General features: G+C 68.5%; 52 protein-coding genes (1 of these 52 cut by a window edge). 14 read left to right on the forward strand and 38 right to left on the reverse strand.

The annotated features are described in order from the left end of the window. Positions 1-504 precede the first annotated feature (504 nt). The 5 genes from tyrS to ASE96_RS15250 form a co-directional block, all read right to left on the reverse strand. Positions 505-1818: a tyrosine--tRNA ligase gene (gene tyrS / locus ASE96_RS15230; protein WP_056432253.1), complete on the reverse strand. Its 1314-nt coding sequence runs from the start codon at positions 1816-1818 to the stop codon at positions 505-507. 150 nt (positions 1819-1968) lie between these two features. Then, positions 1969-4197, reverse strand: a complete 2229-nt coding sequence (locus tag ASE96_RS15235; RefSeq protein ID WP_056432256.1) for a HelD family protein — start codon at positions 4195-4197, stop codon at positions 1969-1971. A 163-nt stretch (positions 4198-4360) separates the two neighbouring features. Continuing rightward, positions 4361-4903, reverse strand: a complete 543-nt coding sequence (locus tag ASE96_RS15240) for an adenine phosphoribosyltransferase (RefSeq protein WP_056432260.1) — start codon at positions 4901-4903, stop codon at positions 4361-4363. A gap of 72 nt (positions 4904-4975) precedes the next feature. Beyond that, positions 4976-5653, reverse strand: a complete 678-nt coding sequence (locus ASE96_RS15245) for a hypothetical protein (RefSeq protein ID WP_056432263.1) — start codon at positions 5651-5653, stop codon at positions 4976-4978. A gap of 80 nt (positions 5654-5733) precedes the next feature. After that, on the reverse strand, positions 5734-6438 hold the full coding sequence (locus ASE96_RS15250; RefSeq protein WP_082492787.1) for a DNA-3-methyladenine glycosylase: 705 nt from the start codon (positions 6436-6438) through the stop codon (positions 5734-5736). Between the two features lie 91 nt (positions 6439-6529). Between ASE96_RS15250 and ASE96_RS15255 the strand changes: the two genes are divergently transcribed. Next, positions 6530-8062: an AlkA N-terminal domain-containing protein gene (locus tag ASE96_RS15255; RefSeq protein WP_056432266.1), complete on the forward strand. Its 1533-nt coding sequence runs from the start codon at positions 6530-6532 to the stop codon at positions 8060-8062. After that, positions 8059-8580 (forward strand): methylated-DNA--[protein]-cysteine S-methyltransferase, encoded by a 522-nt coding sequence (locus ASE96_RS15260; protein ID WP_056432269.1) that lies wholly within the window; start codon positions 8059-8061, stop codon positions 8578-8580. Before ASE96_RS15255 ends, ASE96_RS15260 begins: the two co-directional genes overlap by 4 nt. Before the next feature lie 72 nt (positions 8581-8652). Here ASE96_RS15260 and ASE96_RS15265 read toward each other — a convergent pair whose 3' ends face one another. From ASE96_RS15265 to argC, 10 genes are all read right to left on the reverse strand, one after another. Then, a complete protein-coding gene (locus ASE96_RS15265) occupies positions 8653-9393 on the reverse strand; it encodes a maleylpyruvate isomerase family mycothiol-dependent enzyme (RefSeq protein WP_056432272.1) in 741 nt (246 codons plus the stop codon). Positions 9394-9431: 38 nt separating this feature from the next. Then, positions 9432-9962, reverse strand: a complete 531-nt coding sequence (locus ASE96_RS15270) for a pyridoxine/pyridoxamine 5'-phosphate oxidase (protein ID WP_056432277.1) — start codon at positions 9960-9962, stop codon at positions 9432-9434. Between the two features lie 157 nt (positions 9963-10119). Next, on the reverse strand, positions 10120-11556 hold the full coding sequence (argH, locus tag ASE96_RS15275; RefSeq protein WP_056432280.1) for an argininosuccinate lyase: 1437 nt from the start codon (positions 11554-11556) through the stop codon (positions 10120-10122). A gap of 5 nt (positions 11557-11561) precedes the next feature. Continuing rightward, a complete protein-coding gene (locus ASE96_RS15280) occupies positions 11562-12767 on the reverse strand; it encodes an argininosuccinate synthase (RefSeq protein ID WP_056432282.1) in 1206 nt (401 codons plus the stop codon). 135 nt (positions 12768-12902) lie between these two features. After that, positions 12903-13436 (reverse strand): arginine repressor, encoded by a 534-nt coding sequence (locus tag ASE96_RS15285; protein WP_056432286.1) that lies wholly within the window; start codon positions 13434-13436, stop codon positions 12903-12905. Then, the gene (gene argF / locus ASE96_RS15290) at positions 13436-14425 is read right to left on the reverse strand and encodes an ornithine carbamoyltransferase (protein ID WP_235500290.1); all 990 of its coding nucleotides are present in this window, start codon (positions 14423-14425) and stop codon (positions 13436-13438) included. Before argF ends, ASE96_RS15285 begins: the two co-directional genes overlap by 1 nt. Next, complete coding sequence (locus ASE96_RS15295) at positions 14422-15693, reverse strand: acetylornithine transaminase (RefSeq protein WP_056432289.1); 1272 nt, start codon at positions 15691-15693, stop codon at positions 14422-14424. Before ASE96_RS15295 ends, argF begins: the two co-directional genes overlap by 4 nt. After that, positions 15690-16646, reverse strand: coding sequence for an acetylglutamate kinase (argB, locus tag ASE96_RS15300; RefSeq protein ID WP_056432292.1), 957 nt, complete (start codon positions 16644-16646; stop codon positions 15690-15692). Before argB ends, ASE96_RS15295 begins: the two co-directional genes overlap by 4 nt. Before the next feature lie 24 nt (positions 16647-16670). Further along, a complete protein-coding gene (gene argJ / locus ASE96_RS15305; RefSeq protein WP_056432295.1) occupies positions 16671-17837 on the reverse strand; it encodes a bifunctional glutamate N-acetyltransferase/amino-acid acetyltransferase ArgJ in 1167 nt (388 codons plus the stop codon). Continuing rightward, complete coding sequence (gene argC, locus ASE96_RS15310; protein WP_056432298.1) at positions 17834-18865, reverse strand: N-acetyl-gamma-glutamyl-phosphate reductase; 1032 nt, start codon at positions 18863-18865, stop codon at positions 17834-17836. Before argC ends, argJ begins: the two co-directional genes overlap by 4 nt. 207 nt (positions 18866-19072) lie before the next feature. Here argC and ASE96_RS15315 point away from each other — a divergent pair, with 207 nt between their 5' ends. The 4 genes from ASE96_RS15315 to ASE96_RS15330 all read left to right on the forward strand — a co-directional run bounded on the left by ASE96_RS15315 (position 19073) and on the right by ASE96_RS15330 (position 26894). Beyond that, complete coding sequence (locus tag ASE96_RS15315) at positions 19073-20164, forward strand: fatty acid desaturase family protein (protein WP_056432301.1); 1092 nt, start codon at positions 19073-19075, stop codon at positions 20162-20164. A 206-nt stretch (positions 20165-20370) separates the two neighbouring features. Then, a complete protein-coding gene (locus tag ASE96_RS15320) occupies positions 20371-21336 on the forward strand; it encodes a quinone oxidoreductase family protein (protein WP_056432305.1) in 966 nt (321 codons plus the stop codon). A gap of 249 nt (positions 21337-21585) precedes the next feature. Then, a complete protein-coding gene (locus tag ASE96_RS15325) occupies positions 21586-25464 on the forward strand; it encodes a Pls/PosA family non-ribosomal peptide synthetase (protein WP_056432799.1) in 3879 nt (1292 codons plus the stop codon). A 44-nt stretch (positions 25465-25508) separates the two neighbouring features. Further along, the gene (locus tag ASE96_RS15330; RefSeq protein ID WP_082492789.1) at positions 25509-26894 is read left to right on the forward strand and encodes a M1 family metallopeptidase; all 1386 of its coding nucleotides are present in this window, start codon (positions 25509-25511) and stop codon (positions 26892-26894) included. A 39-nt stretch (positions 26895-26933) separates the two neighbouring features. On the opposite strand, the gene ASE96_RS15335 is transcribed toward ASE96_RS15330, so the two are convergent. The 3 genes from ASE96_RS15335 to pheS all read right to left on the reverse strand — a co-directional run bounded on the left by ASE96_RS15335 (position 26934) and on the right by pheS (position 31311). Further along, a complete protein-coding gene (locus ASE96_RS15335) occupies positions 26934-27587 on the reverse strand; it encodes a 4'-phosphopantetheinyl transferase family protein (RefSeq protein ID WP_156367635.1) in 654 nt (217 codons plus the stop codon). 116 nt (positions 27588-27703) lie between these two features. Then, positions 27704-30247 (reverse strand): phenylalanine--tRNA ligase subunit beta, encoded by a 2544-nt coding sequence (gene pheT, locus ASE96_RS15345; RefSeq protein ID WP_056432314.1) that lies wholly within the window; start codon positions 30245-30247, stop codon positions 27704-27706. Positions 30248-30249: 2 nt separating this feature from the next. Next, positions 30250-31311, reverse strand: coding sequence for a phenylalanine--tRNA ligase subunit alpha (pheS, locus tag ASE96_RS15350; RefSeq protein WP_056432317.1), 1062 nt, complete (start codon positions 31309-31311; stop codon positions 30250-30252). 271 nt (positions 31312-31582) lie between these two features. On the opposite strand from pheS, the gene ASE96_RS15355 reads away from it, so the two are divergent. Together ASE96_RS15355 and ASE96_RS15360 are read left to right on the forward strand one after the other, a co-directional pair. Further along, positions 31583-32050, forward strand: coding sequence for a hypothetical protein (locus tag ASE96_RS15355; protein WP_056432320.1), 468 nt, complete (start codon positions 31583-31585; stop codon positions 32048-32050). A 1-nt stretch (position 32051) separates the two neighbouring features. After that, positions 32052-32690 (forward strand): SIMPL domain-containing protein, encoded by a 639-nt coding sequence (locus ASE96_RS15360; RefSeq protein ID WP_056432323.1) that lies wholly within the window; start codon positions 32052-32054, stop codon positions 32688-32690. Positions 32691-32720: 30 nt separating this feature from the next. Here the strand turns inward: ASE96_RS15360 and pcp are convergent, their stop codons facing one another. Then, positions 32721-33362 carry a pyroglutamyl-peptidase I gene (gene pcp, locus ASE96_RS15365; RefSeq protein WP_056432326.1) on the reverse strand — a complete coding sequence of 214 codons (642 nt, stop codon included), beginning with the start codon at positions 33360-33362 and terminating at the stop codon, positions 32721-32723. A 124-nt stretch (positions 33363-33486) separates the two neighbouring features. On the opposite strand from pcp, the gene ASE96_RS15370 reads away from it, so the two are divergent. After that, entirely contained in the window at positions 33487-34692 is a 1206-nt protein-coding gene (locus ASE96_RS15370) for an Rv2578c family radical SAM protein (RefSeq protein WP_056432329.1), read from the forward strand. Here ASE96_RS15370 and ASE96_RS15375 read toward each other — a convergent pair. The 4 genes from ASE96_RS15375 to ASE96_RS15390 all read right to left on the reverse strand — a co-directional run bounded on the left by ASE96_RS15375 (position 34689) and on the right by ASE96_RS15390 (position 38075). Further along, positions 34689-36062: an NAD(P)(+) transhydrogenase (Re/Si-specific) subunit beta gene (locus ASE96_RS15375; protein WP_056432331.1), complete on the reverse strand. Its 1374-nt coding sequence runs from the start codon at positions 36060-36062 to the stop codon at positions 34689-34691. The genes ASE96_RS15370 and ASE96_RS15375 overlap by 4 nt on opposite strands. Next, positions 36059-36376: an NAD(P) transhydrogenase subunit alpha gene (locus tag ASE96_RS15380; RefSeq protein ID WP_056432805.1), complete on the reverse strand. Its 318-nt coding sequence runs from the start codon at positions 36374-36376 to the stop codon at positions 36059-36061. The genes ASE96_RS15375 and ASE96_RS15380 overlap by 4 nt, the downstream gene beginning before the upstream one ends. Continuing rightward, positions 36376-37533: a Re/Si-specific NAD(P)(+) transhydrogenase subunit alpha gene (locus ASE96_RS15385; protein WP_056432335.1), complete on the reverse strand. Its 1158-nt coding sequence runs from the start codon at positions 37531-37533 to the stop codon at positions 36376-36378. Before ASE96_RS15385 ends, ASE96_RS15380 begins: the two co-directional genes overlap by 1 nt. 86 nt (positions 37534-37619) lie before the next feature. Next, positions 37620-38075: a (deoxy)nucleoside triphosphate pyrophosphohydrolase gene (locus ASE96_RS15390; protein WP_056432337.1), complete on the reverse strand. Its 456-nt coding sequence runs from the start codon at positions 38073-38075 to the stop codon at positions 37620-37622. A 171-nt stretch (positions 38076-38246) separates the two neighbouring features. Here ASE96_RS15390 and ASE96_RS15395 point away from each other — a divergent pair, with 171 nt between their 5' ends. Then, positions 38247-39455, forward strand: coding sequence for an MFS transporter (locus tag ASE96_RS15395; protein WP_056432340.1), 1209 nt, complete (start codon positions 38247-38249; stop codon positions 39453-39455). A gap of 65 nt (positions 39456-39520) precedes the next feature. Here the strand turns inward: ASE96_RS15395 and ASE96_RS15400 are convergent, their stop codons facing one another. Beyond that, positions 39521-40441 carry a cation diffusion facilitator family transporter gene (locus ASE96_RS15400; RefSeq protein ID WP_056432341.1) on the reverse strand — a complete coding sequence of 307 codons (921 nt, stop codon included), beginning with the start codon at positions 40439-40441 and terminating at the stop codon, positions 39521-39523. Between the two features lie 307 nt (positions 40442-40748). Between ASE96_RS15400 and ASE96_RS15405 the strand changes: the two genes are divergently transcribed. Both ASE96_RS15405 and ASE96_RS15410 read left to right on the forward strand, forming a co-directional pair. Further along, entirely contained in the window at positions 40749-41018 is a 270-nt protein-coding gene (locus tag ASE96_RS15405) for a GlsB/YeaQ/YmgE family stress response membrane protein (RefSeq protein ID WP_056432344.1), read from the forward strand. A gap of 100 nt (positions 41019-41118) precedes the next feature. Further along, entirely contained in the window at positions 41119-41739 is a 621-nt protein-coding gene (locus ASE96_RS15410) for a dihydrofolate reductase family protein (RefSeq protein WP_056432347.1), read from the forward strand. Positions 41740-41795: 56 nt separating this feature from the next. Here ASE96_RS15410 and ASE96_RS15415 read toward each other — a convergent pair whose 3' ends face one another. The 4 genes from ASE96_RS15415 to infC all read right to left on the reverse strand — a co-directional run bounded on the left by ASE96_RS15415 (position 41796) and on the right by infC (position 44761). Further along, on the reverse strand, positions 41796-42719 hold the full coding sequence (locus ASE96_RS15415) for a TrmH family RNA methyltransferase (protein ID WP_056432349.1): 924 nt from the start codon (positions 42717-42719) through the stop codon (positions 41796-41798). A 63-nt stretch (positions 42720-42782) separates the two neighbouring features. Beyond that, complete coding sequence (gene rplT / locus ASE96_RS15420; protein ID WP_056432352.1) at positions 42783-43262, reverse strand: 50S ribosomal protein L20; 480 nt, start codon at positions 43260-43262, stop codon at positions 42783-42785. Positions 43263-43380: 118 nt separating this feature from the next. Next, positions 43381-43575 (reverse strand): 50S ribosomal protein L35, encoded by a 195-nt coding sequence (gene rpmI / locus ASE96_RS15425; protein WP_009358635.1) that lies wholly within the window; start codon positions 43573-43575, stop codon positions 43381-43383. A gap of 115 nt (positions 43576-43690) precedes the next feature. Next, the gene (gene infC / locus ASE96_RS15430) at positions 43691-44761 is read right to left on the reverse strand and encodes a translation initiation factor IF-3 (RefSeq protein ID WP_056432355.1); all 1071 of its coding nucleotides are present in this window, start codon (positions 44759-44761) and stop codon (positions 43691-43693) included. Between the two features lie 456 nt (positions 44762-45217). On the opposite strand from infC, the gene ASE96_RS15435 reads away from it, so the two are divergent. Next, positions 45218-45604, forward strand: coding sequence for a DUF1844 domain-containing protein (locus ASE96_RS15435; RefSeq protein WP_056432358.1), 387 nt, complete (start codon positions 45218-45220; stop codon positions 45602-45604). A 101-nt stretch (positions 45605-45705) separates the two neighbouring features. Here the strand turns inward: ASE96_RS15435 and ASE96_RS15440 are convergent, their stop codons facing one another. The 8 genes from ASE96_RS15440 to ASE96_RS19760 all read right to left on the reverse strand — a co-directional run bounded on the left by ASE96_RS15440 (position 45706) and on the right by ASE96_RS19760 (position 52241). After that, positions 45706-47064, reverse strand: a complete 1359-nt coding sequence (locus ASE96_RS15440; protein ID WP_056432363.1) for an MFS transporter — start codon at positions 47062-47064, stop codon at positions 45706-45708. Positions 47065-47126: 62 nt separating this feature from the next. Further along, positions 47127-48026, reverse strand: coding sequence for an SseB family protein (locus ASE96_RS15445; RefSeq protein ID WP_056432366.1), 900 nt, complete (start codon positions 48024-48026; stop codon positions 47127-47129). A gap of 12 nt (positions 48027-48038) precedes the next feature. Next, positions 48039-48785, reverse strand: coding sequence for a bifunctional 1-(5-phosphoribosyl)-5-((5-phosphoribosylamino)methylideneamino)imidazole-4-carboxamide isomerase/phosphoribosylanthranilate isomerase PriA (gene priA, locus ASE96_RS15450; RefSeq protein ID WP_056432369.1), 747 nt, complete (start codon positions 48783-48785; stop codon positions 48039-48041). A gap of 52 nt (positions 48786-48837) precedes the next feature. Further along, the gene (locus ASE96_RS19395; RefSeq protein WP_200913073.1) at positions 48838-48996 is read right to left on the reverse strand and encodes a hypothetical protein; all 159 of its coding nucleotides are present in this window, start codon (positions 48994-48996) and stop codon (positions 48838-48840) included. Continuing rightward, positions 48997-49776, reverse strand: a complete 780-nt coding sequence (hisH, locus tag ASE96_RS15455) for an imidazole glycerol phosphate synthase subunit HisH (RefSeq protein WP_056432372.1) — start codon at positions 49774-49776, stop codon at positions 48997-48999. It abuts the gene before it with no gap. Continuing rightward, complete coding sequence (gene hisB, locus ASE96_RS15460) at positions 49773-50399, reverse strand: imidazoleglycerol-phosphate dehydratase HisB (protein ID WP_056432376.1); 627 nt, start codon at positions 50397-50399, stop codon at positions 49773-49775. The genes hisH and hisB overlap by 4 nt, the downstream gene beginning before the upstream one ends. Before the next feature lie 64 nt (positions 50400-50463). Next, on the reverse strand, positions 50464-51582 hold the full coding sequence (locus ASE96_RS15465; RefSeq protein ID WP_056432378.1) for a histidinol-phosphate transaminase: 1119 nt from the start codon (positions 51580-51582) through the stop codon (positions 50464-50466). 134 nt (positions 51583-51716) lie between these two features. Continuing rightward, a complete protein-coding gene (locus ASE96_RS19760; RefSeq protein ID WP_326952626.1) occupies positions 51717-52241 on the reverse strand; it encodes a LysM peptidoglycan-binding domain-containing protein in 525 nt (174 codons plus the stop codon). A gap of 342 nt (positions 52242-52583) precedes the next feature. Here ASE96_RS19760 and lexA point away from each other — a divergent pair, with 342 nt between their 5' ends. Then, on the forward strand, positions 52584-53333 hold the full coding sequence (gene lexA, locus ASE96_RS15475) for a transcriptional repressor LexA (RefSeq protein WP_056432811.1): 750 nt from the start codon (positions 52584-52586) through the stop codon (positions 53331-53333). 265 nt (positions 53334-53598) lie between these two features. On the opposite strand, the gene ASE96_RS15480 is transcribed toward lexA, so the two are convergent. Both ASE96_RS15480 and hflX read right to left on the reverse strand, forming a co-directional pair. Beyond that, positions 53599-55740, reverse strand: coding sequence for an ATP-dependent DNA helicase (locus tag ASE96_RS15480; protein ID WP_326952629.1), 2142 nt, complete (start codon positions 55738-55740; stop codon positions 53599-53601). Next, a protein-coding gene (gene hflX, locus ASE96_RS15485; RefSeq protein WP_056432383.1) for a GTPase HflX crosses the window boundary here: on the reverse strand, positions 55733-56968 show its 3' portion. 333 nt of this gene lie beyond the right edge of the window; only the last 1236 of its 1569 coding nucleotides appear in the window; the start codon falls outside the window, past its right edge; its stop codon occupies positions 55733-55735. The genes ASE96_RS15480 and hflX overlap by 8 nt, the downstream gene beginning before the upstream one ends.

Here is a 56968-nt window from a genome sequence, read left to right on the forward strand (position 1 = left end):
GCTGACAGCGCTCAACAGAGCGCCCGGGTGCAAATTTGAAACCAGCCAAAAACACCAGACCACACCACGGGGTGGCGGGCCCGGCAAATTCAACCAATTCAATACAATAAATTGGTATCAACAAACTTGGCACACTATTGAGTTCTCAAACAACAGACACATTCGAATTACTACCCGAAACAATCCAATGTAATTGAATTCTTTTGTTTCGCTTTTCCTTCGCTGCGATATTTCAAGCTTATTTCATTCATATCCACTTTGCAAATCCAGTTTTTCATCTGAATTTCACCCGGTGGAGCGAATCCGCCCAGCAAAATTGGAAGCAATCTTTCATTTCTGCACCACATGCTCCAGGGGAGCAGAAAGTGCTAGAAGAATTGCTTCTCTATTTTTGTTGGGGTTGGCCGCCACTCTTCGGTGGCGACTCAGAAAACAATACACGCTCCTCCCCGACCTTGCAACTGGATCCGGGAGGAGCGTGCAGATGACGCGCGGGTGTTCGGGCTAGGCCGCGGTGACTTCGACCGTTGCCAGATTCTTCTTGCCCCGGCGCAACAGGAGGTAGCGTCCGTGCAGCAGCTGGCCGGGCTCGATGACGGCCTCCGGATCCGCAACTTTGGCGTTGTTCACGTAGGCTCCGCCCTCCCCCACTGTCCGGCGGGCGGCGGATTTGCTCTCCGACAGGCCTGTTGCCACCAGCAGTTCGATGATGCCCAGGCCGCCGGCGTCCACAGTGGCGGACGGCAGCTCGGACGTCGCAGCCCTAAGCGTGGCCTCGTCGAGGACGCTCAGGTCACCGTTGCCGAACAGCGCGGCGGACGCGGCAATCACCTTCTCGGTGGCGTCCACGCCGTGGACCAGGGACGTCACCTCGTACGCGAGCTTCCGCTGTCCCTCGCGTGCGAACGGCCGCTCAGCCACCGCGGCCTCCAACGCCTCGATCTCTGCACGGCTCAGGAACGTGAACACCTTCAGACGTGCCACGACGTCGCTGTCGGCGGTGTTAAGCCAGAACTGGTAGAAGGCGTACGGGCTGCACATCTCCGGATCCAGCCAGATGGCGTTGCCCTCGCTCTTACCGAACTTTGTGCCGTCGGAATTGGTGATGAGCGGTGTACCCAGCGCGTGGACATGCTTGCCCTCGACTTTGCGGATGAGGTCGGTGCCACTGGTGAGGTTGCCCCACTGGTCCGACCCGCCGGTCTGCAGGACACAGCCGTAGTCGCGGAAAAGCTGAAGGTAGTCCATCCCCTGCAGGATCTGGTAGCTGAACTCCGTGTAGCTGATGCCCTCGTCGGAATTCAGCCGGTTGGCGACGATATCCTTCTTGATCATGGTGCCGACCCGGAAGTGCTTGCCGATGCCGCGCAGGAAGTCGATGGCGCTCAGCGGCGCGGTCCAGTCCAGGTTGTTGACCATCCGGGCCGCGTTGTCGCCGTCAAAACTGAGGAAACGCTGGACCTGCTCCTGCAGTTTGCCGACCCACTCGGCAACGGTCTCCGGAGTGTTCAGCACCCGCTCGGCGGTCTGCCGGGGATCGCCGATCAGTCCGGTGGAGCCGCCCACCAGCCCGAGGGGCTTGTGGCCGGCCAGCTGGATCCGGCGCATCAGCAGCAACTGGACCAGGTTTCCCAGGTGCAGGCTCGGCGCGGTGGGATCGAAGCCGCAGTAATAGGTGGCGGGATCGCCGGCGAGCAGTTTCTCAAGCTCCGCCTCATCCGTTGAGACGTGGACCAGGCCGCGCCATTTCAGCTCCTGCCAGACGTTGGCGAAGCTGGGGTCATTCTGCTGGGAACGTAGATCATTTAGCTGGGACACGGAATCTAAGTTAGCAGGATCAGGGCCCGCTCAGCGCGTGTGACCGTCCGGCGGCCCAGCGCCGGCAGCGGCACGACGGCGGCCTGCCGCCGCCGTCGTGCGCTCCCCCGAACCGGGCCGCCCCCTGCGCCCCGACACGGCAGGCAGTACTCAGTCTTCGATGCCGGCAGGCACGTCGGCGGCGGCGATGAGCCGCAGCCGCTGGGTGGGGCGGGTCATGGCCACATAGAGGTCACCCACGCGGCCGTGCTCGTGGTTCAGCATCGCGGACGGCTCCAGCACCACAACGCCGTCGAACTCCAGGCCCTTGGCCTCGCGGGGACTGATCACCACGATGTCCTGCACGTAGCTGCCGGCATCCGTGCCGACGCGGCGGCCGTAGACAGCGCGCAGCGCGGCGGTCGCCTCCGGGAGGAGCTCGCCGTCGGCGATGACGGCCAGCAGGCCGCCTTCAAGCGATGCGAGCTCCTCCGGCAGGACCTCGACGAGCTTGTTGATGATCTGGCCGGGCTCGACGCGGTCGATCACCGGAGCCCAGCGGCCTTCGCGGACGGCCTTCGGCGCGGAGACAACCAGTCCTGCCGCGTTGGCCATCCGTGCGGCCGCTTCCGCGATCTGCGACGGCGTGCGGTAGTTCACGGTGAGTTCCTCAAGCTGCCAGCGGTCGCCAAACATGGGCGCCAGGGCGCTGTGCCAGGAATTGGCACCGGCCACCGAGCTCGTCTGGGCGATGTCGCCCACGATGGTGAAGGACTTCAGCGGGCAGCGGCGCACCAGCAGCCGCCACTGCATCGGCGAGAGTTCCTGGGCCTCGTCCACCACAATGTGCCCGAACGCCCAGCTGCGGTCCGTCGTGGCGCGCTCGGCGGCGGTGAGCCGGGCTTCGCGTTCCTGGTTCTGGTCCACGAGTTCTTCCGCGGACACCAGGACGTCCACGCCCGCCGTCTCCATGTTGACCAGCGTCTGCTTGGCGTTGGCCAGATCGCGGGCACGGTCGTTTTCTTGCTGGGCCAGTCCCCTGCCGGCCGCCGCATCAAGCTCGCCGAGCAGTTCGGCGGCCTCGTCCAGCAGCGGCACGTCCGCTTCGGTCCACGGGGCATCCGCGGGCCGGAGCAGCAATTCACGTTCGGCCGGGCTGAGCATGGGGGTGCAGGCCTCCAGGATCGCCGGCCTGCTGAGGAGTTCACCGATGAGCTTCTCCGGTGTCATCGGCATCCAGCACAGATTCAAGGCGATGCGGACGTCCCGGGCGGAGCGGACGTCCTCGGCGAGGTAGGAGCGGTCGGCATTGTTGCCGATGCTGCCGGCTTCCACCAGCTCCGTCATCTGCTCCGTCAGTTCGCGCAGCAGGATCTTGACGAACGACACACGGGCCTCGTTGTGCGGCTTGCCGGTGGAGCGGGCCCGGTCCCTGGCGCGGCGGACCTGCCGGGGCGTCAGGACGAGTTTGCGCCCGTCCACTTCGAGGATGCGGTTGGCGGCCGGGATGCGCTGCCGGTTGGCCACGGCGTTCGCCACGACTTCGGCCATGTCCAGCCTGCCCTTGATCGCCGCGACGTCGGCTTCAGGCTCTGCGATGGCGTGGATGCCCGGCATCAGCCGGCCGACGCTTGCCATGACAACGCCGGTTTCGCCGAGCGACGGCAGGACGCGCTCGATGTATTTCATGAACGACGAAGACGGCCCCACCAGCAGGACGCCTGCGGTCTTGAGCCGGTCGCGGTGGGTGTAGAGCAGGTAGGCGGCGCGGTGCAGCGCCACGGCGGTCTTGCCGGTGCCGGGACCGCCCTGTACCACCAAGGCGCCGGAGATCGACGAGCGGATGATCCGGTCCTGTTCGGACTGGATGGTCCCAACAATGTCGGACATCCGTCCGGTCCGCTTGGAGTTCAGGGCGGCCAGCAGGGCGCCCTCACCCTGGAGGGAGTCGTTGTCGGCGAGCATGTCGGCGTCGAGCACGTCATCCTCGATCGCCTTGACCTCGCGGCCCTGCAGGATGAGGTGGCGGCGGCGGCGCACACCCTGCCGGTCAAACGCCGTGGCCTGGTAGAAGTGCCCGGCTTCCGGAGCGCGCCAGTCCAGCATGAGGCGCTGCAGGTCGTCGGTGGTCAGGCCGATGCGGCCGATGTACTGGGCCTCCCCCGAGTCCAGGTCAAGGCGGCCGAACACGAGCCGGTCGTCGACGGCGTCGAGCTGCGCCAGGCGGTCTTCGTACAGTGCCGCGAACGCGTCCCTCTCGGAAACGTTCTGCATGGTGCCCACCGCACCGGCACGCCGTACCTGCGCCAGCTGGGCGCGCTTTTCCGCCCGCAGCTCATCCAGCCGGGCGTAAAGTCCAGCTACATAGTCGCGTTCATGGGCCAAATCAGCGTCGTGCATCGAACGTTCCCCTATCGAAAAAGACAGACCAACCATTCTACAACCATTTCGGTCTCCCCAGCAGCACATGTCAGCTTTTTGCAGGCAGTCTACCGAGGCCCGCGGAATCGTCCATCAGGGACTCAGGTCGGGGGCCCCTCCGGTCGCCGCAACGGGGACAGGGCTACAGGCGCAGGAGGGAGTGGATCCGGTGGCCGTCCAGGGCCGGGCGCCCGCCGAGTCCGTCAAGTTCCATGACCACGCCCACACCGGCCACGTGGATGCCGCAGCGTTCGAACAACCGGGCGGCGGCGCCGAGCGTGCCGCCCGTCGCAAGGACGTCGTCGAGGATCAGGACGCGGCTGCCGGGTGCGAGGTCCGTGGTGTGCAGTTCCAGGGTGGCGCTGCCGTATTCGAGGGCGTAGTCCTCGGAAACCACTTCGCGCGGCAGCTTGCCGGCTTTGCGGACGGTGATGACACCGGTGTCCGTGGCGTAGGCCGCGGCCGCTGCCAGCAGGAAGCCACGGGCCTCCACCCCTGCGACGGCGTCGAACTGGCCCTTGAACGGCTCCACCAGTGCGTCCACCACAGCCCTCAGGGCCGCGGCGTCGGCGAAGACGGGGGTCAGGTCCTTGAAGACGATGCCGGGTTTGGGGTAATCGGGGATGGTGGCGCACAGGCTGCTGATCAGCTGGTCCACCGGCGCGGTGGTCTCGTTCGTGGCCATAGTGGTCGGGTGCAGCTCGCTTTGATTCACCCGTCAACCCTACTTGCTGGCCCCACCACCACGTTCTGCGGGTTAGGCCTCGGGACCGGGACCGGCGATCGGATCTGGTGACCGGGCCTCGTCACCGGGTCTGGTCATCGGCCCCTCGATTTCGGACCCCTCAACTTCCGCCCCGTCGACCGGTGCGGCGGGAGAACGGAGGAGGTCCTGCGCGAGGCCGTAGCTGACGACGTCGAGCGCCTTTCGGAGCGCGTGCTCCGCGTCGAAGCGCAGGGCGGCCGCCGCACTCAGACGGCGGGAGTCATTCGCCCATTCCGAGCGGCGGAACCGGTCGGCGTCACCGTGCAGGAGCCGGCCGTAGAGAACGTCCTCAAAAACGTCGCGGTCGTCAGGCGGCGCTGGTTCCGGCACGTCATGCTGACGGCCCTGGACCATCTCCGCGGTAAACAGACCGGCTACGGCGGCCGCCCCGTCCGTGAGCTTCCGGTCGGCGGTGTGGTTGCACAGGCGGAGGGCCCGCACCACGAGCTTGAGGGAAACGTGTTCATCACGGACGATGAATTTGCGGAGCAAGGCCGCCCGGAAGAGTTCCACCCACTGCCGGCGCTCCCCCTCGGGGGAATCCGGCGTGACCGGCCCGCTTTCCGGCTCGAACAGCTCGACCATCCGGAAGTAGTCGGCGGCCAGCGCCGCAAAGATCTGGAGCCTTTCGAGCTCGCTGCGTGGCTTTCCGCGCTTGCCCTCACCCATAAGACCTCATCCTCCCCCCGTTGCCGGACCGTGGGAATCACCAGGACCGCCACGCCCGGGCAACTGCCCCGGCCGGTCCGCTATTTCAGGCGGACTTTCGCCGCTTTGTAGCGGGAGACAGTCGGGTCACCGCTGAGCCAGAAGCGCCAGGGGTAGTCATCGGTACCCCCGGCGCCGGAGACGCCAACACGGGGTCCTGACAAGACATCCACTGCCTGGACGGCCGGCAGCTCCAGCCGGAACGGGGCCAGGAGCGCGTCCCGGCCGCTGTCCGCCGTCGTGATGCCCAGCGCGGTGGCAAGCCGGGCCGGGCCGCTCGCCAGGTCCTTGGACGCTTTCGACGTCGGCCGGCGCTTGAGCGCCAGGGACTCCCCGGCGACAATCTCGCCTGCCCGCAGCAGCACGGCGGACGCCACCCCCTCGGGCCCGCAGACGATGTTGGCGCAGTGATGCATGCCGTACGTGAAGTAGACATACAGGTGGCCTGCCGGGCCGAACATCACCGCGTTGCGGGCCGTGGCGCCCCGGAACGTGTGCGAGCCGGGGTCCGGGTGCAATGAATCGTGCGGGCCCAGGTAGGCCTCCACCTCGGTGATCCGCACGGACACCGGGCCGTCGCGCCCCTCATGCGTCAGCACCGCACCGAGCAGCTCCGGCGCCACCTGCCGGGCGTCCCGGGACAGGAGCTTCCGCAGTTCCTCGGGCCGCCCGCCGGCAGCGAGTCCCGCTGCGTGTCCGACGACGGTCACGCCGGCGGGCACGCTGGCGGGGGTTGCATCAGTCATGCTCCGACTTTAACAAACGGCTCACCTCTCCCTTCACGGCCGTGTCCGATTTCCGCTAGCAGCAGTTCCGGGAAGCTGGCAGGATGAGGTCATGGACTTCTGGCAGCGCTACCGGGCAATCGACGCCCGCGATACCCGGTTCGACGGGCAGTTCTACACTGCCGTCCGCACCACGGGCATCTATTGCCGGCCGTCCTGCCCGGCCCGGACCCCCAAGGCGGGCAATGTCACCTTCTATGAAACGTCCGCTGCCGCGCACGACGCCGGTTACCGGGCCTGCAAGCGCTGCCTGCCCGAGGCCGTGCCCGGCACGCCGGCCTGGAACCTGCGCTCGGACGTCGCGGGACGGGCCATGCGGCTCATCAACGACGGCGTGATCAACCGCGACGGCGTGGAAGGGCTCGCTGCCCGGCTGGGGTACTCCTCGCGGCAGCTCAACAGGATCCTGAGCCACGAGCTCGGCGCGGGACCGCTGTCGCTGGCGAGGGCAAGCCGGGCGCAGACCGCCCGCACCCTGCTGGTCTCCACAACGATGAAAGCCGCCGACATTGCCTTCGCTGCAGGCTTCAGCAGCGTCCGCCAGTTCAACGAGACCATCGGCGAGGTCTTCGCCATGACCCCCTCGGCGCTGCGGGCCACCGCGCGGCACCACCGCACGCCCGCAGTGGCCGCTGTGTCATCGACGGCCCTGACGCTGAACCTGCCCTACCGCGAACCGTTCGATCCGGGGGTCTTCGATTTCCTCGCAGTCCGGGCCATCCCCGGTATCGAGGAAGGCTCGTCCACTTCCTACGCCCGGACCATGCGCCTGGCGCACGGCGACGCCCGTTTCCGGGTGGACTACGACGCCGGAGCGCCCGGACGTCCGCTGGTGCTGACCATCGGCGCAGTCGACCTCCGGGACCTGCCGTCCCTGCTTAGCCGGGTCCGCCGGTTGCTGGATCTCGACGCCGACCCGGTCGCCATCGACGGCGCGCTGGGGTCCGATCCCCGCCTGGCCGCCAGCATTGCTGCCACGCCCGGCATCAGGATGCCGGGCGCAGTGGACCCGCAGGAGCTGCTGGTCCGGGCCATGATCGGGCAGCAGATCACCGTCGCCGCCGCCCGGACCGCCCTCGTCCAGCTGTCCGCGTCCGGGAGTGAGTGCCTGGTTCCGGCAGACGGGCTGCACCGGCTGTTCCCCACGGCAACGCAGATCGCGGAGACCGGCTTTGAACTCCTTCGCGGCCCGCAGCGCCGCATCGACTCGGTCCGCGGTGCTGCCGCGGCGATGTCCTCCGGTGAGCTCGATTTCGGCTATGGCGACGACCTGCCCGGGCTGGAGGCCAAGCTGCTGCCGCTCGCCGGCGTCGGGCCGTGGACGGTGGGCTATGTGGCCATGCGCGTGATCGGCGCCCCGGATGTTTTCCTGGCCAACGACGCCGCCGTGCGCAACGGCATCCGCTCACTGGCCGGCGCCGCCCCGGCCCCCGAAACGCCCCTGAGTCCTGCCTTCCGTGAGCTCAGTCCCTGGCGCTCCTACGCCACCATGCACCTCTGGCGCGCCGCCGCGGCAGCACAGTCTGCGGCCCGGACCAGGCCAGCGCGCGCCGCGTCCCCCATCCCGAAGAAAGCGACATCATGAAAGCCCAACTGTTGACCATGTCCACCCCGGACGGTCCGTTCACCATCATTGCCCGGGACGGGGCTGTCCTTGCCTCCGGCTGGACGGCAGTCCCGGGTGAACTGACCGGGCAGATCCACGCGGACCTGCTGCCGGGGGAATTCGAAACTGTCGCCGGGCTCGGCGCGATTTCCGGGGCCGTGGACGAGTTCTATGCCGGGAATCCGGGGCCGGCCATGGGCGTGCCGGTGGTGCAGAAGTCCGGCCCGTTCCGGGGCCATGCCTGGGACATCCTCCGGACCGTCGCGCCGGGACACCCCGTGACCTACACCGAGTACGCCGCGCTCTCCGGAAACGCGAAAGCCGTCCGCGCCGCGGCAAGCGCCTGCGCCTTCAACGCGGCGGCGCTCTTTGTGCCCTGCCACCGGGTGATCCGCACCGACGGCAGTCTGGGCGGCTTCCGCTGGGGCCTGGCCATCAAGGAAAGCCTGCTGGACCGGGAACGTCAGCAGGCGCTGCTCCAGACCGCACAGGGGTAAGGTTTCCGCGCCCAGATTCCGCCAGGGCATGGGCGCGACGTCCCACCGCGACGTCCCACCTCGGCGGCGGTGTCAGCGGGTGGCGGGCACCCCGGCGGGCCACGGCAGCAGCTCCGGGAGATCCACGCCGTCGGCCGCCGCGGTGGCGCGCAGGCTGCCAAGGGTCGGCGTGCGTCCGGCGAGCCAGGCCGCGATATCGGTCAGCATCCCGTTGATTGCCGTCGACCGTCCGCCGGGGCTGCCCAGGGAAACCGCGGGCCGGCCCAGCGGCTGGAGCACGAACCGCTGCCCTTCCGGCACCCGGGCGGCCAGGAAAGTGAAGAGCTCCTCGCAGAACGGCCGGCTCCACGTTTCCGGGCCACGGCCCGTGCCGAGGTCGGTCGCGTGGATGACCAGTTCGCGCCAGAGCGCCAGGCCGCCGTCGAAGACGACTCCTCCGCGGTAGCTGATGGGGGTCTGCCAGCCGGCGTCGTCCAGCGCTCCAAAGGCACGCAGCGCCCGGTCCAGGGCGGCGTCCACATCGGCCCGGTGTTCCTCGATGGTGTGCCCGGCGGCCATCTCGATGGCGTGGGTCCGGCCCTCGTAGCCGCCGTCGTAGAGCTCGATGCTCTCCCCTTGGGCAGCGAATTCGAGCTGGCGGGCCATCGCGTTGGCGATGCCGCAGATGTGGGCCAGCACATGGCCCCGGGTCCAGCCCGGCAGTTCCGAGGGGGCTCTGACGTCCTCCTCGCTGAGGCTGGCGGCGATTCCGGTCACGACGCCGGCGGCGCGGCGGAGTTCTTCCAGGAGTTCTTCCGGGGTGATTGCGGTCATGGCGATCATCCTAACCGAGCGCTCTGGATAAATCCCGATTAACTGAATGCCGCCTGGCCGTAGCGGTGCCGGATGTGCCGGCGGTCATGCCTGGCCTGCCAGAACTCGATCTCGCGGGGCCGGACGGCGTACAGCTGCCAGTTGGGATTCGCGCTGCCGTCCGCACCGGGCCGGGCGTGCCAGTCGGACGCTGACGCTTCCGGGGAGAGCTCAACTACGCTGCCGGCGACGCGGACCTGCCGGCCCTGCTGTTGCCAGAAGAAATTCAGGGCCGCGTGCGGATTCGCCGAGAGTTCCTGGCCCTTCCGGGAGGCGCGGGACGTGGCGAAGTGCCAGCCGTCGTCGTCGATGCCCTTGAGGATCAGCATCCGGGAGGACGGCCTGCCGTGTTCGTCGGCGGTGGCCAGGCTGCAGGCGTTGGGCTGCGGCACGCCCGCGTGCAGCGCCTCGTCCAGCCACAGCCGGAAGAGTTCGGCAGGATCCGCGGGGGCCGTGGCCGGGTCGAAGTCCGGCAGCTCGTCCGGGAAATCGGGCAGGGCGCGCAACATCTGGCGGAAGGATTCGCTCATGCACCCACCTTAAACGCCGCGAGGAGGCCCACCCGACTGGACCGCCCCGGCAAACGCACGACGCTCCCTCGCCTTTGGCAGCAAATCCGCCGACGCTCCTGCAGTCAGTGCAGGAGCGTCGGCGAAAGCGCGGCCAGAGGTGAGGGAGCGTGTAGTGCTAACCCGCGTACTGGCGGACGCCGGCGAGCTCGCCCTCGAGGGCCAGCAACTGGCGCTCGACGGCGGCCGGCGCGGTGCCGCCCTGCGAGTTCCGGCTGTTGAGCGAGCCCTCGGTGGACAGGACCGTGCGGACCTCCGGTGTCAGGTGCTCCGAGATGGCGGCGTATTCCTCGTCCGTCAGGTCCCAGAGTTCGACGCCGCGGCTTTCCGCCTGCTTGACGGCGGCTCCGGAGAGCTCATGCGCCTCGCGGAACGGCACGCCCTGCCGGACCAGCCATTCGGCGATGTCCGTGGCCAGCGCGAAGCCCTGCGGGGCCAGCGATTCCATCCGTTCGGTGTTGAACTTCAGGGTCGCGATCATGCCGGAGACAGCCGGGAGGAGGACCTCCAGGGTGTCGGCGGCATCGAAGACCGGTTCCTTGTCCTCCTGCAGGTCGCGGTTGTACGCGAGCGGCAGGCCCTTGAGCGTGGCCAGGAGCCCTGTCAGGTTGCCGATCAGCCGGCCGGCCTTTCCGCGTGCCAGTTCCGCAACGTCCGGGTTCTTCTTCTGCGGCATGATCGAGGAGCCGGTGGAGTAGGAATCGTGCAGGGTCACGAACGAGAACTCCTTCGTGGCCCACAGGATGACTTCCTCCGACACCCGGGAGAGGTCCACGCCGATCATGGCCGTGATCCAGGCGAACTCGGCGAAGACGTCGCGGGAGGCGGTGCCGTCGATCGAGTTGTGTGTCGCGGAGTAGAAGCCCAGGTCCGCGGCCACGGCTTCCGGGTCCAGGCCGAGCGAGGAGCCCGCCAGGGCACCCGAGCCGTAGGGCGAAACGCCGGCGCGCTTGTCCCAGTCCTGGAGCCGCTGTACGTCGCGCAGCAAAGCCCAGGCGTGGGCCAGCAGGTGGTGGCTGAGCAGGACCGGCTGGGCGTGCTGCAGGTGGGTGCGGCCCGGCATGGCCACCCCCTGGTGCGCCTTGGCCTGCTCCACCAGCGCATCGATCGTGGCGAGCACGCCGCGGGCGATGATCCGGGCGTGGTCGCGCAGGAACATCCGGCCCAGCGTGGCCACCTGGTCGTTGCGGGACCGGCCGGCGCGGAGCTTGCCGCCGAGCTGGGTGCCGGCGCGCTGGATCAGGCCGCGCTCCAGCGAACCGTGCACATCCTCATCCGACTCCGCGGGCAGGTAGGCGCCGGAGGCGACATCCTCATCCAGCCGGGTCAGGGCGGCAAGCATGCCCTCAAGTTCGGCGTCGTCCAGCAGCCCGGCCTTGTGCAGCACGCGGGCGTGCGCCTTGGACCCGGCGATGTCGTAGCGGGCCAGCCGCCAGTCGAAGTGCGTGGACTTGCTCAGCGCGGCGAGGGCGTCCGCGGGGCCGCCGGCGAACCGGCCGCCCCACAACGCGCCCGTATTCGTCGCCTCGGACTTGGTGGTTTCCGACTCAGCCACGCGGGCTACTTTCCTGCGACGCGGATGTCGCGGCCGGAGGCGACCTTGGCGGACATGCCCCACAGCTCGATGAAGCCGCGCGCCATCGACTGATCGAACGTGTCGCCGGTGTCGTAGGTGGCGAGGTCGAAGTCGTAAAGCGAGGTGTCCGAGCGGCGCCCGTTGACGATCGCCTGGCCGCCGTGCAGCACCATGCGGATGTCGCCGGTGACGTAGCGCTGGGTGTCCTCGATGAAGGCGTCGAGGGAGCGCTTGAGCGGGGAGAACCACTGGCCGTCGTAGACCAGCTCGGCCCAGCGCTGGCCGACCGTCGCCTTGAAGCGGGCCTGCTCGCGCTCGATCGTGATGTCCTCGAGGTGCTTGTGCGCGGTGATCAGCGCCATCGCCCCCGGGGCCTCGTAGATTTCGCGGGACTTGATGCCGACGAGGCGGTCCTCGACGACGTCGATCCGGCCCACGCCCTGGGCGCCGGCGCGGCGGTTGAGTTCCTTGATGGCCTGCAGCGGGGTGACCTTGACACCGTCGATCGCGACCGGGACGCCGGCTTCGAAGGAGATGGTGACCTCATCCGGCGCCGGCGGGAATTCCGGGGCGGCGGTGTAGTCGTAGATGTCCTTCGTGGGGGCGTTCCAGATGTCTTCGAGGTAGCCGGTTTCGACGGCGCGGCCCCAGACGTTCTGGTCGATCGAGTACGGGTTCTTTTTGGTGGTCTCGATGGGCAGTCCCTTTTCCTCGGCGAAGGCGATGGCCTTGTCGCGGGTCAGGGCGAGGTCGCGGACCGGGGCGATGCACTTCAGGTCCGGGCCGAGGGTCTGGATGCCGACCTCGAAGCGGACCTGGTCGTTGCCCTTGCCGGTGCAGCCGTGGGCCACGGTGGTGGCGCCGAATTCGCGGGCGGCCTTGACCAGGTGCTTGACGATCACCGGGCGGGAGATCGCGGAGACCAGCGGGTAGTGGCCCTGGTAGAGGGCGTTGGCCTTCAGCGTGGGGACGCAGTATTCGTTGGCGAACTCGTCGCTCGCGTCGGCCACGTAGGCCTCGACGGCGCCGCAGCCCAGGGCACGCTGGCGGATCGTCTCCAACGATTCGCCGCCCTGTCCGACGTCGACCGCCACGGCGATGACCTCGGCGCCGGTCGCTTCGCCGATCCAGCCGATGGCTACGGAAGTATCCAGGCCACCGGAGTAGGCCAGCACAATACGCTCAGTCACTTGAAATGCTCCTTAGTTGTTTGGGAAAAAGGTGAGTTGTTTGGGGAAATGTCGGGAAAAATCCCGGGGTGAAGCGTGTCTACTGAAAGCCTGTCACATCCCGGTGGCAGGCCCAATCTTCGGGCCGGGGGGCGGTCAGCCGGTACCGGCTTCCTCGGCGAGCTGCAGGAAACGCGCCGCCAGGGCCGCGCCGCCCAGCGGGTCGCGGGTGACCAGCAGCACGGTGTCGTCCCCGGCGATGGTGCCCAGGATGGACGGCATCACCGAGTGGTCGATCGCGAGGGCCAGGAAGTTGGCGGCGCCGGGCGGCGTCCGGAGCACCACGATGTTCGCGGACGCTTCGGCGGTGACCAGCAGTTCCCCGCAGAGCCGGGCCAGCCGCGCGTCGAGGATTTCCTGGGTGACGCCGCTCTTGGCGGCGCGCTCCCCGCCCTCCCCCGGCACCGCGTAGACCAGGACGCCGTCCTTGCCGCGGACCCGGACAGCGCCGAGCTCCACGAGGTCCCGGGACAGCGTGGCCTGGGTGACCTGGACGCCGTCGTCCGCGAGCAGGGCCGCCAGTTCCGCCTGCGAGCGGACCGACTCGCCGGTGAGGATCGCGGTGATCCGCGCCTGCCGTGCCGTCTTGGTGGCCGGACTGGCCCCCGGGGAGGCGGGCTGGACGGACACTAGCCGAGCCCTTCCACAACCGCCATCCCGGAGCGGTGCATGAGCCAGGCCATCAGGGCCTTCTGTGCGTGCAACCGGTTCTCGGCCTCATCCCAGACGATGGACTGCGGGCCGTCGATCACGGCCGCAGCGATCTCGTAGCCGCGGTAGGCCGGCAGGCAGTGGAGCACGACGGCGTCCGGCGCCGCGAGCTTCATCGCGGCCTCGTCCACGGCGTAGCCGCGGAACAGCTGCAGCCGGGCTTCCTTCTCGTCCTCCTGGCCCATGGAGACCCAGGTGTCGGTGGCGACGACGTCGGCCCCCAGCAGCGCCTCGGCAGCGTCCACGGTGACGAGCACCGAGCCGCCGGTCTCCGCCGCGCGGTCCTCGGCCGCCGCGATGATGGCCGGGGACGGCAGGTAGCCTGCGGGGCCGGCGATGCGGACATGCATGCCCGCGGTGACGCCCGCCAGCAGGTAGGAGTTGGCCATGTTGTTGGCGGAATCGCCCAGGTAGCTCATGGTGAGGCCCTTGAGCTCGCCCTTGTGCTCCTTGACGGTCAGCAGGTCGGCGAGGAGCTGGCAGGGGTGGTAGTCATCGCACAGGGCGTTGATGACCGGGACACCCGAGTGAGCGGCCATGGCGACGAGCCCGGAGTGGGCACCGGTGCGCCACACGATGGTGGACACCATGCGCTCCAGGACCTTGGCGGTGTCCTCGACGGATTCCTTGTGGCCGATCTGCGCCTCGCCCGGGTTAATGATGAGCGCGTTGCCGCCCATGTCCGCGACGCCGGCGGCAAAGGAGACACGTGTCCGGGTGGAGGTCTTGTCGAAGATCACGGCGACGGTCTTCCGTCCGCTGCCTTCCGCTGCGAACGGCTGCACGCTGTAGGGCGCGGCCTTCATCCGGACGGCGAGGTCCAGGACTTCGGCCTGCTCGGCCGGGGTGAGGTCGGTGTCCTTGAGGAAGTGGCGGGTCTGGCTCTTCGATATCTCCGGAGCGTTCACTGGGCGTCCTTTGCGGTCTGGAGGAGGGCTGGCAGCGCCGCGAGGAAGCGGTCGGCCTGTGCGGTGCTGAGGATCAGCGGCGGCGCGAGCCGGATGGTGTGCGGGCCGGGGCTGTTGACGATAAAGCCGGCGTCCAGACCGGCCGTGACGACGGCCGGGGCGATATCGGCGTCGAGGTCGAAGCCGATCAGGAGCCCTTCCCCGCGGACCTCGGTGACGCCGTCGATCGCGGCAAGGCCGGAGCGCAGGTGCTCCCCCACTTCCCGGACATGGGTCAGGACCTGCTGGTTTTCCAGGACGTGCAGGGTGGCCAGGGCCGCGGCGGTCGCCACCGGGTTGCCGCCGAAGGTGGTCCCGTGCTGGCCGGCCGACAGCAGCGAGGATGTTTCCGGGCCGAAGGTGATGAGCGCGCCGATCGGGAATCCTCCGCCGAGGCCCTTGGCGAGGGTCACGGCGTCGGGCACAATCCCGGCGTCCCCGCTCGCGAGCCACTTCCCGGTACGGCCGATGCCGGTCTGGACCTCGTCGAGGATCAGCAGGGCGCCGGCGGCGCTGGTGGCCTCCCGCGCGGCCTTCAAATAGCCGGCCGGCAGGGGGCGGACACCGGCCTCGCCCTGGATCGGTTCGAGGAAGACGGCGGCCGTCGTCTCGTCCACCGCGGCGCGGAGGGCGTCGACGTCGCCGAAGGGGATGTGCACGACGCCGGCGGGCAGCGGGGCGAACGGCGCCCGGTAGGCTTCCTTGGCGGTCAGGGCCAGGGCACCCATGGTGCGGCCGTGGAAGGCGCCTTCGAGCGCGATGATTTTCGTGCGCGGCTGCGCTTCTGAGTCGTGGCTGACGCCAGAATTCCGCCGGGCCAGCTTGAAGGCGGCCTCGACGGCCTCGGTGCCGGAGTTGGCGAAAAACACCTTGGAACCGGCCGGGGCCTTGCTGATGTCCAGCAGTTTCTCGGCCAGCGCGATCTGGGTGGGGCTCGTGAAGAAATTGGAGACGTGGCCCAGGGTGGCGAGCTGGCTGGAGATCACCGAGGTCACGAAGGGGTGCGCATGGCCCAGGGCGTTGACCGCGATCCCGCCGAGCAGGTCAAGGTATTCCTTGCCGTCGGCGTCCCAGACCAGGCAGCCGGCGCCGCGGACCAGGACCCGCTGTGGCGTGCCGAAGACGCCCAGCAGCGAGGACGAATAGCGGGACAGCCACTGCGCGCCGGTGGCGTGGCCGCCGGTTTCGACTATTTCTTTCAGCTCGGGTGCGGTTTCGATCTGGTTCATTTGTTGTCCTCGTCCGGGACGACCTGCGTGCCGATGCCCGCCGTCGTGAAGGTTTCCAGCAGCATCGAGTGCGGCAGCCTGCCGTCCACGATGTGCGCGCGTTCGACGCCGCCGTCGACGGCTTTGAGGCAGGCTTCCATCTTGGGGATCATCCCCGACTCCAGGCGCGGCAGCAGTTCGCGCAGTTCCGAGGCCGTGAGCGAGGAAATCAGCGAGGAACGGTCCGGCCAGTTGGCGTAGAGGCCCTCGACGTCGGTGAGGATCACGAGTTTGGAGGCTCCGAGGGCTTCGGCGAGGGCGGCGGCGGCGGTGTCCGCGTTGACGTTCAGAACCTGGCCGGTGGTCTGCGCCTGTTTGGTCGCGGCGTCCAGGCTGCCGTCGTCGAAGATTTCGGGGGCCACGGTGGAGATCACCGGGATCCGGCCGGCCGCGATGATGTCCAGGATGCCCTCCGGGTTGACGCCGATGACCTCGCCCACCAGGCCCAGGTCCACCTCTTCGCCGTCCACCACCGTGCCGGTGCGGACCGCGCGGAGCAAGCCGCCGTCCTCACCGGACATCCCGACGGCGTAGGGGCCGTGGGAGTTGATCAGGCCCACCAGCTCGCGGCCCACCTGGCCGGTGAGGACCATCCGGACCACGTCCATGGCCTCCGGCGTGGTGACCCGCAGCCCGCCCTTGAACTCGGATTCGATGCCGAGCCGGCTGAGCATGGCGTTGATCTGCGGACCCCCGCCGTGCACCACAACGGGGTGGATCCCGACGTGGTGCAGGAAAACGACGTCCTCGGCGAACGCGCGGCGGAGTTCGTCGTTGACCATGGCGTTGCCGCCGTACTTGATCACCATCGTGGTGCCGGCGAAGCGCTGGATCCAGGGCAGGGCCTCGATCAGGGTGCCCGCCTTGCCCTGGGCGTCCGCCATGGAGGTGGTCTCGCGGGTCTGGGTGTTCATAGTGTTCGTCCCTCCGGGAACTGCCTAGCTGGAGTAGGCGCTGTTTTCGTGGACGTAGTCGTGGGTGAGGTCGTTGGTCCAGATGGTGGCTTCCGCCCCGCCGGCCTGGAGGTCGATCTCGACCAGGACCTCGCGGGGTTCCAGGTCCACGAGGCCACGGTCATCGCCGATGCTGCCGTTGCGGCAGATCTGCACGCCATTCATGGACACGTTGAGCTGGTCGGGCTCGAAGGCGGAGTCGGTGGTGCCGACGGCGGAGAGTACGCGGCCCCAGTTGGGGTCCTTGCCGAAGATTGCTGCTTTGAAGAGGTTGGACCGCGCGACGGCGCGGCTGACCACCTCGGCGTCCCGCTCGCTGGCGGCGTTGAAGGTGCGGATCGCGATGTCGTGGCTGGCGCCCTCGGCGTCGCCGATCAGCTTGCGCGCCAGTTCGGCGCAGACCTGGGTCAGGGCCGTGCCGAATTCGACGGCGGACGGCACGGCACCCGAGGCGCCGGAGGCGAGCAGCACCACGGTGTCGTTGGTGGACATGCAGCCGTCCGAGTCGGCCCGGTCGAAGGTGACCCGGGTGGCGTCGCGGAGCACGACGTCGAGCATTTCCGGCTGGACGTCCGCATCGGTGGTGAGGACCACCAGCATCGTGGCGAGGCCCGGGGCGAGCATGCCGGCGCCCTTGGCCATGCCGCCGATGGTGAATTCCTTGCCCTCCGCATCGGTCCCGGTGAAGACCGCCTGCTTCGAGACGGAGTCCGTGGTCATGATCGCGGTGGCGGCGTCGGATCCGCCGTCGGTGGTGAGGGCCGCAGTGGCGGCGCTGATCCCGGAAAGGATTTTGTCCATCGGAAGCTGCTCGCCGATCAGTCCGGTGGAGCAGACAAAGACGTCGGTGGCGGAGACGCCCAGCGCCTCGGCGGTTTTCTCGGCAGTGGTGTGCGTGTTCTGGAACCCCTGCGGGCCTGTGCAGGCGTTGGCTCCGCCGGAGTTGAGGATCACGGCGTCGACGCGGCCGTCCTTGACCACCTCGCGGGACCAGTGCACAGGCGCTGCGGCCACCCGGTTGGAGGTGAACACTGCCGCGGCGGCTTTGGCGGGGCCGTCGTTGACCACGAGGGCGAGGTCGGGGTTGCCGGAGGCCTTCAGGCCGGCTGTGACGCCGGCGGCGCGGAATCCCTGGGGGGCGGTGATGCTCACGGTGCGACTCCCTGCAGTTCGAGGCCGGCGGTTTCCGCCAGGCCGAGGGCGATGTTCATGGACTGCACGGCCCCGCCGGCGGTCCCCTTGGTCAGGTTGTCGATGGCACACGTGACGATGACGCGGCCGGTGTGGCTGTCGAGCGCCAGCTGCATCACGGCGTGGTTGGAACCCTGCACGGACTTGGTGGAGGGCCAGCGGCCTTCCGGCAGCAGATGCACGAACGGCTCGTCGTCGTAGGCTTCGCTCCAGGCGTGGCGCAGCTCCTCCGCGGTCACGCCGGGCCGCACCTTGGCGGTGGCGGTGGTGAGGATGCCCCGGCTCATGGGGGCGAGCGTGGGGGTGAAGGAAACGGTGACCGGGGCGTTCAGGACCTTGGACAGTCCTTGTTCGATTTCCGGTGTGTGCCGGTGCCCGCCGCCCACGCCGTAGGGACTCATGGAGCCCATGACCTCGGCACCGATCAGGTTGACCTTGGCGGCTTTGCCCGCCCCGGACGTGCCGGAGGCGGAAACGATGACGACGTCGTCCGCCTGCAGCAGGTGGTTGCTGAAGCCCGGGGTGAGGGCGAGCAGGGCCGACGTCGGGTAGCAGCCGGGGACGGCGATCCGCCTGGCGCCGCGGAGGGCCTCGCGCTGGCCGGGAAGCTCCGGCAGGCCGTACGGCCAGGTGCCGGCGTGCGGCGAGCCGTAGAACTTCTCCCAGGAGGCCGCGTCCTCCAGCCGGTGGTCGGCGCCGGCGTCGATCACTACGGTGCCGGCCGGCAGCTGCGCCGCGATGTCGGCGGAAGCGCCGTGCGGAAGGGCCAGGAACACGACGTCGTGTCCGGCCAGGTTCTCCACGGTGGTGTCTTCGAGGATGCGGCTGGCCAGACCGTGGAGATGGGGCTGCAATTCCCCTAGTCTGGAACCGGCGTTGCTGTGCGCCGTGATGGCGCCGATGGTGACGTCGGGGTGGCCGGCGAGGAGCCGCAGCACCTCGCCGCCGGCATAACCGCTTGCGCCGGACACGGCAACAGAAATAGTCATAGCCACGACTATACAGCAAGAGTATGCATAGATGCCGATATTTATGCATCAACTCCCGCGTGCCCCGGCCCTGCTGCCGCCGCCGTTCCGCGGGAATCCGGAGGGCCGTGGAATGCCGGGGCGTATGCTTGGAGAAGGGTGATCCAGACCGTGCAGTCCGAGTGTCGGATGCAGCGTTGCCCGTAACAGTCTCGAGGCACGCGTTACATGACCCTCACCACCGCAACGCCGGAGCGACCGAAATCGCGGATCCGGCAGCCCAACGCCGTCGTCCTGAGCTACTCGGAACTCCTGAAAACCGTCAAGGCCGCGGGCCTGCTCGAACGCCGCGTGGGCTTCTACATCACGGTGTTTTCGGTTCTTGTACTCCTGATGACGGCCACCTGGTTCGGCTTCGCGCTGATCGGCGACAGCTGGTTCCAGCTGCTCATCGCCGCCGCCATCGGCATCCTCTGCACCCAGCTGAGCTTCCTGGCCCACGAGGCCGGGCACCGGCAGATCTTCGCCTCCCGCCGCGCCAACGACTGGGCAGCACGGCTGCTCGCCACCTCGGTGGCAGGAATCAGCTACTCCTGGTGGGAGCAGAAGCACGGCGCGCACCACAACCACCCCAACGTCATCTCCAAGGACCCCGATATCGCCACCGGCGCCATCGCGTTCCACCCCGAAGGCGCCGCCACCCGGCAGGGACGGTTCTCCTTCCTCACCCGCAAGCAGGGCTGGTTCTTCTTCCCGCTGCTGTTCCTGGTGGGCCTTGGCCTGCAGATCGATTCGATCAAGTTCATTTTCCAGCGCGCCAAGGTGACGCACCGCTGGGTTGAAATCCCGATCCTCCTGGTCCGGCTCAGCCTCCTGCCGGTGCTCGCGTTCACCTTCCTGCCGTGGGGTATGGCTCTCGCGTTCATCGCGGTCCAGCTCGCGGTCTTCGGGTTTTACATGGGCGCTTCCTTTGCCCCGAACCACAAGGGCATGCCGGTCCTGCCGGCCGACAGCCGGGTGGACTTCTTCAGCCGCCAGGTCCTGACGTCCCGGAACATCTCCGGCGGCTTCTTCATGGACATCCTGCTCGGCGGCCTCAACCGCCAGGCCGAGCACCACCTCTTCCCGGACATGGCCCGCCCGCAGCTCGACAAGGCCGCCGTGATCGTCCGTGAGTTCTGCGCGAAGCACCAGGTTCCGTACACGGAGACCACGCTGCTGCAGTCCTACGGCATCATCGTGCGGTACCTCAACGACGTCGGCCTGTCCGCCGGACGCCACTTCGAGTGCCCGATGGCCACCGTCACCCGCCGCTACTAGGCGGCAGCGCGGCGCGGCAGGCGCGGAGACGGCCTGCCAGGGGCACGGATTTACAGTTTGACCCGAAGTGACGGCCGGATACCGGCCGTCACTTCGTCGTTGGCGCCGGTGTCCCTAGGATGGGTGCAGGAGCGGGTCCAGGACATTCAACCCGCAATTCAGCCCCGAAGATTCGCCCAGGAAATTCCGTCCAGGCAAGGAGTCATATGATGCATGCAATCGTCGCCCGCGAGGCCGGGGGCCCGGAGGTCCTCACACTGGCCCAAGTCGAGCGCCCGGTTCCGGGTCCCGGCCAGCTGCTGGTCAAGGTCGCCGCCGTCGGCGTGAACTTCATCGACACCTACAAGCGCAGCGGCAGCTACAAGGTTCCATACCCTTTCACCCCCGGTTCCGAGGCGTCGGGCACCGTGGAGGAACTCGGCCACGGCGTGACGGGGTTCTCCGCCGGCGACCGTGTGGCCACGGCCGAGGGCGTCAACTGCTATGCCGGCTACGCCCTGATCGACGAGGACAAAGCGCTGCCGGTCCCCCACGGCGTGGACGACTTCACGGCCGCTGCCCTGCCGCTGCAGGGCATCACCGCGCACTACCTGATCAATTCCTCCTTCAAGGTGGAGCCGGACCACACCGTCCTGCTGCACGCCGGAGCCGGCGGCGTCGGGTTGCTGCTGATCCAGCTGCTCAAAGCCAGGGGCGCGCGCGTGATCACCACCGTCTCCACCGATGACAAGGAGCAGTTGGCCCGCGACGCCGGCGCCGACCACGTGCTGCGCTACGACGGCTTCGCGGCCAAGGTCCGCGAGCTGACGGACGGGACCGGCGCGGATGTGGTGTACGACGGCGTCGGTAGGGACACGTTCGACGGGTCCCTTGCTGCCCTGCGCATCCGCGGCACCCTGGTGCTCTTCGGTGCCGCCTCCGGCCCAGTACCGCCCTTCGACCCGCAGCGGCTCAACTCCGGCGGCTCGCTGTACCTGACCCGGCCCACGATCGGCCACTTCCTGCGCGACGCCCACGAACGCCGCTGGCGCTCCGACGAGCTCTTCGCGGCGGTCGCCGATGGCAGCCTCAAGGTGCGGGTTGGCGCCCGCTACGATCTGGCCGAGGCAGCCCGGGCCCACGATGACCTGGAGCAGCGGCGCACCACCGGCAAAGTCATCCTCGTTCCGTAGCCTTCGGTAAGGACTGGTTCCGGGGGCCCGGTTGCGGGAGTCGGGACCAGGCCCCCGGAACAGATCAGGGAATCAGCGTGCCAATGCCCCGGCGGTGGCGGAGTATTAACATAAAGCGAACCCGGACACCTTCCGTTCACCTAGGCCGGAGACGATCCCCCAGTGACTGATCAGCAAGCGCAACCCAGCGACCCCCCGCATGCCCTCGCCACCGTCAGCCCGGACTTCCGCGCGCAGCTTCCGGGGTCCCTGGCTGCACCGCCGGAGCGGACGCTGGTGGACATCCTGCGGGACACCGCCGTGCGTTTCCCGGATGCCTCCGCCCTGGACGACGGCCACGAATCGCTCAGTTACGCCCAGCTGACCGCCGCGGTCCGGGCCAAGGCGAAGGAGTTGCATCTGGCCGGCCTTGGTGCCGGGGACAAGATCGGGGTCAGGATTCCGTCCGGCACCAACCTGCTCTATGTCTCGATCCTCGCCATCCTGATGGTGGGGGCGGCGTACGTCCCGGTGGACGCGGACGACCCTGAAGAGCGCGCCCGGCTGGTGTTCGGCGAGGCCCGTGTCGCCGGCATATTACGCGGCGCCGGCGAGATTGTGACGGAGGGGCAGCGGCCCCGCCCGTTTCCTGCGCCGCGGCTTCCCGGCCCGGACGACGACGCCTGGGTCATCTTCACGTCGGGTTCCACGGGGACGCCCAAAGGCGTGGCGGTGCAGCACCGTTCCTCGGCGGCCTTCGTCGATGCCGAAGCCCGCATCTTCCTGCAGAACGATCCGATCGGGCCGCAGGACCGGGTCCTGGCCGGCCTGTCGGTCGCTTTCGACGCCTCCTGCGAGGAGATGTGGCTTGCCTGGCGGCACGGCGCCTGCCTCGTCCCGGCGCCCCGAGCCTTGGTCCGGACCGGCATGGATCTTGGCCCGTGGCTGATCAGCCACGGCATCACGGTTGTGTCCACGGTGCCCACGCTGGCCGCACTCTGGCCGGTGGAGTCCCTGGAGAGCGTCCGCCTGCTGATTTTCGGCGGCGAAGCGTGTCCGCCGGAACTTGCTGAGCGGCTCGCCGTCGAAGGCCGTGAGGTGTGGAACACGTACGGACCCACCGAGGCCACCGTGGTGGCGTGCGCAGCGCCGCTGGGCGGTTCCGGTCCGATCAGGATCGGCCTGCCGCTGGACGGCTGGGACCTCGCCGTCGTGGACGCCGAATCCCGGCCCGTCGAGGAAGGCGAAGTCGGCGAACTGATCATCGGCGGCGTCGGCCTGGCCCGCTATCTGGACCCGGCGAAGGACGCCGAGAAGTATGCCCCCATGCCGTCCTTGGGCTGGACGCGGGCGTACCGCTCGGGCGACCTGGTCCGCTACGAGGCCGCGGGGCTGATCTTCCAGGGCCGCGCCGACGAACAGGTCAAGCTTGGCGGGCGCCGGATCGAGCTGGGCGAAATCGACGCCGCCCTGCAGTCGCTGCCGGATGTGGCCGGAGCGGCGGCGGCAGTGCAGACGACGGCGGCCGGCAACCAGATCCTCGTGGGTTACCTGGCCCCGGCCGGGGGCCAGGATATCGATCTGGCCGCGGCGCGGGAGCTCCTCGGCGAGAGCCTGCCGGCGCCGCTGATTCCGCTGCTGACCCTGGTCGATTCGTTGCCCACCAAGACCAGCGGGAAGGTGGACCGGCACGCGCTGCCGTGGCCCCTGGCGGGGGCCGGAGCCGCCGACACCGAAGCGGCCCCGCTGAACCTCCCCGACGACGCCGCCTGGATTGTGGAGCAGTGGAGTGCCGTGCTGGGCAGCACGGTATCCGGCCTTGATGCCGACTTCTTCGCCTACGGGGGCGGGTCCCTGGCCGCCGCGCAGCTCGTCTCCGCCCTGCGCGTGCGCTACCCCACCATCACGGTGGCTGATATTTACGCCACCCCGCGGGTCGGCGCCCTCATCGATGCAGCGCGCCAGTCGCTCCCCGAGGGCGGGCCGGGCCCGGCCCCGGAACGCACCGTCCGGCGCACGGCCCGCAGGTCGCAGGTCTTCCAGACTCTCATGGGAGTTCCGCTGCACATTCTCGTGGGCATGCGCTGGCTGACGTACCTGATGGCGGCGAACAATGTGCTCTCCTCCCTCGCCGGGTTCACGGCTGCGCCCACGGTGTCCTGGTGGTGGGTGGGCGCCTCCTGGCTGGTGTTCGTCAGTCCTGCGGGCCGGATGCTCGTTTCCATGGCCGCCGCCCGCCTCCTGCTCCGCAAAGTGGTGCCGGGGACGTACCCCCGGTCCGGCCGGGTGCACCTGCGCCTGTGGCTGGCCGAACAGATCCAGGACCTGGCCGGCGCCATCAGCCTGGCCAGTGCTCCGTGGGTGCCCTATTACGCCCGGGCCCTCGGGGCGAAAATCGGGAACGACGTCCAGCTCCACTCGCTGCCGCCCGTCACGGGCCTGCTTTCGCTCGGCAGCGGCTGCAATGTGGAGCCGGAGGTCGATCTGTCCGGCTGGTGGATCGACGGCGACATCGTCCACATCGGGGCCATCCACGTCGGCCCCGGCGCCACAGTCGGGGCACGCAGTACCCTCATGCCGGGCGCCACGATCGGCGCCGGAGCCAAGGTGGAGCCGGGCTCAGCCGTGCTGGGCAAAGTGAAGTCCGGGCAACTTGTCGCCGGGTCCCCGGCCGAGCGCCGGGGCAAGGCCAAACACTCCTGGCCGGACACGCCCCCGGCCCACCCGCTGATGGGCCGGCTCTGGTTCGCCGGCTTCGCCGCCGCGTCAGCCATCCTGGCCCTGATCCCGTATGTCTCCGCCGCCGCCGCGGCAGGGGTGGTCTTCGGCTTCATCCGGGGCAAGGAATCGCTGGGCGCCGCGCTGCCGCAGCTGCTGCTGTCCCTCCCGTTGGCCGCCCTGGTCTGGTTCCTGTCCAACCTGGTGCTGATACTCCTGACCACCCGTCTCCTCGGCGTGGGCCTGGCCGAAGGCTACTACCGGGTGCGCAGCAGGATCGGCTGGCAGGTCTGGGCGACCGAACGGGTCCTGGATCTGGCCCGCGACCTCCTCTTCCCCATTTACGCCAGCCTCTTCACGCCGGCTTGGCTGCGCCTGCTCGGGGCCAGGATCGGTAAGAACGTGGAGGCCTCAACCGTCCTGCTGATCCCCAAGATGACCACCGTCGGGGAAGGCGCCTTCCTGGCCGACGACACGATGGTGGCCTCCTACGAGCTCGACGGCGGCTGGTTGCGGATCGCCCCCGCCAAGATCGGAAAGCGCTCCTTCCTCGGCAACTCCGGCATGACCGCGGCCGGCCGCAACGTGCCCAAGAACTCCCTTGTGGCTGTGCTGTCGGCGACCCCGGCGAAATCGAAGGCGGGGACCTCGTGGCTGGGCAGCCCGCCGGTCCGGCTCCGGCGCACGGCCATCGCCTCCGACGACACGAGGACGTACCAGCCGCCCCTGAAACTCAAGATCGCCCGGGCCTTGTGGGAACTGTGCCGCTTTGTCCCCGTCGTGACGACCGTCGCGATCGCCGCCGGAGTGTTCCTCGCCTTCGATTGGCTCGCCACCGTCTTCAATTACGGCATCGCGGCGCTCCTGGGCGGAGTCGTCATCCTGCTCGCCGGCGCCGTGGCAGCGGGCAGCGCCGTCGTGGCGAAATGGCTGCTGGTGGGGCGCATCAGGCCCGGCGAACATCCGCTGTGGAGCTCCTTCATCTGGCGCAACGAGGTGGTGGACACCTTCATCGAAATGGTCAGCGCCCCGTGGTTCGCCCGCGCCGCAACCGGCACCCCGGCGCTTGTCTGGTGGCTCCGGGCACTCGGCGCCAAGATCGGCGCCGGCACGTGGTGCGAAAGCTACTGGCTGCCCGAAGCGGACCTCGTAACCCTGGGCCGGAATTCCACGGTGAACCGCGGCTGCGTGGTCCAGACCCATCTCTTCCACGACCGCGTCATGAGCATCGACACTGTTACGCTCGATGACGGGGCAACGATGGGACCGCACGGAGTCATTCTCCCGCAGGCCCGGATCGGCAACGGCGGCACAGTGGGCCCCGCGTCCCTTGTGATGCGGGGTGAAACAGTGCCCGCCGCGACGTACTGGATGGGCAATCCGGTGAGTCCTTGGAGTGGGCCCGCGGTGCCTGCAGCCAAGCTGAAGTAGCCACGCCCCTGCCCGCCCGCACCTGCAATCCCGAAAGCCTGCTGATGAGTTCCAGTCCCCCACGTTCCACAGCCGCACCCGGCACCGGCAGTGGCCTGCCCACCGACGATGCGGCCGGATCCCCTGATCCCTATCTGCCGGGCCACGGCACGGATGCCTACCGTGTCACGCGCTATGAACTTGAACTGGACTACAAGCTCAGCAGCAACCGCCTGAACGGCCGCGCGGTGGTGCACGCCGTGACGGAACGCCCCACGTCCGCCATCGTCCTGGACCTCACCGGTCTCCGGGCCACCAAGATCCAGCTGAGCGGGCGGAGGGTGCGGAAGTTCAGCCAGCGCGCCGACCAGCTCGTCATCGTCCCCGAGGCAGCCCTGCTGCCGGGCGAGGACTTCACCCTCGATATCCGCTACGAGGGCAACCCCTCTCCCCGCCGCGGGCTCTGGGGCGAAGTGGGCTGGGAGGAACTCACCGATGGTGTGCTCGTGGCGGGGCAGCCGAACGGCGCACCCTCCTGGTTTCCGTGCAACGACCACCCGCAGGACAAGGCCAGCTACCGGATCTCGGTGACCACGGACGCCAACTACCGGGCAGTGTGCAACGGAATCCTGGTGTCGCACAACTCCCGGTCCAGCCGCGAAACGTGGGTGTACGAACAGTCGGAGCCGATGTCCACCTACCTCGCCACCGTCCAGATCGGCCGCTACGAACTCCTGGCGCTCAACCCTGTCCGCCCGGCAGTGCAGGTGCCCCAGTACGCGGCCGTTCCGGCCGCACTGGCAGAGGCCGCCCGCATCGGGCTGGCCAGGCAGCCGGAGATGATGCGCACCTTCATCAACTGTTTCGGCCCTTACCCTTTCTCCGAGTACACCGTTGTGGTAGCAGGGGATGAACTGGAGATCCCGCTGGAGGCGCAGAGCCTGTCGATCTTCGGCCCCAACCATCTCCGGCAGGACTGGGAGTCCCAGCGGCTCATCGCGCATGAGTTGTCCCATCAGTGGTTCGGGAACTCGCTGACGGCGGCCTCGTGGAAGGACATCTGGCTGCACGAGGGCTTCGCCTGCTACGCGGAATGGCTCTGGTCCGAGGAGGCCGGCGTGATGACCGTGGCCCGCCGGGCCGCCACCGCGTGGCGGAAGCTCGGCGCCAGCAAGCAGGATCTGCTCGTGGGCGACCCCGGTCCGGAGCTGATGTTCGATGACCGGGTCTACAAACGCGGCGCCCTGGCGCTGCACGCCCTGCGCCTGCGCTGCGGTGACCTGGCCTTTTTCTCCCTGCTGCACGAGTGGGCCAGCCAGAACCGCCACGGCTCCGTTTCGACACAGCAGTTCATCCTGACCGCGGACCGGGCGACAGGCCTCGATACCGAGTCCCTGCTGCACCCGTGGCTGTACCAGGAGGCCCTGCCGCCGATGCCGACGGGCGGCTAGCAGCAGTCCTGACGGCGGGCTCCCCGCCTGCGGCGGCTGCTAGGCCATTTCAACGATGGCCAGCGCGGCGGCAAAGCCGGCGGGCAGGCCCAAGGCAACCGTGTCCAGATCAACCACGACAGTTCCGTCGGCAGGCTCCGCGAAGGCTTCAACCGAGGACGGTTCGATCCGCAGACCGGTGCCGCGGGCCTTCAGCAGGGCTTCCTTGCGCGCCCAAGCCGCTGCCCGCCAGGGCATCACCTTCACCGGCGGCAGGGCAAGGAGATGCTGCCGTTCCGCAGAGGTGAGGGCGACGTCGTCGAACCCTGGGAACATCACGCCGGAGCTGTGCTCCAGGTCAATGCCGACCGCACCGCCGACCATAACCCCGGATACGCCGGTGCTGCCGGCCGCGAGCAGGACCCAGCCGCCGCTGCGCGAAAGGCTCAGGCTGAGGCCAACGGGGGCGCCGTGCATCCGGTAGCCGGGGCGGCCGTGGTCAAGCTCCGGTCCCGTGCCGCAGTCCGGGCACGAATAGTGGGCCGTGAGCTCCCCGGGGCCCACACCGAGAATCCCGGCGACGAAGGCGCGCAGGGCGATCCTGCCGGCGAGGAAGTCCCGCCGGGCGGCCGGACTCGTGATGCCCGCGGCGCGTGTTTGTTCCGCGGGATCGAGATGGATCCCGCCGTCCGGTCCGACGTCGGCAAGACGCACGGACCGGACGGTGACTCCGGATACGGTGAGGGTTCCGCCGGGCTCACGGTGCTCTCCGGGCTCACGGTGCTCTCCGGGCTCCCCGTGCTCGCTGTGCTCGCTGTGCTCCCCATGCTTTAGCGTTGGACTGCTCCGAAACGCTCGTGGGCCACAGCGACGGCGCCCTCGCGGGCCGCGGACGCCTCGTCCGCGGTCAGCGTGCGGTCCGCGGCCCGGAAGCGCAGGCTGAAGGCCAGCGACTTCTTGCCGTCCTCGATGCCCTTGCCCGCGTACACATCGAAGAGTGCGACGTCTTCGAGCAGTTCCCCGGCGCCTTCGCGCAGGGCCGCGAGCACTTCTTCCGCCGGGACCTCCTGCGGCACCACGAGGGCGACGTCCTGGGTGGCCACCGGGTAGGTGGAGATGTGGCGGGCCACGATCACGTCGGCGGCCGCCTCAAAAAGGGCGTCCGCGTTGAATTCGAGGGCCACCGAACGCGCGGGCATGTCATGGGCGGCCAGCAGCTTCGGGTGCAGCTCGCCGGCATAGCCCAGGACCTCGCCGGTGCGGAGCGCCAGCTGGGCGGCCCGCCCCGGGTGGAAGGCCTGGTGCTGGCCCTGGCTGACCACAATCTCGACGCCAAGTACGTCGCCGGCGGTCCTGGCGATGTCAAGCGCGTCGGCCCAGTCCCACGCCCGGGGCGTGTGGCCCGCGGCGGCCGGCGAGTCGTGGCCGGTGAGTACCGCGGCGACGTACAGCGGCTGGTCCGGGACGCCGTCGTACAGTCCGTCCAGCACCTCGTCGCTGGGCTTGATGCCAAGCGGCGGGATCGAGGCGGTGCCCAGCGTGTCGCCCGGCAGGAACACCAGACCGGCCTCGAACAGGGCCAGGTCCCGGAAGCCGCGCGAATGGTTGCGCTTGGCGACCTCGATCAGGCCCGGCAGGATCGAGGTGCGCAGGTAGCCCTGCTCCTCGCTGATCGGGTTGGCCAGCTTGAGCGCTTTGCGGGGCGTTCCCTCCGTGGACACGCCGAACGTGTCATTGGCGGCCTTGGAGACGAACGGGTACGCCAGGACCTCGGTGAGGCCGGAATCTGCCAGGGCCTGGACGAGGCGCCGGCGCTGCTGCTGGGTGCGGGTCAGGCCCCGGCCCGGAGGCGCCACGGGAAGGCTCGCGGGGATCTGATCGTAGCCGACCAGCCGGGCGATCTCCTCGGAGAGGTCCTCCTTGGTTTCCAGGTCGTTGCGCCAGCTCGGGGCGGTCACGGTGTAGCCGCCGTCGTTCTTCACCACCACGGCGCCCAGGTCCTCGAGCGAGGTGACCACCTGCTCCTCGGTGAAGTCGATGCCGATCCGTTCGGACGCGAAAGCTGCGGGCAGCTCGACGGTGACGGTGCCCGGCGCCGTCCCGACGTCGGTCCCGGCCTCGTCCGCGGTGCCGCCGGCGAGTTCGACCAGGAGGTCAACGACGCGCTGGGCAGCGGTGCCCGCGACGTGCCAGTCCACGCCGCGTTCGAAGCGCTTGGAGGCTTCGGACGGCAGTTTGTGGCGGCGGCGGGAGCGTCCGATGGACACCTCGTCGAAGTGGGCCGCCTCGACGAGGACGTTCGACGTCGAATCGCTGACCTCGGTGGCGGCGCCGCCCATCACGCCGGCGATGCCGATCGCGCCGGAGCCGTCGGTGATCAGGAGGTCCTCGACGTCGAGCGCACGGACTTTTTCGTCCAGCGTGGTGATCCTTTCACCCGCCACCGCACGGCGGACCACGATGTCGCCCGACAGCTTGTCCAGGTCGTAGCAGTGCGTGGGCTGCCCGAGTTCGAGCATGACGTAGTTGGAGATGTCCACCGGCAGCGAGATGGAGCGGATGCCGGCAAGCCGGAGGCGTGAAACCATCCAGAGGGGCGTGGGGCGGGTGGCATCCACGCCGCGGACGGTGCGGGCCACGAAGCGGTCGCAGCCGGGCTTGCCGTAGATCGGGGCGTCGTCGTTGAGTTTGACGGGGTAGCCGCCGGCCAGGGCAACCGGAGCCTGTACTTTCGACGCCGGGTCCGTGAAGGACGTGCCGGTGGCGTGGGCGTACTCACGGGCCACGCCGCGGATCGAGAACGCGTAGCCGCGGTCCGGGGTGACGTTGATTTCGGCGGCCTGGTCGTAGAGGCCCAGGAGCTCCATGGCGTCGGCGCCGATTTCCGGGTCCAGCCCGATCCGGGAGAGCACCAGGATGCCGTCGTGGTCTTCGCCAATGCCGAGCTCGCGCACGGAGGCGATCATGCCGGCGGACAGGTGGCCGTAGGTCTTGCGCGCCGAAATGTGGAAGTCGCCGGGCAGCACGGCGCCGGGGAGGGTGACCACCACCTTGTCGCCTTCCACGAAGTTATGGGCGCCGCAGATGATGCCCTGGACCCCCGAGGGATCAATGCCGTCGCCGGTGAGCGACTGCTGCTGCCCTTCGGGGACCACCCGGACCTGGCACCAGTTGATGGTTTTGCCGTTGGTCTGGGGTTCCTTGACGATGCTCAGGACCTGGCCCACCACGATGGGGCCTTGCAGGGTGTCCGTGGGGCGGTGGACGGCTTCTTCTTCAAAGCCGACCTTGACCAGTTCGGCCATCACGTCTTCGGCCGTTGCTCCGGCCGGTACCTGCGCGAATTCACGCAGCCAGGAAAGGGGGATACGCACGGTTAGATCTCCATCCCGAAGTGCTCGCTGAAACGTACATCGCCTTCGATCATGTCGCGCATGTCGCCGACCTCGTTGCGGAACATCAGCGTCCGCTCGATGCCCATGCCGAAGGCAAAACCTGAATAGATCTCCGGATCGATGCCCGCGGCGCGGAGCACGTTGGGGTTGACCATGCCGCAGCCGCCCCATTCGATCCAGCTGGGACCGCCCTTGGCGCCCGGGTGCCAGATGTCCAGCTCGGCGGACGGTTCCGTGAACGGGAAGTAGTTGGGACGCAGCCGGATCTGGGCCTCGTCGCCGAACATCTGGCGCGCGAAGTGCTCCAGGGTTCCGCGGAGGTCCGCCATGCTGAGCGTCTTGTCGATGGCCAGGCCCTCGAACTGGTGGAACACCGGGGTGTGCGTGGCGTCGAGCTCGTCGGTGCGGAAGACCTTGCCGGGGCACAGCACGTAGATGGGCAGCTCGCGTTCCAGCATCGAGCGGACCTGCACAGGCGAGGTGTGGGTGCGCATCAGCAGGTGGGCCTCGGGCGGCTCCACGAAGAAGGTGTCCTGCATTTCGCGGGCGGGGTGGTCCGGCTTGAAGTTCAGTGCGTCGAAGTTGAACCACTCCGACTCGACCTCGGGGCCTTCGGCGATCTCCCAGCCCATGCCCACGAAGATGTCCGCGACGCGCTCCTGCAGGGTGGACAGCGGGTGGCGTGCACCGGCCCGACGGCGGCGCGGAGCGGCCGTGACGTCGACAGTCTCCTCGACCAGGATGCGCGCGTCGTTCTCGGCTTCGAGCTGGGCCGTGCGGTCGGCGAGCGCCTTGTTGACGCGACCGCGGGAGGACCCCATGAGCTTGCCCGCGGCGGCCTTCTGGTCTTTCGGCAGGCCGCCGATTTCCCGGTTGGCGAGGCTCAGCGCGGACTTCTCACCGGTGTGCGCGAGGCGGACGGCCTTGAGTTCGTCGAGCGTGGAGGCGGCGGCAATGGCGGCAACGGCCTGGTCTACGGCGGCGGTGATGGCGGCTTCATCCAGGGGATTCGGGACGCCGGCGCCCGGCAAAGTTTCAGTCATCTACTGTTCTTAGCTACGAGTCGGTTCATGCCAACGGCAACGGCCCTTCAAGGTGCAAGGACCAGCGTGTTGACAAAGGACAGGGCTCGCCAAAATCGCTCCGGCGGGCACTCCCCTTCAGTCTAGTTGAAGGCACTCAGGTGCCCGAACGTGACGGCACTCGGCGGCTCGCCTTCCCACTCCCCAGGCTTCGGCACGGCGGCGGCCCGCACTGCTTGGCATCCACGGTATTTGTGTACCCGGCGGCGGGGCGCCCGGCTAGCATGGCCTCATGACGCCGGGACAACGGCTGCGGCAGCTGGCCAACGTACTGAATGCAACAACTCCACTGGGGTTGCTGCTGGCCGGCTGTGCGCGCACCCCGGTCCGCCGGGGGCCCCGGGGACTGCTGATTGCCACCGGCTACCGCTGGCGGCTCCCCTTCGCCGGCGCCTTTACGGTCGGCAATGTGGTGCTCTTCCGCGCCGGGCCGGAGGAAGCCCTGGCCAACACCGTGTTGCTGGGGCACGAGGAGCGCCACTGCACCCAGTACGCCTGGTGCCTGGGCCTTCCCTTCCTGCCGCTGTATTTCCTCGCGGCGGGCTGGTCCCTGGCCCGGACCGGCAACCCCGGCTCCCGTAATTTCTTCGAACGTCGCGCCGGGCTGCGGGCCGGCGGCTACCCGGAGCCGGGCGCCCGGGTCCAGGCGGCAACCGCCGGCAGGACAGGCCCGGCGGCCCCCGAACGGAACGAGGCATAACATGACAGAGAACCCCAGGACCATCTCGGTCACCGGATCCGGCAGCGCGGAAGCCGCGCCGGACCTGCTGACCCTCTCGATCGGCGTCGAGTGCCGCCGGGACGACGTCGGCACGGCGTACGGCGATGCCGGCCGCTCCGCCGCCGCCATCACCGCGGCGCTCCGCGGACACGGCGTGGCGGACCCGGACATCACGACGTCGGGCCTCAACGTCCGCGCGGAGGTGAACTGGCAGGAGGGCCGGGGCCAGGTGGTCTCGGGCTACCTGGCGTCCAGCATGCTCAGTGTCCGGATCACGGACCTGCGAACAGCATCGGCAGTCATCGCGGCCGCGGTCGCGGCTGGCGGCAACGATGTCCGGCTCAACGGGCTGGAACTCGGATTCGCCGATCCCGCCGCGGTCACCGCCCGGGCCCGCGAAGCCGCGTGGCAGGATGCCCTCACCACGGCCGGGCACTTCGCATCCCTCGCCGGAGCTTCACTGGGCAAGGTGGTGTCGATCGAGCAGCAGTCCGGCCACCCGGCGCCGATCCCCGTGGCGAAGATGCAGCGGGCCGTCGCGGTGGAATCGCTTACCGTGGAGGCAGGCGAGTCCAGCGTGAGCTCCACGGTCGGCGTTGTGTGGGAGTTGCTCGGCTGAGCCGGCGTGCGCGGGCAGGATGTGGCCCGGCTAGTGCGTCGCCCCGGCGGCGATCTTGAGGTCCGCAGTGGTCGCCAGGGTGGTGCGGACAACGACGGCGAGCGCCTCCGTCAGCTGCTCCAACGGTAGGGACGGATCCGTGCTCCCCGGCGGCAGCTGGCCCGGCTCGTAGGGAACATGGACAAAGCCTCCCCGGGTTCCGGGTCTGTGCCGCAGGGTGTGCATCAGCCCGTAGAAGACGTGATTGCAAACGTAGGTGCCCGCGGTCTGGGAAACCTCGGCCGGGATCCCCGAGGCCAGCAGGGCCGCGAGCGCCGCCTTCACCGGAAGGGTGCTGAAATAAGCTGCCGGTCCCCCGTCGACGACGGGCCGGTCCACGGGTGACTGGCCGGCGTTGTCCGGAATCCGTGCGTCGTCGCAGTTGATCGCGATCCGTTCCAGCGAGATCCGGGGCCGCCCGCCGGCCTGGCCCGCGCAGACCACAAGCTCCGGGCGGTACTGCTCCAGCGCTGCCTCCAGTACGCGGATCGCGTCCCCAAAGACGCAGGGAAGCTCCGCGGCCTGCGCGTCGAGCCCTTCGGCCCGGAGCAGGGCCGCGGCCTCCCGCGCGGCGGACCACGACGGGTTGGCGCTCTCGCCGCCGAACGGCTCGAATCCTGTGAGGAGAATCATCGCCCCAGCCTAGCAATGCAGCCCGACACCGTCTCCGGCCCTCCAGGCCGCGGCAGCGTCGGGGTGAGGTCCAGATACGGCGCGGGGCCTTGACTTAAATTCGAACATACATTCGAATAGAGCCATGAGATGGGACGCACAAGCACTGAAGCCGGCGCCCGAAGCCGGGGCCGCACGATCCGGGTCTCCCGGCGCGGCTGAAGACACCGCCCCCAGTGCCGGCGACGGGTCCCGGGCCGCTCCGGCCACCGATGCGCTGCTGCCCTTGATCGGTCTGGTGCGCTCCGTTTCCACCCCCGAGTTTGCCGGGGTCACTTTTCATGAGGTCACTGCCAAATCGGTGCTCAACAAAGTGGTCGCCGGTTCGCGGATGCCGTTCGAGTGGACCATCAACCCTTACCGCGGCTGCAGCCACGCCTGTGTCTACTGCTTCGCCCGGAAGAGCCACACCTACCTCGACTTCGACGCCGGGCTGGACTTTGACAGCCAGGTGGTGGTGAAGATCAACGCCGCAGAGGTCCTGCGCCGGGAACTGGCCAAACCTTCCTGGGGGCGGCAGCACGTGGCACTGGGCACCAACACGGATCCCTACCAGCGGGCCGAGGGCCGCTACCGGCTGATGCCGGGCATCATCGGGGCGCTGGCCGATTCCGGCACTCCCCTGTCGATCCTGACCAAGGGCACCCTGCTGGCCCGGGACATTCCGCTGCTGAAGCATGCCGCAGCCCAGGTGCCCGTCGGCGTGGGCATCTCGCTGGCGATGACCGACGAGCGCCTCTCCGAAGCCGTGGAGCCCGGCACGCCCGGTCCGCGGGCACGCCTGAAACTGGTTACGCGGCTGCGGGAAGCCGGGCTGCCCTGCGGAGTCATGGCCATGCCCATCCTGCCGTGGCTCTCGGACAGCGACGAGGCCCTCGATTCCCTGTTCGGTTCCCTGGCCGCGGCGGGGGCGACCGGCGTGACGGCGAGCGCCCTCTACCTCAAACCGGGAACGCGGGAATGGTTTATGCAATGGATTGCCAGGGAACATCCCCGGCTCGCCGGCAAGTACCGGAGGTTGTACGGCACGGGGTCCTACGCCTCCAAGGAGTACCGGGACTGGCTCTCCGGCCGCATCCGGCACTTCAAGGCATTGCACGGGTTCTCCGGCTCGCACGGTTTCAGCCACCGCAACGTCGACGGCGATCCCGACAGTAACGCTTCCGGCAGCATTGATCCCAGGGACGAAGAGGCCCAGTACCCGGCCGGCAGCATCCCCGGTCCGGCCGCTCTCGCCGGCGCCCGGCACGGGAGCCACGCCGCGGAGGCGGCGCAGCCCACCCTGTTCTAAAGGGCCTTCACGGCGCCCAGAACCCGGGTGAGTGAGTCCTTCGCGTCACCGAAGAGGAGCGTGGTCTTGGGATCAAACAGCAGCTCGTTCTCGATCCCGGCGAAACCCGGCCGCATGGAGCGTTTGAGGAACACCACCTGCCCCGCCTGGGCCACCTCCAGGATCGGCATCCCGTAGATGGGGGCACCGGGCGTGGACTTGGCCGCCGGATTGACAACATCGTTGGCGCCCACGACGAGCGCAATGTCGGTGTTCGGGAACTCCGGGTTGGCTTCCTCAAGTTCCTTCAGCGCCTCATAGGGTACATTCGCTTCCGCGAGGAGCACGTTCATGTGGCCCGGCATCCGGCCGGCCACCGGGTGGATGGCAAAGACCACCTCCACGCCGCGGGCCGCCAGCGCCGTGGCGAGCTCCGCGACTGTGTGCTGGCCCTGAGCGACGGCGAGCCCGTATCCGGGGACAATGACCACCCTTTGCGCATAGCCGAGCTGGACTGCGACGTCCTCGGGAGAGGCGGAACGGACCGGCCGGTCGCTCTGCGCAGTTGATCCCGCCGTCGAGCCGCCCCGGAAGGCGCCGAACATGATGCCCGTGACGCCGCGGCCCATCGCGGACGCCATCACCTTGGTCAGGATGGTGCCGCTGGCCCCGACCAGCGTGCCGGCAACCAGCAGCAGCACATTGCCCAGCACAATGCCGGAGGCCGCGACCGCCAGGCCGGTGAAGGCGTTCAGCAACGAGATCACGATTGGCACGTCGGCCCCGCCGACGGGCAGCACCAGCAGGAGTCCTGCCGCGAGGCCAAGCACCAGCAGCGCCACGGCCCAGCCGGTTGAACCCGTGGCAACGACGAAGCCCGCGGCAGTGACGGCGCCGAACACCACGGCGCCCATCACCACCGGCATTCCGGGGAACAGCAGGGGGCGGGTGCTGATCAGCTCCTGCAGCTTGCCCACCGTCACGGCCGAGCCGGCGAAGGACACCGCGCCGACCAGCATCGTGAAGACCACGGCCAGCCTTACCCAGGGGTCCTCGCTGTGGCCCAGCTCCAGTACCGCCACCAGGGCAGCCGCGCCGCCGCCGACGCCGTTGAAGAGGGCCACCAGCTGTGGCATCTGGGTCATGTGCACCCGGCGGGCCACCGGGACGGCCAGAGCGGAGCCGACTGCGATTGCGCCGAGGATCAGCGGGATGTTCTCCAGTTTCGCGGACAGGAACACCGTGACCACGGCGACGAGGGCGCCGGCCGCACCGATGGCGTTGCCCCGCCTGGCGGTCCGCGGAGAGCTCAGGCCTTTTAGCGCGAGGATGAAGCAGACTGCGGCCACCAGGTAGAAGAGCGAAGTCCACCCCGGGCCGAGGACGCTCACGCGCCGTCCTCCCCCGCGCCGGCACGGGGCCGGGCAGGTTTCCGGCCGCCAAACATCTCCAGCATCCGGTCCGTGACGACGAATCCGCCGACCAGGTTGGCGGTCGCCAGGACCACGGCGATGAGGGCGATGGTCAGCAGCCACGGGTCACTGGCCTGGCCGGCCACGATGATGGCGCCCACCAGGATGATGCCGTGGATGGCGTTGGCGCCGGACATCAGCGGCGTGTGCAGCTTGCTGGTCACCTTGGAGACCACCTCGAACCCGACAAACACGGAGAGCACCACCACCGTCAGCAGCGTGATCGGATCCATCATGGCAGGGCCTCCAGTGCCTCGGCGGTGGCGGCATGGACGACGCATCCGCCGTGGGTCAGGCAGGCACCCGCAATGACGTCGTCATCGAAGTCCGGGACAACCTTGCCGTCGGCGGTCATCAGTGCCAGCAGGTTCGCGACGTTTTTGGCAAAGAGCCGGGAGGCATCAGAGGGCATCGCCGAGGCGGCGTCCTGCAGGCCCACCAAGGTCACGGAACCGCCTTCCACCGGGATCTGGAGATCCCGCCCCGCGATGACTCCCTCGACGTTTCCGCCGGATTCCGCGGCGAGGTCGACGACGACCGACCCGGGCCGCATCCCGGCGACCATCTCCGCGGTCACCAGCAACGGGGCGGCGCGGCCGGGGACGGCCGCCGTCGTGATGAGGACATCCGCCGCCGCGACGTGCGGGGCCAGCAGGGCGCGCTGGCGTTTGGCCCGGTCCTGGCCGAGCTCACGGGCGTAGCCGCCGGCGCCCTCCGCGGCGGCGTCCGCCGTTCTGGTGTCAAGGTCCAGATCGATGAATGTGCCGCCCATCGAGGCGACCTCGTCGGCGGATGCTGCCCTGATGTCGTTGGCGGAGACCCGCGCTCCCAGGCGTTTCGCCGTGCCGATCGCTTGAAGCCCGGCGACGCCGGCCCCCAGCACCAGCACCCGGGCGGGCGGGATGGTGCCGGCGGCCGTCATGTAGAGCGGGAAAAACCTCGGGTAGCGCAGCGCAGCCTCCAGGACGGCGCGGTAGCCGGAGACCAGCGACTGGGAACTGAGCGCGTCCATGGACTGGGCCCGGGAGATCCGGGGTACGAGTTCCAGCGCGAACGAGGTCACATGGGCGGCGGCGAGGGCGCCCACGCTGGGCAGTTCCGACGCCGGAGAGGCGAATCCGATCGTGACGGTGCCGGGCCTGAGTCGCGCGGCGGCCTCCGGTTCGAGCGGCCGGACGTGCAGCAGGACATCTAGTGTTTCGGCGGGCAGCTCAGCAACGATAGACGCTCCGGCCGCCGCGAAGGCGGCGTCCCCGTACCCGGCGGCTGCGCCGGCGTTGCTCTGAACAGCCACGTCCAGCCCCAGTGCCGTGAGTTGCTGCACCGTCTCAGGCGTGGCAGCGACCCTTCGCTCCCCTGCGCGCTGTTCCCGCCTGACACCGACCTGCACGGGTTGCTCCTCTCGATTCGCTTCAGCGTAGTCACATGCTTCACGCTTTGGCGAGAGGTGTGGCCGCGGCGGGCCGGTTCAGCGGTTCAGAGAGCGGATACTGCCGTTGAATCCGATACCTGAAGCCTGTCCAGCAACGCCTCGACAATGGGCAGGTCGGCCGGGATCCACGGCAGGCCGATCACCTCGGCGCGGTTCCGGAGGTTGATCCAGCGCAGTTCGTCGTGGTCCTGCAGGGGACGCGGATCGCCGTCAAGGAGTTCGGCAAACCACACGCGCATCGTGGCCCGCTCGTTGAGCGGCCAGCCGCCGGCGGACCCGTTGACCAGTTCCGCGCCCAGCCTGACGCTCACGCCCAGCTCTTCGAGCAGCTCACGGTGCAGGGCCTGCTCGCCAGTTTCGCCGGACTCCACTTTTCCGCCGGGGAACTCCCACATTCCGGCGAATTGCGGGGGCGCCGTCCGCCGCGCCACGAGCAGCCGGCAGGGTTCGGCAAGGGAGTCCAGTACGGCGCCGCCGACGACGCCAATGAGTCCAGTCACGCGTCCAAGTCTAGGGGCGCCCCCGGCTTAGGGGAGAATGGAAGAAGCCGCCGTCCTGAGTACCCGGAATATCGAGCGCGCCCGCCCCGTTGCACGAACCAGCCCACACATCAGATTTAACTTGCCGCATTCTCCTGGCTTCTGCCGGGAACGTTCCCGAAAAGCAGACGAATGACAACCACCACACAAGCCCCGGCGGCGCCCAAAACCGGCACCCGCCATCTTGCCCTCGCCATCCTTGCCCTCGCCATGGGTGGATTCGGCATCGGCACCACGGAATTCACCATGATGGGCCTGCTCAAGGAGGTGGAGCTGGGGCTCAACATCAGCACGCCGGAGGCCGGCCATCTGATCTCCGCCTATGCGCTCGGCGTCGTGATTGGAGCTCCGCTGCTTGCCGCCGTCGGCGCCAAAATGCCGCGGAAGCACCTGGCCCTCGGGCTCATGCTGTTCTTCAGCATCGCGAACCTGGCATCCTTCATCGCCCCGGATTACGGCACCATGCTGGTCTCCCGTTTCGCCGCCGGACTGCCGCACGGGGCCTTCTTCGGCGTCGCGGCTGTGATCGCGGCGTCACTGGTCGCTCCGACCAAGCGCGGCTGGGCCATTTCGATGGTCATGGCGGGACTGACGGTCTCCAATGTCATCGGCGTTCCCTTTGGCACCTGGCTGGGCCAGACGTACGGCTGGCGGCTGCTCTTCCTGCTGGTGGGCGTGATCGGCATCCTCACCCTGGTGATGCTCTGGAAGTTCGTCCCGTTCCAGAAGCCGCATGCCGATGCGAGTTTCCGCCGCGAACTCGGCGCCCTCAAGCGGCTCCAGGTCTGGCTGGCGATCCTGATCGGCATCGTCGGCTTCGGCGGCTTCTTCGCCACCTACACTTACATTGCCCACACCATGACGTCCGTGGCCGGCATTCCCGCCGCCTGGCTGCCCCTGGTTGTCGCGCTCTACGGGCTGGGCATGGTGGCGGGAAATATCGTCGGCGGCCGGATCGCGGACAAGTCCGTGATGGGAACCATCTACTGGGTGCTGCCGGGCATCGCCGTGGCCCTTGTGGTCTACGCCGTGGCCGTGCACTGGCCGTGGTCCGCCTACGTGATGGTCTTCGTCGTCGGCGGCGCCGGTTCACTGCTGGTCCCGGCGCTGCAGACCCGGCTGCTGGATGCGTCCCCCGATGCGCCCTCGCTGGCCTCTTCCCTCAACCACGCCGCCCTCAACGTCGCCAACGCGTTGGGAGCCTTCCTCGGCGGTCTCGTGATCGCCTGGGGCTGGGGCTACGTCGCACCCGCCCTCGTCGGCGCCGTGCTGGCCGTTCTGGGCCTCGGAGTCGCCGTGATCAGCGGGCTCGTGGAACGCAGGAGGCCGCTGGTCCGGTAGCCGCAGTGCGGCTGCCGGGCCGGCGGCCCCTTCCGAGCTGATGTCGCCCTAACAGCGGGCCCCGGTTACAGGGTGGTGACGCGCTGCACGTCCGGTTCCAGGTAGATGACCCGGGCGATCGGCACTGCCTCGCGGATCCGGGTCTCGGCGTCGTCGATCGCCTTGGCGATGTCCTGGCCGGTATCCGAGCGGCCGACGCTGATCTTAGCCGCGACCAGCAGCTCTTCCGGGCCTAGGTGCAGGGTCTTGAGGTGGATGATCGAGGTGCCATCGGATTCGATGGCGGTCCGGATCTTGACGACGTCGTCCTTCGTTGCCGACTCGCCGAGCAGCAAAGACTTCGTTTCCACGGCCAGCACGGCGGCGATCGCCACGAGCAGGAAACCGATCATCGCGGTGCCTAGGGCGTCCCAGATGCCGTTCCCGGTAATGAGCGTCAGGCTCACCCCGAAGAGTGCGAAGGCCAGGCCCACAAGCGCACCGAAGTCCTCGAGGAGGATGACCGGCAGCTCCGGCTGCTTGGCGCTGCGGACGAACTTGACCCAGCCCTGTTTGCCGCGGACGTGGTTGGATTCGATGATCGCGGTCCGGAACGAGAAGGACTCGGCCAGGATGGCGCCGACGAGGACGGCGAGCGGAACCCACCAGAACGCGCCTTCGATGGCGTGCGGGTGCTGGAACTTTTCCCATGCTTCATACAGGGCGAAGAGGCCGCCGACGCTGAACAGCACGATCGAGACGATGAAGGCGTAGATGTAGCGCTCGCGTCCGTAGCCGAAGGGGTGCTCCGGGCTCGCCGCCCGTTGTGCGCGTTTGCCGCCCACGAGCAGGAGGATCTGGTTGCCGGAGTCGGCCAGCGAGTGGATCGCCTCGGCCAGCATTGATGAGGAAAACGTCAGGAAATACGCGACGAATTTCAGGACGGCGATGGTCAGGTTGGCAGCAAGCGCCGCAACAATCGCCGTGGTACCGCCATTTGCAGCCAAGAGAGCTTCTCCTTAGGGGTTTCGACCGGGGTGGTGGACTCCGGCCGCCGCCTGCGCCCACAAGAAATACCGTACCCGTTGTAGCCCCGGCCAAGCACCGCAGCCAGGCGTGCGGCCCGCAGTGCTGCCGCGGTGTTGCCCGCAGCGGACACCCGCGCTGCGGCGGCCCGTTTGGCCCGCGACACCGCAGGTCATCGTGCAGGTAACGATTGGGGGTAATCCTGCTGACAAGCAAACCGGCCTATGTTAGCTTGAAGCCATAATCGGAATTCACTATTTGGATGCCGACGAATATGTAGGAGGAGTAATGGGCTTTCTAGGCTGGATCATTCTCGGACTCATAGTAGGTGCAATAGTTAAGGCAGTCATGCCTGGCAGGGTCGGAGGCGGCTGGGTGACCAGCCTCGTGCTCGGTGTTGTCGGCGCAGTTGTTGGCGGCTGGATCGGCGACCTCCTGTTTGGCGGCGGCACGATGGAATTCTGGAATCTCGGTTCCTGGCTCCTGGCCATCGTCGGCGGCCTGGTGGTAGCCCTTGCCTACGGCGCCATCACGGGACGCAATAAGACCACGAGTTAATCGCTGATTTACGACGGCGGGAGCCCACCTTTCGGTGGACCCCCGCCGTATTTTTTTCCCCTCGCCGGGACGACGGCGGGCGACCGGGGCGGAGCACGGCATGGGACTCATCCACATCGATCTGTTCACCACACTTGACGGCGTCGCGCAGGCGCCCGGCGGGCCGGACGAGGACACCGAGAACGGGTTCGAGTTTGGCGGCTGGCAGGCGCCGCTCATCGACGAGCTGGTCGGCGGGCAGGTGACCTCCGGGATGGCGGGGATGGACGCACTGCTGCTCGGGCGCCGGACCTACGACATCTTCGCCGCGTACTGGCCGCACCAGGAGGAGGGTGCGGACGGGAGTATTGCGCGGCTGTTCAACCATCTCCCGAAATACGTGGCCTCACGACAATCGCGGAGCCTTGAGTGGGCCAACTCCACGCTGCTGGGTCCTGATCCCGGCGTCGCCGTCCGCGAACTGCGCGACCGGCACGCAAACATCCATGTCATCGGCAGCCTCGACTTCGTGCAGACCCTGTTCACCGAACAGCTCTTCGATCGGCTCACCCTTTGGGTATACCCAATCCTCCTCGGCAGTGGCAAGAAGGTCTTCGCGGACGGGGTTGTTCCGACCAACCTCAGACTCATCGAGCCGGCCGTCACCTCGCCAAAAGGCGCGGTGATGCACCGTTACGCCATCGCCGACGGCGTACCTGGCGTGGGCGACATGTCGGCATAGGCCTGCTCGTCCAGGGCGGGAGGCCTGCCGCCCCCGGCCCCGGCTAGCGCGACCGGTTAGGAGTCGCTCCTTGGCTGCGGGGTTCCGCCGTCCTGCTGCGAGCGGGCGCTGGCATAGAGGCAGACCGTCGCCGCGGTCCCCAGGTTGAGGCTTTCAGCTGCCCCGTACACGGGCACGGCCACCCGGTGATCGGCCAGGGCCAGCTCTTCTTCGGAGAGGCCCTGGGCTTCGTTGCCGAAGAGCCACGCCGTGGGGCTCTCGAGGGCGTACTCCGAAACGGATGAGGCGGCACCGAGGCGTCGGGCCGCGTTCTGGTCCTGCAACTGGTCGAGGTTCAGCTGGCCCTGGCCGTCCGCGGCGAGGACGCCTATTCCGCGGTCCTTGCACCGAGCCGCCACTTCCCCGACGTCGGCGCCGAGCACCACGGGCAGGTGGAAGATGGATCCGGCCGTCGACCGGACGGCCTTGGGGTTGTAGATGTCCACGCTGGACGCGGTCAGGACGACGGCGTCCGCGCCCGCCGCGTCGGCTGCACGCAGGACGGTGCCGGCGTTGCCGGGGTCCCGGACCTCGCACAGCACGGCAACCAGCCGCGGGCCGGCCCCGAGCACCTGATCGAGGCTCACGTCCAGGAACCCGCAGACGGCGAGAATTCCCTGAGGGGTGACCGTGTCCGCCATCGCGGCGAGCACTTCGTCGGTGGCGAGGTAGGCAGTGGTGCCCTCCGCGAGCGTCTCCAGGTCCGGGTGCCGGTCCAGGCAGGACTCGCTCGCGTAGACCTCGTAGACGATGCCGGGCTCCCCCGCCGCAATCCGCTTTTGGTGCAGGACAAGGGCTTCACGGACCGCCTGCGGTCCCTCCGCCAGAAACTCGCGGCGCTTTAAACGGGCCGGGCGCCCGGCAAGTTGCGCCACCTTCCTGACCCGATCAGCTCGGGGATTGGAGAGTGGAACATCTTGCGGGCGCCCGGTTTCGTTCATATAAGAACCTTAGTGGCTTTTGCGGCCGGTTCTTGAACGGGGTGTTCCTGAACTAATTCAGTACTACTCAGCAGCCTCGTCAGCGGCGGCCTTCTTGGCAGCAGGCTTCTTGGCGGCGGCCTTCTTGGCAGCAGGCTTCTTGGCGGCCGGTGCAGCCTCAGCCTGGACGGCCGGAGCGGACGTGTCGGCGGGCAGGGCATCCTTGGCGATCTTGACCAGCGCGGCGAAGGCGTTGGCATCGGAAACGGCAAGCTCGGCCAGCATACGGCGGTCAACCTCGACCTCAGCGGCCTTGAGGCCCTGGATCAGACGGTTGTAGGTCAGGCCGTTGGCGCGGGAGGCCGCGTTGATGCGCTGGATCCACAGGCGGCGGAAGTCGCCCTTCTTCTTCTTGCGGTCACCGTAGCTGTACACAAACGAGTGCAGCAGCTGCTCTTTGGCCTTGCGGTACAGGCGTGAACGCTGTCCACGGTAGCCCTTGGCGCGCTCAAGGATAACCCGGCGCTTCTTGTGGGCGTTGACCGCCCTCTTCACACGTGCCACGTGCGTACTCCTTCGAAAATCTGATCCCAAGCATCTACTGCCGGAAGAACCGGCTGGCCTGAGAAGCCTTTTTGGTAGTTGACAGCTGCCAGGCGGCAACAGTCAGAGAACTTGGAACTTAGATGCCGAGCATCTTCCGGATGACCTTGGCGTCGCCCTTGAAGACGATCTTGTCGCCGGCGAGGCGGCGGGTCAGCCTGGAGGACTTGTGCTCGAGGTAGTGGCGGCGGTTGGCCTGCTGGCGGCGCAGCTTGCCGCTGCCGGTCAGCTTGAAGCGCTTCTTAGCACCACTGTGGGTCTTCATCTTCGGCATGGGAACCGATCTCCTTACGTATCCGCAGACAGGGTCTGCAGTCTTTCGTGCAGCCGCCCCTGCGGGCGGCGTGCTGGTTGCTTGCTGCCGGACATTGCTGTCCGGCAGCCCTGAACTAGTTGGTCTTCTTGGTGCCCGGCTTGGCAGCGGCTTTCGGGGCAGCCGGCCGCGCAGCAGGCTTCGGCGCCGCAGGACGCGGGACCGGCTTCGGAGCAGCAACCGGCTTCGGTGCTGCCGCCGGGGCGGCCTTTTCAGCCTCGGGAGCCTTTGCGGCTTCCGGAGCCTTGGCGGCGGCCTTGGGTGCTGCGGGCGCCTTGGCGACCGCCGGCTTGGCAGCAGCCTTCGGGGCAGCCTTGGGAGCCTTGGCGGCCTCCTGCTTCGGGGCTGCCTTGGCGGACTCCGTCTCGGCCGGTGCTTCCGCGACCTTGGCCTCGGCGGCCGGGGCCTCCGTGGCTTCAGCCTTGTCGGCCTCGACCTTTTCGGCCGGGGCCTCCACAACGGCGGCTTCCGCAGCGGGAGCTTCCGTCGCGGTTACCTCAGCCTCGGGCGCCTCGGTCCGGACCTGGTAGCCCTCCGGCAGCAGATCGGCGAGCGACTGCGTCAGCGGCGCCTCGGGGCCGGACGTGTCAACGCGGCCTCCCTCCGAAGCCTTGGCTTCGTTCTCGGCTTTGGCTTCCGCACGCTGCGATGCGCGGCGGGCCTCTGCCTTGGCTTCGGCCTTGTTCTTCAGGGGACCTACGACCATGACCATGTTGCGGCCATCGATGCGCGGGCTGGACTCCACGACGCCGACTTCGGCCACGTCGTCCGCAAAGCGCTGGAGCAGACGGATGCCCATCTCGGGGCGCTGCTGCTCACGGCCGCGGAACTGGATCATGGCCTTGACCTTGTCACCGGCACCGAGGAAGCGGAGCGCGTGGCCGCGCTTCGTCTCGTAGTCATGGGTGTCGATCTTCAGGCGGAAGCGGATTTCCTTCAGGACCGTGTTGGTCTGGTTCTTCCGGGCTTCGCGTGCCTTGACCGCGGCTTCGTACTTGTACTTGCCGAAGTCCATCAGCTTGCACACCGGAGGCTTGGCCTGCGGTGCAACTTCAACGAGATCAAGATCGGACTCGGCAGCCAAACGCAGGGCATCCTCGATACGGACAACGCCTACTTGCTCGCCTGCAGGGCCGACCAGCCGCACCTCGGGGACGCGGATACGCTCATTGATTCTTGGCTCGCTAATGTTAAAGCTCCTGTGTTCGTGAGGGGTATTCCACCGGCAAAAAGAGAAGGCCCCCAATTGCCGGAGCAATCGAAGGCCTCGAAGATCGGAGCTGCCTGCCTCGGGTGAGGCGGCATGCATCCCGCCAGGCTGACGCCCGGGAGAATGCCCGACCAGATACCCGGCAACCTTGCTTCTTGCGAAGCTTCCCGAAGGAGAGCGGCTGACGCGGGTGGGAGAGAACTCCGCTTGCAAACTGAAAATCGATTCTACAGAAGAAATCCCGTCCGGCGCACCTACATGACGGGCATGTTGGTTGCTGACGGGTTCCGGCTGCTATGTCGCTGCAGGACTACTGAGTCACAGTGGAACTTGTGTCTAAGTGGTGCTGAGCGAAATAACGACAATCAGTCGGTCTGTGACAAGCTTACCAGCATGAGCACTTCAGACAGTAATTCACACGTTTACGAGCCCGCCGGCGCCCAGGGCGACGTCTCACAGCAGATCCGCGACATCTCCGAGGTGCCCGCGATCGAGGTCATCACCACCGCCGCCGTGCACCTTATGAGTGCCGCGGCCGTGAAGCTTGGCCTTGCCGCCGAGGAGAACGCCGAGGAGCTCAAGGACCTGGACGAGGCCCGCAAGCTGATCACGGCCCTGGCGGGGCTGGTCACCGCCGCGGCGCCGGAGATCGGTTCCCAGCACGCCGGACCGTTGCGCGACGGACTGCGGTCCCTGCAGCTGGCCTTCCGCGAGGAGTCCATCATTCCGGACGCGCCGGGCAAGGGCCCGGGCGAGAAGTACACCGGCCCGGTGAACTAGGCATCCACAGTTACAAAACACCGGCGGCGGGCGGACCACATCGGTCCGCCCGCCGCCGTCGTTAACGCCTTGTACGGTGCCGCATGCTTCGTTGCGGCCGGTCAGGCGGCGGCGAGTCGCAGCCTGCGGTGGCGCTGCAGCACGAGCCCCAGGAGGCACAGCACGACGCCGCCCAACCCCACGGCGACGAACCCGGCCCAGGGGCCGACGCCGTCGATGAACACGCCGGCGAGAGGCGCGCCGAGGGCCACACCGCCGGTGAGTGCCGAGCCGTACCAGCCCATCGCCTCGCCGCGGCGGCGCTCGTCGACGAGTTCCGCAACCTTCTCCGAGGCTGCCGACAGCACAGGTGCGCACAACAGGCCCGGCAGCAGCGAGAGCAGGCACAGGGTCCAGGTGTCCTGCGCGAACGCCATCGGAATGGTCAGCGCGGACATCCCCAGCAGCAGCAGGATCGGTGAGATGGGCCGGTGCATGGCGCCGTAGATGAGGCCGCCCACCACCGAGGCTGCGCACCAGAACAGGAACACCAGCCCGATCTCGGCCTGGTGGCCGCCGGATTCGAGGGCGGCCACAATCCCGACGTCGGTGCCGCTGAGGACCATGCCGGCCCCGGCGGCGACGGCGAAGACGGCCGCCACGGCGGAGGTGAACCAGGCGAAGTTGTGGGCGACTTTGTGCCGCAGCCCGGCCCGTTCCTGGCGCCTTTCGCCGGCGGCCGCCAGCGGGGCGAACTCGGCGGCGGCTTCCTGCAGGTGGGCCGGGGCGGCGGCTACGACGGCGACCTCGGCGCCTTCCTGCTGGCCGGCCTCGAACGCTGCCTCGGATTCGGCATCGGCCACTGTGTCGGCCGCTGTATTGGCCCCAAGGACAGGTTCGGCGCTGCGGGTCGGCGGGTTGAACCACATGAGGAACAGCCCGGCTACCGACGTCGCGATGCCGATGATGGTCAGCCCCAGGACGGAGAAACCGGCGGTGGCGACAAGGGCGCCGGCCGCGGGACCGATCATAAAGACCAGTTCGGTGGAGATGGCGTCAAGGGCGAAGGCGGTGCGCCGCTGCTCCCCCGTCGCGAGGACGCCAAGGGACTGGCGCACAACGCTGAAGATCGGCAGCGTCAGCAGGCCGCCCACAAACACCAGCGGAAGCAGGACTTCGTAGGACACATGCGGCACAACGGACCAGATGACGGCCTCGGCAATGACCGACGGTATGAGTGCCCGCCGCAGGCCCACGGTGTCGACCCGCCGCCCGCGCCACGGCGCCCCGACAGCGATGCCGATGGTCATCACGGCGGCCGCGGCGCCGGCGGCGGCGTAGCCCTGGCCGAGCGTCAGGACGATGTGCAGGGTCAGCAGGACCCCGGCCGCAGAGTGCGGTACGCGGGCAACCATCCCGACCAGCAGGAGCCGCCTGATCGGCCGGACGGCCAGCAGTTCCCGGTAAAGCGCGAAGTTCACGAAACAATTTCCTTCCGGTACTGCCCCCGGCAGCACCCAGGATGTCCCCGGCTGGCCTTCAGCTACTGTGCTGCTCGCCGCAATTTGACCTCGATCGAGTCAACCCGCTCAGCAAATATTTCATTCCGTGCCCAGGCGCTGTTGAGGCCGGACACGATGGACTGGACGCCGGCGGCGTCGAGTCCGTCTTCAAGGTAGAGCACCACCCGGAGCTCCGGGCCGGAGCCCCCGCCCGGAAGCTGCCGTCCATCGGCCGCCACCGCGGCAACTCCACCGCCCGGATGAATTTCAACACGGCGGACCGCGGGAAAGCCAACCACGCTCTCGCCGAGGTGGCGGGCGAGCTCGGGATCCGCATACGACGGCGTCCAGTCCCGCTGCTGCGCGAGGGCCCAGACCGCGGGCCGGCGCACGACGAAAGTGACAGTGGATCCCGGGTCCAGCACAAGCAGTTCCGCGCCCTCAGCCACGGCGGAGAGCGCCGCGCGGGCAGCGTAGACGGCCACCGGGCGGGCCTCGGGGTGCCAGGCCTTGAGGGAAGCTGCGGAGGTGAACACGGGCATCGCGGTCCGGCCGTCCGGGGCCTTGAGCGTTACAAGGGCCATGTCGGCCTGTTTGTCGGAATGCAGGCCGCCGGCGCCTTCGCCTTCCTCGGCGAGCGTGGCCAGGATCGGCACAAAGACCCGTGCCGTGGCCAGCGAAGCGACCACCGCGGCCTCATCGCCGGTGCCGGCCCCGAGTCCCGCCAGCGCCACAACGTAACCGGCGTCCGCCGCGCCGTCGTCGTCCTCGAAATTGTGGATCGTGGCGTCCTCGCCGGCCAGGCTGCGGCCCGCCCAGGGCCGGCCCGCCGAGTCGGTCGCTCCGCCGGCGCCGGCCAGGGCCGCCGCAATGTGCCCGGGCAACGGGCGTGAAGGGGCGGAATTCTCAGGTGCGTTGAAGCCCGCGGGCCGCTGCTCCATGCTGCGGACCCGCTAGCGGCGGCCGGCGGCGTCGAGGGCCTCGGGCAGCGTGAAGTTGCCGTTGTAGAGGGCCTTGCCGACGATGGCGCCTTCCACGCCGAGCGGCACGAGGGAGCGCAGGACCAGCAGGTCCTCCAGGCTGGAGATCCCGCCGGAGGCCACCACGGGCTTGCCGGTCTTTTCCACCATCTGGCGCAGCAGCTCGACGTTGGGTCCTTGGAGGGTGCCGTCCTTGGTGACGTCGGTGACGACGTAGCGAGCGCAGCCGGCCTCTTCGAGGCGTCCGAGGACCTCCCAGAGGTCGCCGCCTTCCTTGGTCCACCCGCGGCCGGCGAGGGTGGTGCCGCGGACGTCCAGCCCGACGGCGATCTTGTCGCCGAAGCGCTCGATCACCCGCGCAGTCCATTCGGGGTTCTCCAGTGCCGCGGTGCCCAGGTTCACGCGGGCGACGCCCAGCCCGAGGGCCTTCTCGAGGGACTCGTCGTCGCGCAGGCCGCCGGAGAGCTCCACCTTGATGTCGAGCCGGCCCACCACTTCGCGGAGCAGTTCGGCGTTGGAGCCCCTGCCAAAGGCGGCGTCGAGGTCGACGAGGTGGACCCATTCAGCCCCCTGCTGCTGCCAGTTGAGCGCGGCTTCCAGCGGCGTGCCGTAGCTCGTCTCGCTGCCGGCCTCGCCCTGGACGAGGCGGACGGCCTGGCCGTTGACGACGTCGACGGCGGGCAGCAGCTCGAGCACGGGCAGCGGGGTTTCGGTGGTCATCGTGGATCCTCAGCTCTTCAGGGACGTCAGGTGGTCGGGGCGCCGCGGGCCGTCAGGCGGCAGGCAGGGTCAGGAGGTAGGCGGCCAGCAACGCCATCCCGGCCAGAACGTAAAACACGGCCTGGACCCAGCGGGGGCTCTTCTGCTGGCGGAAGGACAACGCCCCGCCGACCAGCAGGCCGGCGAGCCCCATCAGCACGATGGACCACATCTAGGCGGTCCCGTCCGGGCTGGTGTCGGAGGGCTTGCCCGCGGCGGCAGCGGATTCCGCAGGACGGGAACGGTCCCGGAGTCCCTGCACCCAGTTGCGCAGCAGGTGCGCCCCTGCGTCGCCGGACTTCTCAGGGTGGAACTGTGTGGCGCACAGCGGGCCGTTTTCCACGGCTGCGATGAACGGGGCCCCGTGCTCCGACCAGGTCACGAGGGGCGCGGTCATCCTCGGCTGGATGACGTCGAAATCCCACTGCTGCACGCCGTAGGAATGCACGAAGTAGAAGCGCTCGTCCTCGACGCCGGCGAAGAGCTTGGAGCCCTCCGGGACGGACACCGTGTTCCAGCCCATGTGCGGGACGACATCGGCGGGAAGGAGTTCCACCTTGCCGGGCCACTCCCCCATGCCTTCGGCTTCGGTGCCGTGCTCGACGCCGGCCTCGAAAAGGACCTGGAGTCCCACGCAGATGGCCAGCACGGGGCGGCCCCCGGCGACGCGGCGTCCGATCATGCGGATGCCGTCCACGGCCTTGAGTTCGCGCATGACCGTTTCGAATGCGCCGACGCCCGGGACCACAAGTCCGTCGGCGTTGAGCACGTCCTCCGGCTTGGAGCTGAGGATCACCTCTGCACCGGCGCGTTCGAGGGCGCGGACGGCGGAGCGGACGTTGCCGGAGCCGTAGTCGAGGACCGTGACGGTGGGCTTTCCCTCGGGCGACACCGGCTTCCTGCCGGCGTCGGGGTTGAGGATGGCGCCGTCCTTGAGAACTTTGCCGGTCACAGGGCACCCTTGGTGGAGGGGATGCCCTCGACGCGCGGGTCAGGTTCGACGGCGGCACGGAGGGCGCGGGCGAAGGCCTTGAACTGGGCCTCGACGATGTGGTGCGGGTCCCGGCCGGCGGTGACGTTCATGTGCAGGCAGATGCCGGCGTGCAGGGTGATTGCCTCGAAGACGTGGCGGGTCAGGGACCCGGTGAAGTGTCCGCCGATCAGGTGGTATTCCTGGCCGGCCGGCTCCCCGCCGTGCACCAGGTAGGGGCGGCCGGAGACATCGACGACGGCCTGTGCGAGGGCCTCGTCCAGAGGAACCGTGGCTTCGCCGAACCGGCGGATGCCCGCCTTGTTGCCGAGCGCGGTGCGCAGGACCTCGCCGAAGGTGATGGCCACGTCCTCGACCGTGTGGTGGACGTCAATGTGGGTATCGCCCGTGGCCTTGACCGTCATATCGATCAGGGAGTGCTTGCTGAGCGCCGTCAGCATGTGGTCGTAGAACGGGACCGAGGTGCTGATGTCCGAGACGCCGGTGCCGTCCAGGTTGATCTCGACCAGCACGGATGACTCGCTGGTGGTCCGCTCCATGCGTGCGGCCCGGCCCTCGGCAGGCGTTGCTCCGGTGTTGCTCATGTGGGTGTCCTTTGGATGACGACGGTGCCCGGCAGCCAGGCAGTGTGGATGTCCTGGGTTAAGTCTAGGCGGGCTGCACTGCGCGGCCGGCCAGGATCCGTTCGAGGGCTTCGAGGAACGCTGTGGTTTCCGTCTCAGTCCCGGCCGTGACGCGCAGGTGCCCGGCAATTCCGACGTCCCGGATCAGCACACCGGCATCCAGCAGGCCCTGCCAGACCTCGTGTGGGTTGTCCAGGCCGCCGAAGAAGACGTAGTTCGAGTCGGACGCAGCCGGCTTGAGGCCCATGCGCTGCAGCTCGGACACGATCCGGTCCCGCTGGCGTTTAATGTCCTCGACATCGGCCATCAGCGCGACCCGGTGGTGCAGGGCGGCCAGGGCGGTGGCCTGGGTGATGGCGGAGAGGTGGTACGGAAGCCGGACAAGGCGCAGGGCGTCGGTGACCTCCGGCGCTGCCGCCATGTAGCCGACCCGGGCGCCGGCCAGGGCAAAGGCCTTGCTCATGGTGCGCGAGACGATCAGCCGCTCCCGGCCGGGCAGCAGGGTAAGCGCGCTGGGCGTCCCGTCGTGGGCGAACTCGTGGTACGCCTCGTCGACGATCACGATGGTCTGGCTGGCCTCGCCTGCCTCGTAGACGGCTTCCACGACGTCCAGGCCGAGGCCGGTGCCGGTGGGGTTGTTCGGGGAGCACAGGAAGACGATGTTCGGCTGGAGTTCGCGGACCTGGCGGGCGGCTGATTCGGCGCTGAGTCCGTAGTCGTCGGCGCGGACCCCGACGATGTATCCGGTGTCCGTGCCTGAGGCCAGGAGCGGGTACATGGAGTACGTGGGAGGGAAGCCGAGCGCAGTGCGTCCCGGGCCGCCGAAGGCCTGGAGGACCTGCTGGAGCACCTCGTTGGATCCGTTGGCCGCCCAGATGTTGTCCGCGCCCAGTCCGTGCCCAAGATATTCGGCCAGCGCCTCGCGCAGTTCCGTGAATTCGCGGTCCGGATAGCGATTCAGTCCGGCGGCGGCGATCGTGACGGCCTCGGAGATGGCGGCGCGGACGTCCGCCGGGACGCCATGTGTGTTCTCGTTGACGTTGAGCAGGATCGGAACGTCCAGCTGGGGCGCCCCGTACGGCGTCAGGCCCCGGAGGTTCGTCCGGAGGGGAAGTCGGTTCAGTCGCTCTAACTGGTCAGTCACTTCACCAGTTTAAGTGAGATCGTCACGGGCTCCGAATCTGTGACGCCGCAGGGCAGGCGGGTAGCCCAAGACCACGGGCCCTATATCGGCTGTGGGGGCCGTCGCGCGCCCCGGAACGCGCGGGTCCGGCGGTGCTAGTTGGACGGAATGAAAAGCGCCTGGCCCGGAACGACGCGGGCGGCTTCCAGGTTGTTCAGCTGCATGATGTCCGAGACGACGTCACGGGGATCGCGCTCCGGGGCGACGGCCTCGGCGATGGCCCACAATGACTCACCGGGCTGCACCGTGACGGTGACAGTGGGCGTCAGGGAAAGTTCGGCGGCGGACTCCGCCGCCTTGGCGGGGGCGTTGAGGAAACCACTGAAGGAGAGGACCAGTGCGGCCAGCAGGATCAGCGGCATCGCGATGAAGACAAAGCGCCCCCGCCGGGTAAGCCGCAGCGGCGCCGGCTTTGCCGACTGCTGCTTTGCCGGCTGCGCGGCTCCTGTGGTCCCGTCCTGGACAGCGTGGCGGGTCTGGCTTTTACGGGCCTGCCCTCTCATAGGACTCTGCAGGCTCATACGGCTCGGCCCGCCGACGGGGGAACCGCCCCCGGGCCGGCCGTAGTCGCCGAATGCGTCGCGGCCGAAAGTGTCGTGAAACGCGCTTGTTGCTGACATGAACTGAGCCCTCCTGGACCATACTGTGCCGCCCGGCGTACTCCACGTACCCGCCGCCAACCGGCTATACCTTCGAACAAAGAACCGAACACACCGTTCGACCCGAGTCGTACAAAACTAGAACACATATTCGAATCTTGCTGGTTCTGTTTTAGCACTTATTGACGAACATTGTCGAGACTCGCTAGAACAAATGTTTGAAAAAGCAGTGCGGCTGGCCTACGTTTGATGCAAAGAACAACCACTTCTGCAGTTGATCAGCAGGGTCTGACATTTCAGGCCGGAAGTTCCCGGCAGCTGCAGCCACGGGCGGCCGGGCGGAACGGAAAGGCGTTGGCGAACATGGCAGCACAAGCCACTGGCGGCAGGGCCACCCAGCGGGGCCCGCAGGCAGCCCGGCCACCCAAGAGCCTCACCGTCCGGCAAAAGAAGATCCTGGAAACCATCCAGCGCTCCGTGACGGACAACGGCTACCCGCCGTCCATGCGCGAGATCGGCGATACCGTCGGACTGGCCAGCCTCTCCAGCGTGACCCACCAGCTGTCGCAGCTGGAAAAACTCGGCTACCTGCGGCGCGACCCCAAACGCCCCCGCGCCATGGAAGTCCTGATGCCGCTGACCCTTGATGAGGGAGCCGCGAAGATTTCAGGGGTTGAGAAGTCCAGCGGTCTGCGCGCCGTAGGCGGCCTGTCCGTTTCGGAGCTGGCCAGCGCCACCGACACAGCCATGGTGCCGCTGGTGGGCCGCATCGCGGCGGGCGGACCAATCCTGGCCGACCAGGTCGTGGAGGACGTGATGCCCCTTCCCCGCCAACTGGTGGGCCACGGCGAGCTCTTTATGCTCAAGGTCGCGGGTGACTCGATGATCGACGCAGCCATCTGCGACGGCGACTGGGTGGTGGTGCGCCGGCAGGGCGATGCCGTCAACGGTGACATTGTGGCCGCCCTGCTGGACGACGAGGCAACAGTCAAGACCTTCCGTCAGCGCGACGGCCACACGTGGCTGCTGCCGCAGAATACGCAGTACGAGCCCATCCTCGGCGACCACGCCGTCATTATGGGCAAAGTCGTCTCCGTGTTGCGTTCGCTTTAGGAACCGCCCTCCACAGCCCTTTCGAAGAAGGCCCCGCCGGCGTTGACCATGTCACGTCGGGCGGGGCCTTTCACGTTCCCTCCCAGTTGCTGGCGCCACAGCGGCAGCAACGTCCCGGAATTCCGCGCATGTCGTGGGAGCCGGGCGGCCGCAGACGGCAGCAGCCGGGCAGGAACGTCAGAGCCCCGGCCGGGGCAGACCTGAGCGAAAAACCTGCCGGCCCGCTCCTGCCCCGCTCCGGCCCTCGGTCACGTGATGGGCTGCCCTACCCCTTCGCGAGCCGCTCCAGGGCCGCGAGGGCGACCGTGGGGTCGGTAGTGGGCCAGAACGGCGGCAACGCGGCCCGGAGGAATCCCCCGTACCGCTCGGTGGACAGCCGGGAATCCAGCACCGCCACCACTCCCTTGTCCGTTGTTGTGCGGATCAGCCGGCCGGCGCCCTGGGCCAGCCGGATGGCGGCGTGGGTCGCGGACACACTCATAAAGCCGTTCCCGCCGGCCTGGGCCACCGCCCGGGACCGCGCCGTCATCAGGGGATCGTCGGGCCGCGGGAACGGAATCCGGTCAATCACCACGAGGCGGCAGGAGGTCCCCGGCACGTCGACGCCCTGCCACAGGGACATGGTGCCAAACAGGCAGGTGTCCGGTTCGTCGGCGAACTGCTTCACCAGCGCCGTCATGGTCGAATCCCCCTGACAGAGGATGGACATGTCCAGCCGGGGACGCAGGGCCTCGGCGGCATCCTCGGCGGCGCGCCGGGAGGAGAACAGGCACAGGGCCCCGCCGCCGGAGGCCCGGATCAGCTTCTCGAGCTCATCGAGCGCCTCCGGGGACGTGCCGCGGCCGGGCTTGGGCAGATGCTTGGCGACGTAGAGAATGCCCTGCTTGGGGTACTCGAAGGGCGATCCGACGTCGACGCCGGTCCAGCTGGGGGCGCCGGGTCCCACCAGGCCCAGACCCCCGGCCGCCGGTTCGAACGCGGACCCGATCGCCAGGGTGGCCGAGGTCAGGATGACGGTGTGGTCCGCGAACAGGCCCTCGCGGAGCCGTCCGGCGACGCTGAGTGGTGCGATATTGACCAGCGCCGGGGCGGACTCGTCCGGCTGGGAATAGCCCTGCTGCGGGTCGAAGGTGCTGTTGCGGGAAAACCAGACCACCTCGCGGTTTTCGCGTGCGGCCAGCAGCCGTTCGCAGAGCTCCAGGATCACCATGAGCCGGGAGCGCGCCAGTTGGCGTCCGCCGTCGGCCGTGTTGGCGCTGTCTCCCTTCGAATCCGAAAGGGCGGCGCGGCACGCGTCACGCAACTGGTCCACGCAGTCCAGTTGTTCGCTGTTGAGTCCGTTGGGCATGAGCCCGCTGGGGACGCCTTCAATGGCGAGTTCCAGGTTGGACGCCGCATTGTTCAGCGCGTCCACGGTGATGCCGGTGTGCTTCCGGGCCCCGGACGCGGCGGCGTGCACCATCGCGACGGACAGCTGGCCGGACACGGCGCCGGTCACGCGGTCCTGGAGCTCGTGGGCTTCATCCACCACCACCACGTCGTATTCCGGCAGCACGGCCAGGCCCTCGAAGGCACTGACGGCGAGCATCGCGTGGTTGGTGACGACCACGTCTGCGTCGGCGGCGTTCTGCCGGGCCAGTTCGCTGAAGCATTCGGCCGCCAGGGGGCACTTCTGCGCGCCGAGGCATTCCATGGAGGTGACGGAGACCTGCCGCCAGGCCCGGTCGGTGACGCCGGGCAGAAGTTCGTCGCGGTCCCCCGTGACGGTGTCCTCGGCCCATTCGCGCAGCCGGACGACCTCCTTGCCGAGCTGCGAGGACGGGCCGCCCATGGCCGCGGCGAAGTGCGGCACGGAAGTGTCCTCGCCGAGGGAGAAGAGCTGGCCCTCCGACGGCTCTTCCGAGGGGAACCCGCCTTCGAGCTTGTGGCGGCACACGTAGTTGGAGCGGCCCTTGACCAGTGCCACCTTGACGGGCCGGTCCAGCGCCGGGGTGATGGTCTTGAGCAGCCGGGGCAAGTCCCGGCCCACGATCTGGGTCTGCAGGGCCAGAGTGGCGGTGGAGACCAGGGTGGGCTTGTCGCTGACCAGCGAGTGGGCGATCAGCGGGATCAGGTACGCGAGGGATTTGCCGGTTCCGGTGCCGGCCTGGACCAGCAGGTGGTCGCCGCTGTCAATCGCCTGCGCCACCTGCCGGGCCATTTCGTGCTGGCCGTCGCGGCTCTGGCCGCCCATGCCGGACACGGCACGGTCGAGCAGTTCGATGACAAACTCCCCGCTGGTTTTGCCGCCTGGGCCTGCCGCGCGTTCCCCCGCGGCGTCCGCCTCCGCGGTTTCGGTCCCCGGGGCGTCCTCCCCCGCCGGCTCGTCCGTACCTGTGTCCGCCCCGGTCACCGCTGCCTCAGTCATTGCTGATGAACGAATCCAGTTCAGCGGCGAATCCCTCACGCACCATCACGACGGCGCGGGTGCCCGCTTCCTCGTGGTTGAGGCTGAGGATCTCGGCGTCCGCCTCGTGCAGCTTGCTGAGCAGGTCCCCGCGGTTGTAGGGGATCATCAGTTCCAGCTTGACGCTGGGCCGCGGAATTCCCTCGCTGATGGCCTTGAGCAGCTCCGGGATGCCTGCGCCGGTACGTGCCGACACCACGACGTGGCGCGGCTCGCGCTGCTTGAGCCGTTCCACCACGAAGGGGTCCGCGGCGTCCGCCTTGTTCAGGACGATGATTTCGGGCACCTTGCGTGCGTCGACCTCGCTGAACACCTTGCGGACGGCGGCGATCTGGCCCTCCGGATCGGGGTGCGAGACATCCACGACGTGCAGGATCAGGTCCGCGTCGGCGACTTCCTCCAGCGTGGAGCGGAAAGCCTCCACGAGCTGGGTGGGCAGCGAACGGACAAAGCCCACAGTGTCGGCGAGGGTGTAGCCCAGCCCGTCCGAAGTCTCGGCTTTGCGGACGGTCGGGTCCAGGGTGGCGAACAGGGCGTTCTCCACCAGGACACCGGCGTCGGTCAGCCGGTTCAGGAGCGAGGACTTGCCGGCGTTGGTGTACCCGGCGATCGCGACGGAGGGCACGGAATTACGACGGCGGTTGGCGCGCTTGGTTTCCCGGGCAGGCTTCATCGCGGCGATCTCACGCCGCAGCTTGGCCATCCGGGTGCGGATCCGGCGTCGGTCCAGTTCGATCTTGGTTTCACCGGGACCACGCGAGCCCATGCCGGCACCCGCACCGCCCACCTGGCCGCCTGCCTGGCGGGACATCGAGTCACCCCAACCGCGCAGGCGCGGGAGCAGGTATTCGAGCTGGGCCAGCTCCACCTGCGCCTTGCCCTCACGGCTCTTGGCGTGCTGGGCGAAAATGTCCAGGATCAGGGCCGTACGATCAATGACCTTGACCTTGACGATGTCTTCCAGGCTGCGGCGCTGGGACGGCGCCAGTTCGGCGTCGACGACGACGGTGTCCGCGCCCGTGGACATCACGATGTCCTTCAGTTCCTGGGCCTTGCCGGAGCCGAGGAAAGTGCCCGGATCGGGCTTCTGGCGGCGCTGGACGATCCCGTCGAGGACCTCCGAGCCGGCGGTCTCGGCGAGGGCGGCGAGTTCGCGGAGCGAGTTCTCGGCGTCGGCGAGGGTGCCTTC

The sequence above is a fragment of the Arthrobacter sp. Leaf69 genome (assembly GCF_001422645.1).
GTDB lineage: Bacteria > Actinomycetota > Actinomycetes > Actinomycetales > Micrococcaceae > Arthrobacter.

Excerpts from the sequence above, each read along its gene's own strand:
- ASE96_RS15435 (WP_056432358.1), top strand. The coding sequence starts at position 45,218 with ATGAGCACTTCAGACAGTAATTCACACGTTTACGAGCCCGCCGGCGCC.
- ASE96_RS15240 (WP_056432260.1), bottom strand. The coding sequence starts at position 4,903 with ATGGCCACGAACGAGACCACCGCGCCGGTGGACCAGCTGATCAGCAGC.
- ASE96_RS15315 (WP_056432301.1), top strand. The coding sequence starts at position 19,073 with ATGACCCTCACCACCGCAACGCCGGAGCGACCGAAATCGCGGATCCGG.
- ASE96_RS15320 (WP_056432305.1), top strand. The coding sequence starts at position 20,371 with ATGATGCATGCAATCGTCGCCCGCGAGGCCGGGGGCCCGGAGGTCCTC.
- ASE96_RS19395 (WP_200913073.1), bottom strand. The coding sequence starts at position 48,996 with ATGTGGTCCATCGTGCTGATGGGGCTCGCCGGCCTGCTGGTCGGCGGG.
- ASE96_RS15480 (WP_326952629.1), bottom strand. The coding sequence starts at position 55,740 with ATGACTGAGGCAGCGGTGACCGGGGCGGACACAGGTACGGACGAGCCG.
- ASE96_RS15405 (WP_056432344.1), top strand. The coding sequence starts at position 40,749 with ATGGGCTTTCTAGGCTGGATCATTCTCGGACTCATAGTAGGTGCAATA.
- ASE96_RS15445 (WP_056432366.1), bottom strand. The coding sequence starts at position 48,026 with ATGGAGCAGCGGCCCGCGGGCTTCAACGCACCTGAGAATTCCGCCCCT.
- ASE96_RS15245 (WP_056432263.1), bottom strand. The coding sequence starts at position 5,653 with ATGGGTGAGGGCAAGCGCGGAAAGCCACGCAGCGAGCTCGAAAGGCTC.
- ASE96_RS15370 (WP_056432329.1), top strand. The coding sequence starts at position 33,487 with ATGAGATGGGACGCACAAGCACTGAAGCCGGCGCCCGAAGCCGGGGCC.
- ASE96_RS15380 (WP_056432805.1), bottom strand. The coding sequence starts at position 36,376 with ATGGATCCGATCACGCTGCTGACGGTGGTGGTGCTCTCCGTGTTTGTC.
- rpmI (WP_009358635.1), bottom strand. The coding sequence starts at position 43,575 with ATGCCGAAGATGAAGACCCACAGTGGTGCTAAGAAGCGCTTCAAGCTG.
- ASE96_RS15235 (WP_056432256.1), bottom strand. The coding sequence starts at position 4,197 with ATGCACGACGCTGATTTGGCCCATGAACGCGACTATGTAGCTGGACTT.
- ASE96_RS15330 (WP_082492789.1), top strand. The coding sequence starts at position 25,509 with ATGAGTTCCAGTCCCCCACGTTCCACAGCCGCACCCGGCACCGGCAGT.
- ASE96_RS15415 (WP_056432349.1), bottom strand. The coding sequence starts at position 42,719 with ATGAACGAAACCGGGCGCCCGCAAGATGTTCCACTCTCCAATCCCCGA.
- ASE96_RS15250 (WP_082492787.1), bottom strand. The coding sequence starts at position 6,438 with ATGACTGATGCAACCCCCGCCAGCGTGCCCGCCGGCGTGACCGTCGTC.
- priA (WP_056432369.1), bottom strand. The coding sequence starts at position 48,785 with ATGACCACCGAAACCCCGCTGCCCGTGCTCGAGCTGCTGCCCGCCGTC.
- ASE96_RS15270 (WP_056432277.1), bottom strand. The coding sequence starts at position 9,962 with ATGAGCGAATCCTTCCGCCAGATGTTGCGCGCCCTGCCCGATTTCCCG.
- ASE96_RS15355 (WP_056432320.1), top strand. The coding sequence starts at position 31,583 with ATGACGCCGGGACAACGGCTGCGGCAGCTGGCCAACGTACTGAATGCA.
- argB (WP_056432292.1), bottom strand. The coding sequence starts at position 16,646 with ATGAACACCCAGACCCGCGAGACCACCTCCATGGCGGACGCCCAGGGC.
- ASE96_RS15410 (WP_056432347.1), top strand. The coding sequence starts at position 41,119 with ATGGGACTCATCCACATCGATCTGTTCACCACACTTGACGGCGTCGCG.
- hisB (WP_056432376.1), bottom strand. The coding sequence starts at position 50,399 with ATGAGCAACACCGGAGCAACGCCTGCCGAGGGCCGGGCCGCACGCATG.
- pcp (WP_056432326.1), bottom strand. The coding sequence starts at position 33,362 with ATGATTCTCCTCACAGGATTCGAGCCGTTCGGCGGCGAGAGCGCCAAC.
- argC (WP_056432298.1), bottom strand. The coding sequence starts at position 18,865 with ATGACTATTTCTGTTGCCGTGTCCGGCGCAAGCGGTTATGCCGGCGGC.
- lexA (WP_056432811.1), top strand. The coding sequence starts at position 52,584 with ATGGCAGCACAAGCCACTGGCGGCAGGGCCACCCAGCGGGGCCCGCAG.
- ASE96_RS19760 (WP_326952626.1), bottom strand. The coding sequence starts at position 52,241 with ATGTCAGCAACAAGCGCGTTTCACGACACTTTCGGCCGCGACGCATTC.
- ASE96_RS15265 (WP_056432272.1), bottom strand. The coding sequence starts at position 9,393 with ATGACCGCAATCACCCCGGAAGAACTCCTGGAAGAACTCCGCCGCGCC.
- ASE96_RS15395 (WP_056432340.1), top strand. The coding sequence starts at position 38,247 with ATGACAACCACCACACAAGCCCCGGCGGCGCCCAAAACCGGCACCCGC.
- pheS (WP_056432317.1), bottom strand. The coding sequence starts at position 31,311 with ATGACTGAAACTTTGCCGGGCGCCGGCGTCCCGAATCCCCTGGATGAA.
- ASE96_RS15255 (WP_056432266.1), top strand. The coding sequence starts at position 6,530 with ATGGACTTCTGGCAGCGCTACCGGGCAATCGACGCCCGCGATACCCGG.
- ASE96_RS15360 (WP_056432323.1), top strand. The coding sequence starts at position 32,052 with ATGACAGAGAACCCCAGGACCATCTCGGTCACCGGATCCGGCAGCGCG.
- ASE96_RS15295 (WP_056432289.1), bottom strand. The coding sequence starts at position 15,693 with ATGAACCAGATCGAAACCGCACCCGAGCTGAAAGAAATAGTCGAAACC.
- ASE96_RS15260 (WP_056432269.1), top strand. The coding sequence starts at position 8,059 with ATGAAAGCCCAACTGTTGACCATGTCCACCCCGGACGGTCCGTTCACC.